General features: G+C 28.4%; 41 protein-coding genes and 2 CRISPR repeat arrays (1 of these 43 cut by a window edge). Of the genes, 8 read left to right on the forward strand and 33 right to left on the reverse strand.

Annotated features, from left to right (window positions below; translation table 11 throughout):
* Nucleotides 1-293 precede the first annotated feature (293 nt).
* Nucleotides 294-803: a QueT transporter family protein gene (locus CSPA_RS23255; RefSeq protein ID WP_015394848.1), complete on the reverse strand. Its 510-nt coding sequence runs from the start codon at nt 801-803 to the stop codon at nt 294-296.
* Between the two features lie 820 nt (nt 804-1623).
* Between CSPA_RS23255 and CSPA_RS23260 the strand changes: the two genes are divergently transcribed.
* Both CSPA_RS23260 and CSPA_RS23265 read left to right on the forward strand, forming a co-directional pair.
* Nucleotides 1624-3678, forward strand: a complete 2055-nt coding sequence (locus tag CSPA_RS23260; RefSeq protein WP_015394849.1) for a 5'-nucleotidase C-terminal domain-containing protein — start codon at nt 1624-1626, stop codon at nt 3676-3678.
* A 539-nt stretch (nt 3679-4217) separates the two neighbouring features.
* Nucleotides 4218-5393 (forward strand): YibE/F family protein, encoded by a 1176-nt coding sequence (locus CSPA_RS23265; protein ID WP_015394850.1) that lies wholly within the window; start codon nt 4218-4220, stop codon nt 5391-5393.
* A gap of 71 nt (nt 5394-5464) precedes the next feature.
* Here the strand turns inward: CSPA_RS23265 and CSPA_RS23270 are convergent, their stop codons facing one another.
* The 9 genes from CSPA_RS23270 to CSPA_RS23310 all read right to left on the reverse strand — a co-directional run bounded on the left by CSPA_RS23270 (nt 5465) and on the right by CSPA_RS23310 (nt 16172).
* On the reverse strand, nt 5465-6793 hold the full coding sequence (locus tag CSPA_RS23270) for a prolyl oligopeptidase family serine peptidase (protein ID WP_015394851.1): 1329 nt from the start codon (nt 6791-6793) through the stop codon (nt 5465-5467).
* 168 nt (nt 6794-6961) lie between these two features.
* Nucleotides 6962-9451: a GH39 family glycosyl hydrolase gene (locus tag CSPA_RS23275; RefSeq protein ID WP_015394852.1), complete on the reverse strand. Its 2490-nt coding sequence runs from the start codon at nt 9449-9451 to the stop codon at nt 6962-6964.
* A 221-nt stretch (nt 9452-9672) separates the two neighbouring features.
* Nucleotides 9673-10479: an ABC transporter ATP-binding protein gene (locus tag CSPA_RS23280; RefSeq protein ID WP_015394853.1), complete on the reverse strand. Its 807-nt coding sequence runs from the start codon at nt 10477-10479 to the stop codon at nt 9673-9675.
* Nucleotides 10479-11510 carry a FecCD family ABC transporter permease gene (locus CSPA_RS23285; RefSeq protein WP_015394854.1) on the reverse strand — a complete coding sequence of 344 codons (1032 nt, stop codon included), beginning with the start codon at nt 11508-11510 and terminating at the stop codon, nt 10479-10481. Before CSPA_RS23285 ends, CSPA_RS23280 begins: the two co-directional genes overlap by 1 nt.
* The gene (locus CSPA_RS23290; RefSeq protein WP_015394855.1) at nt 11507-12505 is read right to left on the reverse strand and encodes a FecCD family ABC transporter permease; all 999 of its coding nucleotides are present in this window, start codon (nt 12503-12505) and stop codon (nt 11507-11509) included. The genes CSPA_RS23285 and CSPA_RS23290 overlap by 4 nt, the downstream gene beginning before the upstream one ends.
* Entirely contained in the window at nt 12505-13530 is a 1026-nt protein-coding gene (locus tag CSPA_RS23295) for an iron-siderophore ABC transporter substrate-binding protein (protein WP_015394856.1), read from the reverse strand. Before CSPA_RS23295 ends, CSPA_RS23290 begins: the two co-directional genes overlap by 1 nt.
* A 189-nt stretch (nt 13531-13719) precedes the next feature.
* Nucleotides 13720-14595 (reverse strand): formate/nitrite transporter family protein, encoded by an 876-nt coding sequence (locus CSPA_RS23300; RefSeq protein ID WP_015394857.1) that lies wholly within the window; start codon nt 14593-14595, stop codon nt 13720-13722.
* Nucleotides 14596-14626: 31 nt separating this feature from the next.
* Complete coding sequence (locus CSPA_RS23305; RefSeq protein ID WP_015394858.1) at nt 14627-15364, reverse strand: alpha/beta hydrolase; 738 nt, start codon at nt 15362-15364, stop codon at nt 14627-14629.
* Between the two features lie 4 nt (nt 15365-15368).
* Entirely contained in the window at nt 15369-16172 is an 804-nt protein-coding gene (locus CSPA_RS23310; protein ID WP_015394859.1) for a helix-turn-helix domain-containing protein, read from the reverse strand.
* 178 nt (nt 16173-16350) lie between these two features.
* Here CSPA_RS23310 and CSPA_RS23315 point away from each other — a divergent pair, with 178 nt between their 5' ends.
* The 4 genes from CSPA_RS23315 to CSPA_RS23330 all read left to right on the forward strand — a co-directional run bounded on the left by CSPA_RS23315 (nt 16351) and on the right by CSPA_RS23330 (nt 21470).
* Entirely contained in the window at nt 16351-17445 is a 1095-nt protein-coding gene (locus CSPA_RS23315; protein WP_015394860.1) for a FecCD family ABC transporter permease, read from the forward strand.
* A 4-nt stretch (nt 17446-17449) separates the two neighbouring features.
* Entirely contained in the window at nt 17450-18220 is a 771-nt protein-coding gene (locus tag CSPA_RS23320) for an ABC transporter ATP-binding protein (RefSeq protein ID WP_026106332.1), read from the forward strand.
* 28 nt (nt 18221-18248) lie between these two features.
* Entirely contained in the window at nt 18249-19289 is a 1041-nt protein-coding gene (locus CSPA_RS23325; protein ID WP_015394862.1) for an ABC transporter substrate-binding protein, read from the forward strand.
* Between the two features lie 378 nt (nt 19290-19667).
* A complete protein-coding gene (locus CSPA_RS23330; RefSeq protein ID WP_015394863.1) occupies nt 19668-21470 on the forward strand; it encodes an N-acetylmuramoyl-L-alanine amidase family protein in 1803 nt (600 codons plus the stop codon).
* A gap of 68 nt (nt 21471-21538) precedes the next feature.
* Here the strand turns inward: CSPA_RS23330 and CSPA_RS23335 are convergent, their stop codons facing one another.
* From CSPA_RS23335 to CSPA_RS23345, 3 genes are all read right to left on the reverse strand, one after another.
* Nucleotides 21539-21874 (reverse strand): cupin domain-containing protein, encoded by a 336-nt coding sequence (locus tag CSPA_RS23335; RefSeq protein WP_015394864.1) that lies wholly within the window; start codon nt 21872-21874, stop codon nt 21539-21541.
* A gap of 4 nt (nt 21875-21878) precedes the next feature.
* Nucleotides 21879-22217, reverse strand: coding sequence for a cupin domain-containing protein (locus tag CSPA_RS23340; RefSeq protein WP_015394865.1), 339 nt, complete (start codon nt 22215-22217; stop codon nt 21879-21881).
* Nucleotides 22218-22394: 177 nt separating this feature from the next.
* The gene (locus CSPA_RS23345) at nt 22395-26264 is read right to left on the reverse strand and encodes an acyl-CoA dehydratase activase (protein ID WP_015394866.1); all 3870 of its coding nucleotides are present in this window, start codon (nt 26262-26264) and stop codon (nt 22395-22397) included.
* Between the two features lie 106 nt (nt 26265-26370).
* Here CSPA_RS23345 and CSPA_RS23350 point away from each other — a divergent pair, with 106 nt between their 5' ends.
* On the forward strand, nt 26371-27054 hold the full coding sequence (locus CSPA_RS23350; RefSeq protein WP_015394867.1) for a Crp/Fnr family transcriptional regulator: 684 nt from the start codon (nt 26371-26373) through the stop codon (nt 27052-27054).
* Nucleotides 27055-27288: 234 nt separating this feature from the next.
* Here CSPA_RS23350 and fliB read toward each other — a convergent pair whose 3' ends face one another.
* The 15 genes from fliB to nagB all read right to left on the reverse strand — a co-directional run bounded on the left by fliB (nt 27289) and on the right by nagB (nt 49661).
* Nucleotides 27289-28431 carry a flagellin lysine-N-methylase gene (gene fliB, locus CSPA_RS23355; RefSeq protein ID WP_015394868.1) on the reverse strand — a complete coding sequence of 381 codons (1143 nt, stop codon included), beginning with the start codon at nt 28429-28431 and terminating at the stop codon, nt 27289-27291.
* Nucleotides 28432-28736: 305 nt separating this feature from the next.
* Entirely contained in the window at nt 28737-29849 is a 1113-nt protein-coding gene (locus CSPA_RS23360; RefSeq protein ID WP_015394869.1) for a 5-methyltetrahydropteroyltriglutamate--homocysteine S-methyltransferase, read from the reverse strand.
* A 165-nt stretch (nt 29850-30014) separates the two neighbouring features.
* Nucleotides 30015-30923: a LysR family transcriptional regulator gene (locus CSPA_RS23365; RefSeq protein WP_015394870.1), complete on the reverse strand. Its 909-nt coding sequence runs from the start codon at nt 30921-30923 to the stop codon at nt 30015-30017.
* Nucleotides 30924-31196: 273 nt separating this feature from the next.
* Nucleotides 31197-32862: direct repeats of the CRISPR family, unit length 29 nt; unit sequence ATTTACATTCCTCATAGTTAATATAAAAC.
* A 101-nt stretch (nt 32863-32963) separates the two neighbouring features.
* A CRISPR array of direct repeats spans nt 32964-35153; the repeat unit is 29 nt; unit sequence ATTTACATTCCTCATAGTTAATATAAAAC.
* 181 nt (nt 35154-35334) lie between these two features.
* On the reverse strand, nt 35335-35598 hold the full coding sequence (gene cas2, locus CSPA_RS23370) for a CRISPR-associated endonuclease Cas2 (protein WP_015394871.1): 264 nt from the start codon (nt 35596-35598) through the stop codon (nt 35335-35337).
* Nucleotide 35599: 1 nt separating this feature from the next.
* Complete coding sequence (gene cas1b / locus CSPA_RS23375) at nt 35600-36583, reverse strand: type I-B CRISPR-associated endonuclease Cas1b (RefSeq protein ID WP_015394872.1); 984 nt, start codon at nt 36581-36583, stop codon at nt 35600-35602.
* A 4-nt stretch (nt 36584-36587) separates the two neighbouring features.
* Nucleotides 36588-37106, reverse strand: a complete 519-nt coding sequence (gene cas4, locus CSPA_RS23380; protein ID WP_015394873.1) for a CRISPR-associated protein Cas4 — start codon at nt 37104-37106, stop codon at nt 36588-36590.
* A gap of 43 nt (nt 37107-37149) precedes the next feature.
* Nucleotides 37150-39366: a CRISPR-associated helicase/endonuclease Cas3 gene (locus tag CSPA_RS23385; protein WP_015394874.1), complete on the reverse strand. Its 2217-nt coding sequence runs from the start codon at nt 39364-39366 to the stop codon at nt 37150-37152.
* Nucleotides 39367-39505: 139 nt separating this feature from the next.
* Entirely contained in the window at nt 39506-40177 is a 672-nt protein-coding gene (gene cas5b, locus CSPA_RS23390) for a type I-B CRISPR-associated protein Cas5b (protein ID WP_017810384.1), read from the reverse strand.
* Nucleotides 40178-40183: 6 nt separating this feature from the next.
* Nucleotides 40184-41092, reverse strand: a complete 909-nt coding sequence (cas7i, locus tag CSPA_RS23395; protein WP_015394876.1) for a type I-B CRISPR-associated protein Cas7/Cst2/DevR — start codon at nt 41090-41092, stop codon at nt 40184-40186.
* Nucleotide 41093: 1 nt separating this feature from the next.
* The gene (gene cas8a1, locus CSPA_RS23400) at nt 41094-42917 is read right to left on the reverse strand and encodes a type I-B CRISPR-associated protein Cas8b1/Cst1 (RefSeq protein WP_015394877.1); all 1824 of its coding nucleotides are present in this window, start codon (nt 42915-42917) and stop codon (nt 41094-41096) included.
* Between the two features lie 14 nt (nt 42918-42931).
* A complete protein-coding gene (gene cas6, locus CSPA_RS23405) occupies nt 42932-43669 on the reverse strand; it encodes a CRISPR-associated endoribonuclease Cas6 (RefSeq protein ID WP_015394878.1) in 738 nt (245 codons plus the stop codon).
* A 91-nt stretch (nt 43670-43760) separates the two neighbouring features.
* On the reverse strand, nt 43761-44711 hold the full coding sequence (locus CSPA_RS23410; RefSeq protein ID WP_015394879.1) for a helix-turn-helix transcriptional regulator: 951 nt from the start codon (nt 44709-44711) through the stop codon (nt 43761-43763).
* Between the two features lie 260 nt (nt 44712-44971).
* Nucleotides 44972-45724, reverse strand: coding sequence for a sulfite exporter TauE/SafE family protein (locus tag CSPA_RS23415; RefSeq protein WP_015394880.1), 753 nt, complete (start codon nt 45722-45724; stop codon nt 44972-44974).
* Between the two features lie 83 nt (nt 45725-45807).
* Nucleotides 45808-48747 (reverse strand): DEAD/DEAH box helicase, encoded by a 2940-nt coding sequence (locus CSPA_RS23420; protein ID WP_015394881.1) that lies wholly within the window; start codon nt 48745-48747, stop codon nt 45808-45810.
* Between the two features lie 179 nt (nt 48748-48926).
* Entirely contained in the window at nt 48927-49661 is a 735-nt protein-coding gene (gene nagB / locus CSPA_RS23425; protein ID WP_015394882.1) for a glucosamine-6-phosphate deaminase, read from the reverse strand.
* Between the two features lie 301 nt (nt 49662-49962).
* Here nagB and CSPA_RS23430 point away from each other — a divergent pair, with 301 nt between their 5' ends.
* Entirely contained in the window at nt 49963-50718 is a 756-nt protein-coding gene (locus tag CSPA_RS23430; RefSeq protein WP_015394883.1) for a MurR/RpiR family transcriptional regulator, read from the forward strand.
* A 169-nt stretch (nt 50719-50887) separates the two neighbouring features.
* Here the strand turns inward: CSPA_RS23430 and CSPA_RS23435 are convergent, their stop codons facing one another.
* The 5 genes from CSPA_RS23435 to CSPA_RS23455 form a co-directional block, all read right to left on the reverse strand.
* Entirely contained in the window at nt 50888-52624 is a 1737-nt protein-coding gene (locus CSPA_RS23435; protein ID WP_015394884.1) for an N-acetylmuramoyl-L-alanine amidase family protein, read from the reverse strand.
* A 394-nt stretch (nt 52625-53018) separates the two neighbouring features.
* Nucleotides 53019-53597 carry a TetR/AcrR family transcriptional regulator gene (locus tag CSPA_RS23440; RefSeq protein WP_015394885.1) on the reverse strand — a complete coding sequence of 193 codons (579 nt, stop codon included), beginning with the start codon at nt 53595-53597 and terminating at the stop codon, nt 53019-53021.
* Nucleotides 53598-53819: 222 nt separating this feature from the next.
* Nucleotides 53820-54965, reverse strand: a complete 1146-nt coding sequence (gene glgD, locus CSPA_RS23445; RefSeq protein WP_015394886.1) for a glucose-1-phosphate adenylyltransferase subunit GlgD — start codon at nt 54963-54965, stop codon at nt 53820-53822.
* A complete protein-coding gene (locus CSPA_RS23450; protein WP_200864806.1) occupies nt 54955-56100 on the reverse strand; it encodes a glucose-1-phosphate adenylyltransferase in 1146 nt (381 codons plus the stop codon). Before CSPA_RS23450 ends, glgD begins: the two co-directional genes overlap by 11 nt.
* A gap of 802 nt (nt 56101-56902) precedes the next feature.
* Nucleotides 56903-57671: the 3' portion of a PTS sugar transporter subunit IIC gene (locus CSPA_RS23455; RefSeq protein ID WP_015394888.1), read on the reverse strand. It continues 497 nt past the right edge of the window; only the last 769 of its 1266 coding nucleotides appear in the window; its start codon lies beyond the right edge, outside the window; its stop codon occupies nt 56903-56905.

Genomic DNA, 57671 nt, shown 5'->3' on the forward strand with positions numbered 1-57671 from the left:
TAAATCCGTTTAAAAATTAACTACATAATCTTCTGTTAAATTTTTTTATATTATAACACAGTTTCACTAATTAATTGTTCAAAAAAATACGCTGTCAAAGAAAATTAATTTCTTAAACAATAATGTATCTTACTTAAAATGAAAATAGAATTAATAGCTAAAAGTAAAAAAACGTGTAATATACAAATTTAAATAAACCATAAAAATACACTGTCTCCTACAATTAAGTAAGGGCAGTGTATTTTATAGTTTTCATTATATAAGTAAAACGTAATTTTCTAACTTAACTAATATTAATTATATTTTACAGATAATCCATGATATTTATTTTGTATCAACTTTATAACTGGTACTCCAACTATTGTTACAATTACAAATTCACCAACTGCAACTTCTCCAATCGATAGTAAAAGGGGAAACTCATAAACATAGTAAAGCATCCAACCAACTATTAAACCATTAAACACTGTTGGCCAAAGTGATGCCACTAATAATGATACTTTTGTATTCTTAACAAACTTTCCTGTAAGCGAAATAGCATAAACACTAATAAATGTTGCTAAAGTACCAAATACTATATCCATTACGCCATTTGGTCCTAGCATATTTGCAATAAAGCATCCAATTGTAAGCCCTCCGATGTAGAATGGGTCAAATATTGCTAATAATACCATTATCTCTGATACTCTAAATTGTATAGGTCCATAACTAATTGGAGCCAATGCAACTGTTATTGCTGCATAAAGTGCAGCTATTATAGCTGTTTTTACTACTCTCTGTACTGTTTTATTATTATTATTCACAAAAATTCCTCCATGTATATAGATAATATTCTCGAAATTAACATTGCAAATATAATTATCAAAAATCTCCAAACAAAAAAATCGTAGGAATCATCCTACGATAAATAAACTCGACAACAATAAAAGCTTTCATTAATAAAAAATTAATTAAACCTTTATTACTCTAAATTATTTAACCGTAGTTTTGTTTTAAGTCAGGAGGCTTTCGAACTGACTAAATGCTAATTTTCATCCTTCTGATTATATCAAATACCTCTAAGTATTACAAGTATAGATATCCAAACCAAGAAACACAACAATTACCGAAATATGATACAGTTATCTTCCGCAGGACTAGTGAAATTTTCGCTGGAAGGCTCTAAATATGGGCTTGTAGTCATTTCAGCGTGTTCCAGATGTAAAATCTGGACAAGCTGAAAATGAAATAAGCCCACATTAATACCCTTCAACAGCTCAATTTCACATGCCTGCTCCAGAAAAAATGTATCATATTTCTAGTGTAGTTTAGTAATTTTAATTTCTCAAGAGTGTATACATATTCCATTTATAAGTTTGATTATTCATTTGAATATCTATAACATATTTTCGTTTTAACACACTCATAAATTTACCTATATAATTCTAGTATTCTAAAATTTAACTTACATCTATAAATATATAATATTAAAATTTTAAGCCAATTATTATAATTATGTAAAATGTTCATTATTAATATGTTTTTAACTTGATTGGCATAAATTAGCGCAGTATAATAAAATAGCATAATCAAACATAATATAACAAAATTAATAATTAAAAGAAAGCAGGAGGGGTAATTTTAATGTTTAAACGTTTTAAAAACAAGAAATTATTATCATCAATAGTTGCGTCAATGATGTTATTTACTTTATTTTCACCAATAACAGTAAAAACTGTCAAGGCAGAAACTAGCACTAAAGTAGTTGATTTAACCGAATCTAAAGCTACTAGTGGAAATAGCAACACTCTTTCATCACAAAATGGAAGCGTTACCTTGCAAATTTTAACAACTACAGATTCTCATGGTAGATTTTTACCATACGATTATGCAATAAATAATGCTGACACTTCAGGAAGTCTTGCACAAATATCAACCCTTGTTAATCAATTAAGAACTAAAAACCCAAACACAATTCTTGTTGATGCAGGAGATATTATTCAAGACAATTCAGAATCATTATTTATAAATGATTCAACTAACCCAATGATATTAGCAATGAATAAAATAGGTTATGATACTCTTACTTTAGGAAATCATGAATTCAATTATGGAATACCAGCTTTAAAAAATGTAATGAAACAATTTAAAGGTAAGGTACTAGGTGGAAATGTATATGATACTGACGGTAAAACAAAACTTGCAGCACCATATGCAATAGTTGAAAGAGCTGGAGTTAAAGTTGGAATAATAGGTATGGTTACACCTAATATTACAAAATGGGATTCTGCTAACTTAAAAGGATATACAGTTACAAATCCAGTTGATGAAACTAAGGCTGCAATTGCAGAACTTAAAAAGCAAAATGTAAATACAATAATAGCTGTTCAACACATGGGAGAAACTGAAGAATACGGAGCTGAAGGATCAGGCGCTATAGACGTACTAGATCAATGTCCAGAAATAACAGCTTTTGTAGCTGCTCATTTCCATGTGAAAATAGCTAACGACTATTATTATGATCATAAAATATATTCATTAAATGCTGCTCAAAATAAAGTAACAGCAATAGCTAAAGATGGAACTACTACTGATGCTACAATAGATGATTACAATAAAGCAAAAGCTAATGGTACAGTAATCGTTGAAGCTAACAAATGGGCTAAAACTCTAGGACAAATTAATCTTACATTAACTAAAAATTCTAAGGGTGAATATACAGTTGCAAATAAAGCAACAGATATTACTACAGCACTTTTTGATATAGCTCCTAAAAATGTAGCTCCTGTACAAGCTGATACAGATCTTGTAAATTCATTAGCAAGCTATAATCAAAGAGCAATTAATGATGCCAATACTCCAATAGGTGCATTAAAGGGTGGAAATTTAGCTCCTGCTAATGAAATCAAAGGAGTAGATCAAGCAAAACTTCAACCTACACCAATGGTTAGTTTAATTAATGCAGTTCAAATGTATTATGGTGAAAAAATAGCAAATCATAAAATAGATGTATCATCTGCAGCTGTATTTAAAAATGGGCAAAATATATTAGAAGGACAAATTAAAAAATGTGATACTGCTAATATATATCAATTTGATAATACATTATATGTTCTTAAAATGACAGGAAGTCAACTTAAGAAATATATGGAATGGTCTGCTTCTTATTACAACACATATAAACCTGGAGACTTAACTATTTCATTTAATCCCTCTATACCTGGTTATAACTATGATATGTTTGCAGGAATAAAATATAATATAGATATATCAAAACCTGTTGGAAATAGAATAGTTAATTTAACTAAGAGTGATAACAGTAAAATAAATGATTCAGATGTACTTTATGTAACAGTTAATAACTACAGAGCTTCAACTCAATTATTAACTGCTGGGGTTATCTTCAAAGCAGGTGAAACACTTCCAACACTTGTAGGTAAATCAGAACAAACAGCAGGATTAGGCGATGGAAGAATCAGAGATTTAATTGGACAATATATAAAAGATGTTAAAGGCGGAACTATAACTCCTGTTGTTGATAATAACTGGAGCATTGTAGGTAACAACTGGGATGCTACTCAAAGAAAAACAGCAGTTCAATTGATTAATGATGGAAAAATAAGTCTTGCTGGAGTTTCAGGTGAACAAACTTCTGCTAATTCAAAAGCAGTAACTTCAGATGATATAAAAAATAAGTAATAACTAAATTATAAATACAAATAATTTAAACAAAATGTAAAGTCATAGGGACTAATGAATTTATCTCTATGACTTTACTTATAGATATCCAAAGCAAGAATTAGACATATGCGGAACTTACCGAAATTAAACACATATTTATTACAGCGGACTAATGAAATTTTCGCTGGATGGGTTCTAAGTGGAAGGTTGCACCCATTTCTGCATGTTCCTAAAGTAAATTTATGACAAGCAGAAAGTGGAACAACCTTCCACTAACAACCATCACAGCTTAATTTCATATGCCGCTTGCACAAATATGTATCTAATTTCTAGTTTAGTATTATAATTATAATTTCTCAATTATTCATGCTTATTACATTTATAAGTAAAACTCTTAAATTGGATATCTATATATATTGCAATGATTAATCAATGTCGATTTCCTTTGAAAATCTGTATTTTTTTAAAAGTTCTTTTTTGAAATATGTATATTTAACTACTGATCTAACAAAATGGAAATACCTATATTACGCAGAATTATAAACATAGGAGTAATTATGAAAAATTTTAATAGAAATACTTATATATGCATAGCTATACTGGCAATAATTATATTAGGCTTATTCACTTTTTCTAATATAGAAAGCAACAAGCAAAAACTTAATAATAGCAGTTATTCTTTTGCAAAAGCCAAAGTTGATAAGATTACTTTTGATAATCTTTATGAATTAGAGGATAAAAGTAAAGAAGTATTAGAAGCTAAACAAGAATTTGAAATTACAATACTTGATGGTGAACACCAAGGTGAAAAATATAAAATTCGAAATACCATCGAATCTTTAGATATACATAAAATTGTAGTTAGTGAAAATGATGAAATAATAATAAATTACACTCTTTCAAATGACGATGGAAAAATAAACTCAATACATTTATATGAAATTTCTAGAGAAAATTATTTATATCTACTAATAGGAATATTTATGTTTTCTGTTGTTTTAATTTGTGGAAAAAAAGGGATCAAATCAATATTAACTTTAATTTTCACAAGCTTTATGATAATAAAAGTATTAATTCCAATCTTAATTAGTGGTTTTAATCCGGTAATTGCAACAATTGTAGTATGTATTGTGACTGTAGCTTCATCTCTATTTTTTATAACAGGAATTAATAAAAAGACAATAATTTCAATCCTAGGTACAGTTGGTGGAATTTTAATTTCAAGTATTACAGCTATAATAATAGGAAACCTATGTAAAATAACAGGTCTTGCTGAAACTGAATCACAACTTATTGCCTATAATAATTCAAGTTTAGGACTTGATTTTAAGTCAATATTGTTTGCTGCAATAATAATTGGTTCTTTAGGTGCTATTATGGATGTCAGTGTTTCAATTACGTCTGCTATGGATGAAGTATTACAAATAAAAAATAATATAAGCAAAAAAGATTTTATACAAAGTGGTATGAATATTGGAAAAGATATTATAGGAGCCATGTCTAACACTTTAATTTTAGCTTATGCTGGAGGAGCTTTTAGTTTAATATTCCTACTCGCTGCTCAAAAAATGACTTATACAACTATCATTAATATGGAAATGATATCTACAGAAATAATAACAGCCTTTGCTGGTAGTCTCGGACTTGTTTGGACTGTTCCTATTACAGTCTTCGCAATGGCTGCGTTAGTTTTTAAAAGCAATTCTAAAAATAAATCCAAAATCTCAAAATAATATAAAAAGAAAAAGAACTCCATCCGTTAAATAGACAGATGAGAGTTCCTTTTTCTTTATGCCATCAAATATTAACTTAATTTTTGGTCAGCCAACCATTCCATAATTGTTATAGTCTTATTACCTATGTTTGTTTTACATTGATTATTATAAACATAAATCCAAGACCAATGTCCTGCATATTCATATGGTGTTCCATCTTCCTTATTATATAATCCTGTAGTATCTACTACAGCATCAAATAGTGAAAGATGAGCATTCTTTGCACCAGCTGCAATTAAACGATTATAAGTTGGAACTACATAATCTTTTACTGGTACTGTTGTATCAGTTTTAGCTGCTGTGAACCATATTGGAAGGTTCTTTAATTTATTAATATCTTTATCTGAAATTAATGTATCCTTTAAAGCTTCACATGTTGGGAATGCTGCTGCAAAGTAATCTGTATAATCTCTTGCCATAAGCATTGTCATATACCCACCATTAGAATCTCCGCCAATATAAATTCTTTTCTTGTCTATATTATTATTCTTTGACACATAATCTTCAATTAGAGCCATAAGAGCTTTTTCATATTTTGAAGTTCCATCTCCAAAGCCCTTGAAGCCATCCATCCAAAATGTAGGTGCTTGAGGGGCTAATACATATGCTCCTCCAAAATATGATTGCATTTCCCTTGATGCAAAATTATCTGCCTTATTACCTGTTATAGGAAGGAGCCCATCTAATCCACCTTCACCCATTCCATGTAACCATATCACTAATGGTTTCTTGCCTCCATCTTGATCTGGTGCATAACTTGCATATTTCATTGTGACATTATCATAAGTTCCACTTTCTACTTTGAAATTATCAACAATTTTTTTAGTATCCCCTGCAAAACTGTTAATAACTAGCCCTGATACATTTCCTGCACTAGAAGTGATATCTTTCTGTTGAGTAATTGTATATTTACAATTAACCCATCCATTAAGATTAGTTTTTATATTGTAATTAATAGGAGAACCCAAAGCTATTGTTGGACCAACTTCCATTTCAATAGTTACATAATTCCCACTAGCTACATAGTTACCTTCCTTATCAGAAACATAAACTCTAGTAATTTTACGGTCTCCTTCAGCACCTCCTAATAACTCAGTTCCTGCTCTATTTTCGGTTCTAACAACGTGAGCCTTAAAAGTATCTTTGTTTACAGATCCTTGATTTACTGTTTTACCTAAATTAACAATTAATCTTGGAACTGCTACACCCCAATCATATACTTCTGTAACAGTACTATATGATGGTGAAGTCGAACTTGTATCTGCTGCTAATGCTGTAATACTAGAAGAAAGTACCATTGAAGTTGCTAAAATAATTGCCATAATACCCTTCCTACCTCTTTTTATTCTTTTAATCATTGTTTATCCCCCTTATTTAAATTTAAAATATATTTTTTTAAATCCTTTACATATAAATTATATTGCTAAAGTTATTGTAAAGCATTCCATTTTTAGATACTAAATATACTTTTTATTGTATTAAAGTTACTTTTATCGAACTAGGATTATAATTTTAACTTATAAAAGTCAAAAAAGGGGATATTCTAATTCTATTAACATAACCTCTTGAGGTGCCATTTTTTCATTAATAAACAAATTATTATCTGAATATATCACTTCTCTTTTATATGCAAAAATTGACTTTTCCTTTAAATATCTTATTTCCTCAGTATATAATTTCTCTGTGGCGCCCATTTTTACCCATTCATCATAAACTGATCCATTTTCACTGTTTAATTTATAAGTCTTTTTAATAAATTCACCTTTTAAATCACTGAGTATAAAGACAATATCTTTTATTGTATTATTAAATACGGCTTCCCTTTCAGTTAATGTTACTTCTTTTGGAATACACTTTGTCCTATCACTTTTAAAGTGACAATAATTGCTAACTAATATCTGAATAGACTCATCTGCTTTTTGCGTTATTATATAATTTTCACCTTTTTCAATTATTCTCTCTCCCAGTTTATTTAAAAAACTATACGCATGATATATGGGCTTTCTTAGTCCATTTATTGTAACAAATCCTACTCCTCCATGAAAAGTAGTCTTGTTTGTATTTTTTACCTCTTCAAATATATCCGTAAAAGTCCAATAACCAAGCCCCTCCACCTTGTTAAAATTTTCAATTATATTTTTAACTAAAAAAGCACTTTTATAGCAAGTATCATGAAGAAGATCTCTTGGATCAGGAATATTATTCCATTCAGTAAGAAATAGTGGTTTATTTAATGCCCCAGACTTATTTAATTTTTCCAAAATCATATCAATATTATTTGATATATAATTTTGATTAGAGTATATACTGTACTTTAAAGAATCTTGAAAGATAGCTTTATCTTTTGCATTATTATTTATTTTTGCCATAAGCGAACTTATACTTTCATTTTTATCTTCTGGCTCCACAGCATATGCCTTACCTGAAATAAAATCTAAAACTATATTTTCTTTTGTGCAAAAAATATCATAAACTTCAAGTAAATTTGTATTTATCATCTCCTCTAAATGTGAATTTACTCCACCAACTTTAAGATTATTATTAATTTTTTTAACAGAGAAATAAGTTTCTTTAAAAAATTCTAAACTCTTCTCAAGATTTGTTTCTCCATGTATGAATCCATCCCATATTTCAAAATACCAAGTATTCACTTCTTTAATTCCATATCTTTGAAGTAAATGTAATAAGAAGTTTTCAATAAGCTCTTTCCACTTATTCATATCCTTAGGGAAACTCATATTTGCATTCCAGTTAAATACTAGCCTTTTCTCAGCAGCTAACTTTTCAGGCATAAACCCTAATTCAATAAAAGGCTTTATTTTTACCTCCATAAAAAAATCAATCAATTCATCAACATAGCTAAAATTATATTCTGGATTCCCATCAGAATCTTCACCGTATACCATCATATCATCAGAAAATATTCCATGGAATCTTATATATTCAAAAGGAATATCATTTTGAATATTTCTAAGCTGATTTCTCCATTCACCTCTTAAGCCCTCTGCCGCTCTACCAAAAGCAGCAAGTTTTCTCCAGGATTTCTTTATCGTCTCCTTAGTTCCCTTAAAATATATCTCATACGCTTCTCGTTCTTCTGGAAACGCTTTGATTCTTTTGTTATCAATATTACTATAAATTTTTACTAAATTTATTAGTTCTACATCTTTAATATTAGATTTTTCTATTTTAATTTCCGGATTAATTAAATCGTTTTTTCTAAATACTGCTGGAGTTGTATTATAATTTTTCTTAAAAGCTTTAAAATAAGATTTAATATTGGAAAATCCATTTTCCAAAGCTACATAAGTTATAGTATTATTACAATTTCTTAAATCTGCTAAAGACTCTCTAAGTCTAATCTTTGTTATGTATTCATTTAGTGTTATTCCCACGTACTTTGGAAAATATCTAGATAAATATTGTGGATTAAGCTCCACCATATCTGCAATTTTAGTTAAAGAAATCTTTTCTTTATAATGACAATTAATAAATTCTATTATACTTTTTAATCTTTTTTCTTCTGAATTTATACTAGTTTTCCTGTCAAAATTACGATCCTTATATTTATTTACAAGTAATAAAATCAATTCAATTATTATACCTTTTATTTTAAGTTCATGTCCCTTCTCTGCTTTGTACAAAATATCAATTATTTTATACAAATAACTCCACAACAATCTTATCTCTTCTCTTTGATTGTGAATATATTGATTATAATTTAGAGAAAATTTCAGATTTGAAAGGCCTTCAAAATCAGTATTAAAAAAATTTGTATCTATTTCTAAGATACATACTTCATTTTCTGGAGAACCCTCTAATGAATAAATACTACTACTATTTAAAAGAATTACGCCCCCTTCCCCAACCACATCTTTCTTTCCAATTACTTCAATAATTATATTCCCTCTTAAAGCAAATATGAGTTTCAAATTCTTACTATAATTGTATGCTGCTTTTTTAATGCTACAATTATAAACACTTAATGGTATATTCTTTAAGTATGAAAATTTCATTTTTTCTCTCCTAATATCATTAAAGACCTTTTAAATATGATTAGCCCCATATATGTTTTTTTCTTTATAATTATAATTTTATTGTATATTAAATAAAAGGCAAGTAATTTTTATTTTTTCAAAATTACTTGTCAAATATAAGATTAATTAACTCAATTATTTTAAGAAAATCTAAATTTTATATCTTCATATATTTCATTTTAAAAATAAATTGACCTAAATTAATTATCAGAATAATGCCTTCCCTTTGGCACAATAAATGGTGAATTTGATACTGGATCTTGTATAACGACACAATTCAATCCAAATACTGTCCAAATTAATTCTGAAGTTATAACTTTTTCTGGTTCACCTTTATCAATTAATTTCCCTTCACGAAGAGCAAATATATAATCTGCATATCTAGCAGATAAATTTATATCATGAAGCACCATTACAATAGTAGTTCCTCTTTTTTTATTTAAATCTGTTAATAAATCAAGAATTTCTACTTGATAAGCAATATCAAGATATGTAGTCGGTTCATCTAAAAGAAGTATATCTGTTTGTTGCGCAAGAGCCATAGCAATCCAAACTCTTTGACGCTGTCCCCCTGATAATTCATCAACACATCTATTTGCAAGTTCTGTTATTCCCATTATTTCAAGTGCTTCCTCTATTGCTTCAAAATCCTTTTGACTCATGCTTTTTAAAAAAGATTGATACGGGAACCTTCCTCTTGAAACTAAATCCCAAACAGTTATGCCTTCTGGAACTACCGGTGATTGTGGAAGTAATCCTAAGATCTGTGCTAACTTTTTAGAAGGCATTGAAGTTATTTTTTTGCCATCAATTAGAACTTTTCCTGAGATAGGCTTAATAAGCCTAGCCAGTGTTTTAAGTAATGTTGATTTCCCGCATGCATTTGCTCCAAGTATAACACTAATTTTATTGCTAGGAATAACTATATCAATTCCATCAACTATTATCTTTTTGTCGTATCCAGTTACAATATCTTTTGCTTCAAGTAATTGCTCATTTTCATTCATTACGCTCGTCCTCTCCTATTCATAGTTATTAGAAGCAATAGCATATACGGAGCTCCTAAAATTCCAGTAATTATTCCTACTGGAAATCTTGTACTAAATACATACTGTCCAATCATATCTGCTCCAAGTACTAATATTGCTCCAACTAAACCTGATGCAAAAACATTTGATGCTCCAAATCCAACAAGTCTTGCTGAAATTGGTCCTGCTAAAAATGCAACAAAGGCTATAGGGCCAGTAACAGCTGTTGCAAATGCAATTAAAAATACTGAACTTAAGATTAATGATATTCGTATTAAATTTATTTTAATACCTAATGTTATTGCAAATTCATCTCCTAATTCTAGTATTTGAAGTTGATTTGTTAAACATAAAATAATAAATCCAAATATAGCTACAACTACAAATAAAGTTGGAATCTCTTTAATACTAATTCCATTTAAACTTCCACTCAACCATGTGAGTGCATTTGAAACTTCATATTCTGACGCTTTAATTAATAAAAAAGAGATCAATGCATTTGCCATTGCTTGTATTCCAATTCCTATAAGTATTAATCTACTGCTTGAAAACCCTGAACTTTTAGATAGTAGATATATAAGGATCGAAAGGGAAATTCCAGAAATCACCGCTGCTATAGAAACAATACTTCCGCTCATATGAAGAACTAATATACTAAATACTGCTGCAACACTAGCACCTGAACTAATACCAATAATATCAGGACTAGCTAACGGATTTCTAAGCATTGTTTGAAAGGTATTTCCTGCTATTCCAAAGGCTATCCCTACTAAAAGTCCACAAAGCATTCTCGGTAAACGTAAGGTTTCTATAGTAAAGGTTGCACCTTGAATTTGTTCTCCTAATAGCACTCTTGTAACTGTAGTTAACGAATAATTAGTTTTACCATATAAAAGCATAATTAAGCAAAGGCCTACAGTTAAAACAAGTAGCAATATATTAACACTAAGCCTACGAATTTTCCTTTTAGTATACCCATCTTTTAGCATGGAGTGAGTAGTTTGAATCATATAGCTCTCACCTTCGCTTTCCTAGCAATTATAATAAGGATTGGTGCTCCAAAAAATGCTGTAATAATTCCTACCTGAAGCTCACCTGGACTTCCAATTACTCTTCCCAAAACATCTGAAATTGTTAAAAGTACTGCACCACCAATTGCTGACATAGGAACCAATCCTCTTAAATTTGCCCCAAGAATAAGCCGTATACTGTGAGGAATCATTAATCCTACAAAACCAATTGGTCCAGCAATTGCCGTGATTGCACCACATAGTATAACCCCAGCAATTGCACATATTATTCTAATAATACCAATATTAACTCCTAAACCAGTTGCCACCTCATCACCTAAAGCTAATACATCTAGTGCTGGTGTTGATATTATACTTATTATCAATCCAATTATTAAATATGGTAAAATTAAATTAATACTATCCCAAGTTGCACCACTCACACTTCCCACCTGCCAAAATCTATATGCATTCATTACCTCACTTCTAGGAAGTATAATTACACTTACTAAAGAGGTTAAAACTGCACTAGTAGCGGAGCCTGCCAACGCAAGTTTTATTGGAGTCATTCCTCCGCTTCCCATAGATGCTATTCCATAAACAAATATTGAGGTTATTCCAGCTCCAGCTAACGCTATCCAAATATATTCATTAGCTGAATTTATATTAAAAAATGCTATTCCAATTACAACAAATAACGATGCACCCGTATTAACTCCTAAAATGCTTGGATCAGCTATTGGATTTCTAGTTATTGACTGCATTAACGCTCCTGATATTCCAAGAGAAGCTCCTGCCATAACACTAAAAATTGTTCTTGGTATACGTTCTCTTACAACTATTGCTGAAAAAGACATATCATCACTATTTATCAAAGCATTTATCGCTTGACTAAATCCTACATTTTTTGATCCAAATGCTAATGATAACATCAAACATATTATAAGAAGAAAAATACTCATTAAATAAATTCCTATTGTTTTCGTATTTCTCATTATGCTTTCTCTTCTGCCTCTCCAATTATTTTTAAATATTCATCTATTGTTGCTGGAATTGATAAGGCACTTGGAGTGCACGATGCTGCTAATGCCGAACCTTCTTCTATAAGTGCAACAGAACCTCTTTTTACAGCCGGAACAGTTCCTAATATTGCATCTGCTTTTAATTGTTTTAATAGTTCATCGTTTCCATATGTTACTATAACATCTACATCTGCTAATTTATCAATATTTTCTGAACTAATTTCAATGGCAAAGCTATTTGAAGATTGAGCAAGTTTTTTAACACTGTCGGGTAATTCTAAGCATAAATCAGTAAGATATGCTGCCCTAGGATCAGTTGGAAGATATATATAAAACTTACCTAAGTCAGCAGGATTAAAGTAACAAAAAGCAGCTTTTTTACCTTTAAGCTTAGGATACTCACTAGTTTTTTCTGTTATTTTCTTTTCTAAGTCTGAAACTAATTTATTTCCTTCATCTTTTTTCCCAATTGCATTAGCATTAATTGTTATTTGGTCACGCCAATAAGTTTGCCAAGGAAGTTTAGGATATGCTACAACAGGAGCAATTTTACTTAATAAATCATATTCTTCTTGTGTAATTCCTGAATATGCAGCTAATATTACATCTGGTTTAGCATTACTAATAGCTTCATAATCTAATCCATCTATATCGTCAAAAGTTACAGGTTTTTCAACTCCTAATTCCTTATATTTTTCTGCTGTCCATGGTAATAAACCATTTTTATCTGTTTTTCCATAGTTAGCCTTAGATATACCAGCTGGAACAATACCTAATGCTAAAGGTACATCTTGATTTCCCCAAGAAATTGTAACCACTTTTTCTGGTTGTTTTTCAATTACAGTCTCCCCAAAGGCATGTTTAATTGTCATTGGATAAGAAACTGAAGAACTTTGTGTTGCATTAGTTTTATTTTGATTTTTTCCAGTCTCACTTGAACATCCAGTTATGAGTAAAGTACAAGCAAGAATGATCGTAGTTATTCCTTTTAGTTTCATAGTCTTCCTCCTAAGTATTGTATCAATTCTATTAAATATTTCTTCAAATTCAAATGATAATGAAAATAATTATCATTTGAATTCCAGTATTATTTTATAGTTGTCATTATAATTTGTCAACCTTACTTTGAAATTCTCCATTTTAGATAGATCTAATTTTCATGACACTACTATACGTAATCTTTAACACTATATGTCTATTTTCTTATCCAAACTTTTACTATTTCTAATATATACATACCAGTAAGCTACACCGACAAAAATGCCTCCTCCAATTATGTTTCCTAATGTTACAGGAATTAAATTTCCAGTAAAAAATGTCTCCCAGTTCAAATGATTCAATTTTTCTGGTGTTACCCCTAACACAGCTGCCACATCTGTTAATGACTCATTATTTTTAGCCAAGATACCTGCTGGAATATAATACATATTTGCTACACAATGTTCAAAGCCAGATGTGATGAAGAGCCATATAGGAAAAAATATAGCAAGGATTTTCCCAGTCATATCTTTCGCTCCATATGCCATCCATACAGCTAAACATACAAGCCAGTTACACATAATCCCAAGAAATAAACCTTGTGTAAATGTCAATCCAACTTTATACGCTGCAATTTTTATTGTAACTGCACCAAGCATACTATCACCACTACTAAAAAGCCCCGACTCGTTCATCATATATGCTATAAATATTGACCCTATAAAGTTTCCAACATAAACAAAAAACCAATTTTTAAGCATTGCTTTTATGCTTACTTTTTTATCTAAAACACCTACAAGTATCATAGTATTTCCTGTAAATAGTTCTCCTCCAGCAATTAAAACCAACATAAGTCCAGTTCCAAAGACAGCCCCCGCAAGAACTTTTCCTAGTCCATAAGTCTCTGCCTTTGCAAAAAGGTTAAACGCTGCCATATTTGAGCCCTCTGCCGCAAAAGCAATAAATGCACCCGCTAAAATTCCAAGTATAAGCATATTTACAATAGTTGTTTTTGATTTCTTAATCCCAGTCTGGATTGTTGCTTCTGTAATTTCTGGCGGTGTTAAATAATTCTTTGTACTCATTCTAAATCTCCTTTCCAATATGATAATTTCTTTATTTTTTACTCATCAAAAACTCTAATGCCATTTTGTATCTATTTAGCACATTTTCATGATGCTCATAATCATCCCAAATCATCTTTACATTGTTTTCCCCTATCCTTCTGTTAAATATTTCATAGGATTTCTCAGAAAACTTTGGAGCATACCTATGTATAGTACTTTTATTTTGCCCTTCCTTTTTACCTGAAATCATTAAAAGTTTAAACTCATTATTTATCATATCTTCTGCTTCAATGAAATTAATCCAATTTTCATACCACTGAGATGCACATATACTCGCAATTTTACCATAATTGTTGTTTTTATAAACTGAATATACGGACACTAAAGCACCAAGAGAATACCCCATAATTTTCCGATCCTCTTTACTTTTGCTTATTTTAAACTCACTTTCAAGATAACTTTGTAAATCATTCAATAAAAATTCTAAATAATTATCAGCTTGTCCTTGAAAATCATGAAATTTCTTGTTTAATGCTTTTGAAAACCAAGGTGTGTATTCATCTAATCTATCAATTGGAGTGACTCCAACCAAGATATGCTCCTCTAGAGATCCGTCAAAAAATTTTTCCTCTATATAGTCTACTAACTTTGTTAGTATTTTTTTAAATTCATCGCCATCTTGAATATAAATCACTGGATATTTTTTATTAGGAAGATCATATCCACTGGGTAAATATATAAATATTTGTCTATCAAATACTTCTCTTATAGAAATTGTCCCTTTCATTTATCTATCCTCGCTTTAATTTATTTGGAGATATTCCAAATTTTTTTTTGAATAATCTACTAAAATAAAACTCATCATTATAACCAACTCTTTTAGAAACCTCTTTAACCTTTAAGCCTTTATTCAATAATGTATAAGCAACAGTCATCCTATATTGAATCAAATAATCTATAGGCCTCATTTTTAAATGTTTGTTAAACAAATAAGATACTCTATTAACTTTTTGCCCATATCTATCAGCCAGTTTACTTAATGAAATTTCTTCCATATAATGTTCTGAAATATATTTACTTATATCCTTTGTAAGCTCTTCTTCATTCAACTGCTTTTTATGATTTTGTTCTCTAAGAAGTTCTTTTAAAAATAGACCGGTCTGTATTTGAAGCATTATCTTAGAAGTTATTTCTTGCCTTGCTGATATTTTTATAAGCTTATTTAAAGATTCTATTACATTATCATAATCATTTATTGTAAATTCAAAAACTGATCTCATGTAAGAATTTGAATTATTGTATTTACCTGCCACATAATAGATATTAATATGCTCAAATTCTTCTCCTCCTAAAACTTTAAATGATAAATTTTTATTCTTGCATCCATGGATAACCCTTCCTCTCTCGCCAGTAAATATTTCATTATCAAATTCTATTTTAGCTTTTCCTTTTATAGGAAAAATGAAAGCTGAAAGATTGGTTTTATATGTATTTCTCGTTGCTATTGAGTCTTTAGTGAATTTATCAACTCGTACTATTTCAAAAGAATTTTCCCTAAACTCTTTTATCAAATCATTTTTTATTATGCTTTTCATAATATATCATCTCCTTTCAGTACTTCTCGATGATTAAATAATTATCCATGTTTTAATTTTTGTTTATTCTATTAATATTCTATATAACTTATAATTTCCACATAAATGATAATCATTATCATTAGTTTTATAACAAGTATACTTTATTTTTTTCATCTAATCAAGAAAGGATATTCAAATGAAAGATATTATAAACGCTTCTTATAAACAGAATCAAAAAAATAAGCATTCCTTCAAACTATTTGTTGTAATTTTGATAGGATTGTTAATTATTTCTGCCATATTATCAATATCATTTGGTTCTTACAGAATAAAACCCTCTATATCCTATGGAGTGATTTTAAATAAAATTTGGGGATTGTCTTTAAACGAATTTAATGATGCAAATCTCCCAACATATAATGTTGTATGGCTCATTCGTGTACCAAGAATACTTCTTGCAATTGCTGTTGGAGCTGGACTCAGTTTATGTGGAACAGTTATGCAAGCTACTGTACAAAATCCTTTAGCTGAACCGTATATACTTGGAATTTCTTCTGGAGCTTCTTTAGGTGCTACTTTTTCATTGATGCTCGGAATTGGCTCCTTTAGTTTATTTTCTGTTAACGGTGTTGCTTTTTGGGCCTTTTTAGGTGCATTGGGTGCTTCTGTTTTAGTGCTGTTGCTTGCTTCCATAGGTGGGAGGATGTCTTCTTCTAAATTAGTTCTTTCTGGAACAGTGCTTAGTGCCTTATGTAATTCCCTATCCAATTTCATCATATCTATAGCAAGTGATGCTGAGGGTATGCAAAGTGTGAAATTCTGGACCATGGGATCATTAGCAGCAGCCAAATGGGGAAATATAGGTTTCATTACTATTATTGTCTGTATCTGTTGCATATTTTTCTTAACTCAAGGAAGACTTTTAAATCTGATGTTAATGGGTGATGAAGCTTCCATTACCATGGGCCTCAATTTAAATATATACAGACGAATTTATATGGTAATTACATCGCTTTTAACAGGTGTACTAGTTGCAAATTGTGGAATAATTGGCTTTGTTGGTCTCATAATTCCTCATATCTCAAGATCTATAGTTGGGCCAGATCATAAAAAATTGATGATTGTATCTATCCTACTAGGCAGTATTTTTCTTGTTTGGGCTGATACCTTCGCTAGAATAATAATTCCTAATGCAGAATTATCTATTGGAATCATTACAGGTTTAGTCGGCTCGCCATTTTTTGTTTATATCTTACTTAGAAAGAGCTTCGGTTATGGAGATAAAAGGTGATTTAATGGATGTTGAAATTAAGAATTTAAATATAACTTTATCAAAAAAAGAAATAATTAAAGGAATTCATCTAACTGTTACTGGTAATAAGTTTGTTGGGCTAATAGGCCCTAATGGTAGCGGTAAATCTACTTTATTAAAAGCTCTGTATAGAGTATTGAAACCCACATATGGTGATATTTATATTTATGGAAAAAATATAGAAAGTTATAGTAAAAAATCTTCAGCTAAAATTCTTGGAGTAGTTAGCCAATTCAATAATATAAATTTTGATTTTAATGTTATTGATATTGTTTTAATGAGCAGATCTCCTCATAAAAACCTACTTGAAAAAGATACAAAAGTTGATTACGATATAGCACTTAATGCTCTATCTTTAGTTGGGATGTTAGAATCTGCTCAAAAAAGTTTCAATCTTTTGTCTGGCGGAGAAAAGCAAAGAGTTCTACTTGCTAGAGCTATAACACAAGAACCAAAGATATTAATATTAGACGAGCCTACTAACCACCTTGATATTAAATATCAATTGGAAGTTATGAATATTGTAAAGAAGCTGAATATTTGTGTATTAGCAGCTTTACACGATTTAACCTTAGCATCCCAATTTTGCGATGAAATCTATGTACTAAAAGATGGACAAATTGTATGCCAAGGTATTCCAAAAGATGTGATAACAAAAGAAATGATTAAAGAAGTCTATGATGTAAATTCAAATGTGTTTGTAAATCCAACAACTAAAAGAATTTCAATTGATTATTTTACAGAAGATTTATAAAAATTATTCAATATAAGGAGAATTTTAAATGAAAAGAAAAATTTTATTATTAATTATGTCTGTAACCTTAATGACTACAATATTTACTTCTTGTGGAAACACTACAACAAATAATAATATCCCAAAACCCAAAGACTCTTATTCATCATCTGAAAATTCATCTACTAAAACCTCGTATCCTGTGAATTTTGATGCCTTTGATTCAAAAGGGAATATTTACAAACAAACTTTCAATGAAGCACCTAAGAAAGCAATAACAAATAATCAGTCTTCTACTGAACTGCTATTAACCTTAGGTCTAAAAGATTCCTTAATTGGAACTGGGGATTTAGATACACCTATACCAGAAAATCTTCTAAACGATTATAACTCTATTCCTTCAGTAGCAAAAAAAGGTGATGTTGCTAAAGAAGTTGTTATAGGCTCTGGAACAGATTTAGTAATTGGACGAAGTGCTTCATTTGAAGATAGCAGATATGGTTCAATCTCAAGTTTAAATCAGGTCGGAATAAATACTTATGTTCAATTAGCAAGTAAAATGAATGCTGATATTAATTTAACTACAATAATTCAAGATGTTAAAAATGTAGGAGTTATATTTAATGTCCAAGATAAAGCTAATAAATTAGCTGATTCACTACAAAAAACTTTGGACAAAGTTAAATCAAAGGTTCCAAATAAGGGCGAAAGGAAAAAAGTTTTATTGGTAGTTAATTATAGCGGTGGAGCTTTTACTGTTTATGGTGCTAACGCTTCACTACAAAAAGAAATGTTGAATGTTTTAAATGCTGATAATGTAGTAAAAAAAGGTGGTTCTGTTTCTTTCGAAAATGTAATTTCAGCTAATCCAGATTATATTGTCTATGTAACAGCTAACAAAAATTCTGCTACCGATAATGATGCCGTAGATAGAATTTTAACTGAGTCTACAATTCAAAATGTTAATGCTATAAAAAATAAAAATATTATTTCAGTTGACTATACTGAACTTATGGGATATGGAATCAGAACCTTTGATTGCTTAGAAAAACTTGCTTCTGCATTTTATCCAGAAAACTTTAAAAGTTAAATTTCAAAGTTATAGATATACGATGCAAGAATTATACTTATGCAAAACATACCTAGATCAGATACATATTTATTACAGCGGACTAATGAAATTTTCGCTGGATGGGTTCTAAGTGGAAGGTTGCACCCATTTCTGCATGTTCCTAAAGTAAATTTATGACAAGCAGAAAATGGAACAACCTTCCACTAATAACCATCACAACTTAATTTCATATGCCGCTTGCACAAATATGTATCTGATTTCTAGTGTTATGATTATAATTTCTCAATGATACATGTATATTCCATTTATAAGTTTGATTATTAAATTTGTATCTATAAACAATTTTATATTAGCCTATTAGGCATTATCAAAATAATAGGAGGAAAGTTAAAAATTATGATTAAAAGAATTACAAAATCTACAAGTATATTAATCTGTATAGCTTCAATTATATCAATTGCACCAGCTCATGCCGCGGACTATAAGGTATTAGATGCACAAGAAGGAACTATCTATAGTGCAACTGCAAAAGGAAAAGGTATTTTTCTTGATGGAGAAATAAATGGTGAAGAAGAGGCTGTATATTGGGTATCTGAGGATGGAAAATATAATAAACTAAATGGAATAAATACTGGAGCTACTTTTAGTGATTTATTATTAAATAAATATCTTGAAATTGATGATGGCTCAAGTGATTATTCTTATATAGATATAACAGATAATTGTAAATTGTTAGATTACGATGTTAGAGAAGACTTGGAAGATGCTGAAGCAATACTTCTAAAAAGCAAAATTAAACATGATAATGCTGGAAGATTCGACGAAAGCTATTATAGCAGCTCAAATCTAATTAGTGCTACCATTGAAGGAAAAAATAAATTTCTAAGTTCTAGCAATGGACTTGCCATTTATAAATATAAACTAAAAGAACCTCAAATTAATGGAGATTATTATTCTACTATATATGCAAATTTACAAGGTAATTATGTTGATGTAGATTATGACTTAGGTAACCTAAAAGTTTCTATGAGTACAACTAGTTCTGCTGTCACAATAAAAAATACTAAAGACACTTATGAAATAAAACAAGATGGAATAACTTATGAGTTAAAAGCCGTGATTAAAGAAAATAAATATGTAACAAGTGATTCTGATACAATATATAGGCTAGCTGATCTTACTATCTATAAAAAAGAAAAGGGTGCTTCCGATTCTACTTATAAGTCTGCAACAAATGAGTTAAAATTCGGAAAGGACTGCTATCAAGTAACTGATGGAAATTCCGTCACAGTATTACAGAAATTTTCTATGACTCCAGCTATAGATACTATTGATGGAATTAAATCTCCTAAAGATTCTACTATTTATTTTATAGCAGATGAGGATGGAAATAATGAGTATTTATTAGGAAAATCAGTTGCTGATGCAATCAAAAAAATTGGCTTATCTAAAGGAGCAGGAAAAGTAAAGCTAACAGCTAATTCACAAGGACTTTATAGTATGTATCAAGATACTGCACAAAAAAAATTATATGTAGAAAAGCTAAAACTAAAATCAAAGAATGGATTTAATTATATAGATTATGATGATTATTATAGTTCAGATGTAGATTCAATAGATAGCTTAAATACACCTGGTGGTTTTCCATGGTTTGTAAATAACGCATATGTTAAAGCATGGGATGGTAAAAATTTTAATAAGTTATATAGAATAGATGGATCTATGGATAGTGTATCTATAACTAGTAAAGATAATATGATTGCTTGGAATACAGATACTGGAGTGTATTCAATTGTACATAATATAACTTCAACAAAAGATAAAAATGCTATTTCAGGAAGTGACACAATAAATCCTCAGACAACGACTAATGCTGCTATTACACTAAATAATTCCTCTAACGGTTGGGTATTAAATCAAGATAATACTTGGACTTACACATTACAGGATGGAACAAAGAAAACTGGATGGTTTAATACTAATGGAAGCTGGTATTATTTTAATGCTGATGGAATAATGTCTACAGGATGGATTAAGGACAATGATATTTGGTATTTCTTAGACACTTCAGGTTTAATGAAAACTGGATGGATTAATTATAATAGTTCTTGGTATTATTGTAATCCATCAGGCGCTATGCTGCATGACACTGTAATTGATGGATATAAATTAGGCATAGATGGAGCTTGGACAAATTAACCAACTTAAACACCCCACAAAATCTAATTTATTAAGATTTTGTGGGGCATAATAGCTGTGAAGATATATTATCCTCTTATTAATATGTTTAGTAACTTTACATCACTTACCGCTTCAATTCCATATTGGATATCTGCTTCTAGTGCAAAAATCTCACCTTCTTTTATTACAGCTTCACTGTTTTCCTTGTAGACAACTTTAGCTTCACCTTCTATAACAATAAACAAGGATTCCATTTCATAATACTCTTTATCAATACTTTCACCTTTTGCAAAGGAAAAGAATCTCACTTCATGCTTATCATTATCTACTAAAGCTTTACTTGCTATTTTGTTTCCTGAGTGGTTCACCATATCTTTCATTTTTATTGGTTCAAAAGGGTTAATATTTCTTAAATACTTCATAATTTTAACCCTCTTTTACTACTATTAAAAGCATTTTCATATCTTCTTTTGCTGTTACTTGATGTTGAATATTTGCTGGCATAACCACTACCTGCCCCTTATGAGCTTCCATCTCTTCATCACCTATTTTTACAGTTGCTATTCCCTGATGAATATAAATCATAGCATCTCCTTTGGCTGCATGAGGTCCTACTCCTTCACCTTTTCCAAAAGCTAATGCTGTAAGTCCTACACCTTTCTTTTGAGCCATTGTAACAGTTTCTATTTGTCCTTCCTTGCAACTTACTAAGCTGTCAAAATCTATTGCCTTTGATTTTACTATATTTTTAATTAATTCTTCCATTCTTATCTTCTCCTTTTTTTATATAGAATTTATTATTTTAAAATTTATATACTTTTTTAATAACTTTGAACTTAATAACCTTATTGTTTCTTTTCTATGTTTTATAAATTCATCAGAATCTATATTTCTTCTTTTTGTAGTATTTCTATCTACTACTCTTAATTACTTTGAAATTTCCTATAAATATGCTATGAAAGTTTCTATTAATTCTTCATTATTCTTACTTATATTACTATCAAAATATAAGTCTAATATAGGAATATTTAAAAGTTCTTTGTATTTTTCCCTTAAGATTTTTAGTATTGTAGCAGTATTTTCATACATTGAACTTACAATTATAATTCCATCAACATTTTCAGCTGTAACAAGCTTAGCAAGCCTGTATCTTCCACTTCCACCCGCATATTGAGGCAGTTTATCTATTAAAACTTCATTTAGACTTTCACTATTTCTATTAAAGGGTGACCTTATCTCTAAGCTTAAGTTAACCTTCTCAATAATTGTTTTAGCTTCATTTAATATCCTAATTAAAGGTTTATTAACCTTATTTCTCTTATTACAAAAATCACTAAACAACATGTATAGCTCTTCACTTAAAGGCTGCTTTATAACTTCATAATCATTTTGCAAACTTTTTATCATATTGCTGTTTAAGTAATCTTTATTTACTACAATAGCTTCTCCTATTATCAATAATTTTTTTAATCCTTCTTTTTTAGATATATAGTTTCTTATATTTTTTAAAGTTTTATCAAAATATTCATTTGATATTTCATTATTTTTTATTGTTTCTATTAAATCCTTTAAACATAGTTCTCTCTTATTCTCAGAGCTTAAATTGATTAAGTCTCCAATTACCAATGCTTTAAAGAATTCTAAGCCAAAATCCTTATTTCCTAAATAATCTTCAATAAATGGAGCTTCAAGTTTTAAATTTTTGCCACATTCTAAAGCTTTATATTGTATTAGCTTTCCATACTGACCAAAGGTTTCACTTCCTTCAGTTGTTGGAAAATACAAAGTATATTCTTTTTCATCATTCTTAATCTTATTTGTAACTTCTGCAAGCATACCAGTTAACGAAAAATATTCCTTCCCTCTTGAAAAATTCTTTCCTAATTCAATTGTTTTTTCACTTACTGGTTCTAATATCGTTACCTTCTTATTTTTTCTTTCTAAGAAAGCTTTTAGAATATTACTGAATGGATACATATATGGAATTAATATTTCCTCTTCAAAATCTATTTTATTTTTAGTCTGCCTTTTATTCTGAGCTTTTATTATATTTTCAGCTTCTAAACTATCGTTATTTTCACAATTTTTGAGAGAATTTATAAATGCCTCAACCCTTGTAATTACTCCAACTTTTGACGAATGCTCATCTACTTCTATATGCAAGTAAGGTTTATTCTCCATTTCCTTTTTAAAGTAATGCATTAATATTGTATCTGGTCCACAGCCATGATTTGTAATATATATAGGATATAAGTTTTTGTGATTTTTTATAATTTTTGCACCCATTATTATATGTTGTCCAAATGGCCAATACATATTTGAATATTCTTCACCAATATTCATTTCTGAAGCTTCAAGGTGAGATAAATGAAGTACTCTATATCCTCTTTTTATCAATTCCTTTTCAATTCCCATATTTAATGCTGGATCAACTATATTGTAGACTCTGCTTACTATTACAAATACTTTTTCATCTTTGTCTATATCTTTTAAAACCTTATTTCCTATAGCTTCCATCTTTTTCTCATAATTCATGAATTTCTTCATTCCAGACATTACTGCTGCTGTTGTTTCTATTTTATTTTTTCCAAGGACTTTTCCTATTCCTAATAAAGTCTTAATCATATATTGTTTTCCAAAATTAAAAGATAGTACTGGTGATATTAATTTAATATTTCTTGCTTCTAAATTAAAGACACTTTCAATTATCTTAGGTGAAGTTTGTATATACACACATGCATAATCTTCTCTAACCTTTGACCCCGCATGCTTCATGGTGTATAAGTGCGGAAGGAATATGTAATCAACCTTTCTTTCTAAAAGCCAAGCCACATGCCCATTTATCAATTTAACTGGGAAACAAGTTTCTTCAAAAGAGTATTCCTGACTAAGCGCAATTATATCTTCATTAGTTGCATCTGAAATCAGTACATTATAGCCTAATTTTTTAAATATCTCATTGAACATTGGAAACATTTTGTTAAGAAATAATACTCTTGGTATTCCTATTGTTTTTTTAGTTAGCTCTTTATTATTAACATATCCATCTAAGAAATATTTTTCATTTTCATCTAAATAACTTATGAATTCTGCTTGCTTATTAATTTTATCTTTATTTCTCATACTTTCTTTTGTTAAAACAGCTGTTCCTAAAGCACCTGTTACACTGAAGAATTCTGGTACCATTATCTCTTTTTTAAGTAATGCTCTAAATGCATTTACAACCGCTTGATTATGAGCTATCCCACCTTGAAGAAATATTTTATTTCCAATTGGTCTAGCTCCAACAACTCTGTTTAAATAATTTTTTACTATAGAATAAGCAAGACCAGCTGAAATATTTTCAATACTTTCTCCTTCGCCAATTGCTTTCCCTATATTACCTTCAATAAAAACAGTGCACCTATCTCCTAGATTACAAGGATCATCACCCTTCAACGCTATCTTTCCAAATTCCTCAAGACTTATTCCAAGCTTTTTTATTTGTTCTTCTATAAAGGCCCCAGTTCCTGCAGCACATATTTTATTCATTTCAAAATCTTTTACTAACTTATTTTCTATACATATGTATTTTGAATCCTGCCCACCAATTTCAAAAATTGTATCAACATCACTGCATACATTTACTGCACCTTCAGCCTGTGCTGTAATTTCATTTACAATTAAATCTGCATTTATTAATTTTCCAATATACTCTCTTCCAGAACCTGTAGTTCCTATTCCTTTAAACTTGAATTCCTTACCTAATCTTTCTTTTAATTTTTCAAGATACTCATAAACAACCTCTTTAGGTTTTCCATTTGTTTTTGTATAAATATAATCAATAACATTTTTATCTTCATCAATTACAACAAAATTAATGCTTGTTGAACCAATATCAACCCCTAGATATCCTTCTTTAGTATTTGTACTTATACAGTTATGTTTATCTAAGCTATCATCCATACCAAATTTATTTAATTGTTCATATACATTGTTTTTAGGCTTTTCTATAATTGCTTCCCCTAGACTTTCAAGCTTATTAACGTCTATTATTAATCCTTTTTCTTCAGCTATTTTACATGCACCAAAGCATGTAAGTAATTCAAAATTCTCATTAATTACTATATCTTCTTCCTTCAGCTTTAATATATCCTTTAATGCCTTTACCACACCTTTGTTATTTATTACGCCACCAGAAAGCATCACAGGTTTTTTAAGCTCATTTTTCTGCAATACATTTGCTTTATAATTTCTAACTAATGCATAACATAAACCTTGCAATATGTCTTCTATTTTCACTCCATCCTGCATATGGTGTATCATATCAGTTTTTGAAAAAACACTGCATCTTCCTGCTATTCTTGGAACTTCTGTGGCTTTATCTATGTATGCAGATATATCTTTTATGTCAATGCTCAACCTTAAAGCTTGTTCTTCAAGAAAGGAACCTGTACCTGCTGCGCAGCTTGTATTCATAAAAAATTTCATATTGTTATGTTCTATATCTGTAATATATTTCGTTTCCTGAGCTCCAAGTTCAATAATAGCTTTTACGCTCTTATTTTTTAATAAAGTTCCTTCAATAAGAGAAATACTATTATTGATATGGTATTCTTTACTTAAATTTATTCTTGACGCTAAGCTTCCTGTTATTCCTATTTTTATACTTTTTTCTTTATTTGAAGCCTTAATTTTTTCTAGTAATTCCTTGTAATATTTAGTTATATTTCCTTTGTGAAATATATAGTCACTTTCAATTAAATTATTTTTACTATCTAAGTAAACATATTTAAATGTTGAATAACCGATATCTATTCCTAATTTATTCACAATACTCCCCCTTTATTGAAAATGATTTTCATTTACTTCTTAAGGATATTATATTATACTTTAATCATAAAATATGTCTTATATAAGACACTTTAAGGAGAAATTTATGAAGAATTTAATTTTAGAATTAGAAAAAGCTGATCTTTTTACTAATAAGACAAAAGAGGAATTGCAAAATTTAATTACTAAAATAGAATATAAATTTATTAATGCAGCTAAGAATGAATATGTATTTAATTCCTTAACTTCAACAAAATTTATAGGCATTGTTTTATCTGGAAAAGTTAATGTTGAGAGAATTTTACCTTATGGTAAATTAATACTTATGTATACAAAAAAAAGTGGTGACATGTTTGGTGAGGTTGCTGTTTTTTCAGAAGCTAACCATTATCCATGTAATGTTGTCGCTAAAGAGGATAGTTCAATTCTCCTTATTTCAAAGGATGAATTTTTTAAATTGCTGACTTTAGATAATATTATCCTAGAAAATTTCTTAAAAATTATATCTAACAAGGCTTTTCAATTAAATTCAAGAGTTGAAGCCCTTTCATTTGTATCAACAAAACAAAAAGTCGCCTTTTCATTGCTTAATGATTTTCATATTGAAAAAAATTTACTTATAAAACTTCCTTTTAGCAAAAAAATGTGGGCAGACAATTTAAATGTTTCTAGGGCCTCCTTATATAAAGCTTTAGAGGAATTATGTGCAGACTCAATAATCTCTATGGACAAAACTAACTTAATTGAAATTATCGATTCTCAAAAATTAGAAGATATTGTTTTAAATTAAATGAATTATGCTGTTACTTTACATGAAAAATTCCCTCAAACTAAGTATATATTGCAATTATAAATGTTCCTTACTCAAGGATCGATTATCATTGAAGGTTGATTTCATTTGGAAATCCTTAAGTTTAGAACAATTCTTTTTGCAACATATATAGTTTGAGGGAATAAACTCAGTATTAATGTATCTTTCCAATTATCCATTCATATTTTATTAATGTTGTTTTTAACAGACAAATTAAAATAAACTTATAAAACACAAGTATCCAATTTCTAAAATCGGATCTTCAAATCCATCTCTCAAAAATTCAGTAACTGCTTCTGAATTATTGCCGATAATTCTAGAAAGAGTTACTATATAATCTTTTATATCTTGAATTTCTATTTCCTTATTATTATTTATACAATATTTCAAAAATACAGCATACCTAACCATTAGATATTCTAATATAATAAGTTCAAAAGAAATTATAAGTTCTTCAATATCATCGCTTATGCAACTGCTTATAATATCAGAAACTATCCAATTTTCAGCAAACTCACTATGTTGTTCGAATAAAATTTTATATTCCTGCCACTTAACTGAAAGATTTCCAACCTTCACAGCTTCCGCAAAATCAGAGATATCTTTTAATAGAAATTCAAAACTAGAAACTTCCTTATAATTCTTTGTAATATCTAATAATAGATAATTAATTTCTTCAACTGACTCATTTATATCTGAATCTATTTCCTTGCACTTACCTATAACTTCTTGTAAATACTTACTATCCTCATATTTTTCTAATTCCTCTTCTAAGCCCTCTTCACTAAGTTCTTCATCTTCCAATATATCTAATAACATTTGAAAACAAACCAGCAGCTTTTCTTCTAACAAAAAATCGTCCTGCTGAACAATATTAACCAAAGTATCTCTAACTTTAAGTTCTAATAAATTATTTTTTGTAGCTTTCTTATTATCTGAGAATATATTTATCTTCCCAGATAAGCCACTTATAATTTCAACTACTTCTGGACAAGCACAAGATAATGAAAGTTCTCTTCTATCTTCAAATTTATTTTCTACCCTTGGAAATGTATGACATATCGATGATATATACTCTTCTCCATGTTTTTTTACTATTTCACATAATCCTTTCATATCTAAAAATGGACACGTTTCATGATTTTCCTTAGCTATAGAATAACTAACACTATCTCCTGACTTTTCCACTTTTATATTCTTTAATATTTCACTGCATTTGCCTTTTTCCCATTTGTTATAAGTATCACCATCTACGCTTACGTCCCATCCCTCACAACAGGTGAATTTACATTTATCTGCTGTACACTTAAACTTATCATAATTTGTAGTTTTTAAAATATCTATCGTTTTATCCATAAAATAACTCCAATTTTCTATAATATATATCTTCCAATTATCAATGTTCAATTATCAATTATCAGTTAATGATGAAAGCTCCAAGGAGAAAGTTCGTGTAACCAAATGTAAAATTTGGACACTTACTTTTTGGACACTTACTTTTCTTTCAGTATTTCTTGAATTGAAATGTACAATCTTAATCAGAACTTGTATATCAATTTTAACATTAATTATAATTAAATTCTTCTTCTATTTTCGTACACAAAAAATTTCACTGGATACTTATATTTCAGTGAAATTTTTTAAATAACATTATTTTATTTTTATTTCCATACCTCTTTTGAAATCTCTTGTATAAGTCTTAATTTCTCCCATTGTTCTTCTTCTGTAAGCTTGTTTCCTTCCTCTGTAGACGCAAATCCACATTGAGGACTAAGAGCTAAACGTTCTAAAGGAATATATTTTTCTGCTTCATGAATTCGCTCAATTATATTCTTCTTATCTTCTAATGTTGAGGACTTAGTAGTAATTAGTCCCAATACAACTTTCTTATCTTCACTTACATATTGGAGAGGTTTGAAATCTCCAGAGCGTTCATCATCAAATTCTAAATAAAAGGCATTCACATTTTCATTTGCAAAAAGATCCTTTGCTACACGATCATAGCCACCTTGGCAAGCCCATGTAGAATGGAAATTCCCTCTGCATATATGAGTGTTAATAACCAAGTCCTCTGGTTTATCTTCTATAGCAAGATTATTAATTCTTATTAGTTTTTCAATAATTTGTTGTAATCCTTCTTCATCAGTTCCCAAAATAAAACAAGCATTTGGATCAACACATACGCCCCAGGTACAATCGTCAAATTGAATATTTCTACAGCCTGCTTCATATAACTCTTGTATCACTTTTTTGTAGCCTTTAGCTATATCTTGAATCAATTCTTCCTCATTTTGATATATTGATTTTGTTCTTTCTAAATTGTCTGGTATAATCATTTGAAAGAAAAATTGTGCTGGTGCAGGTATTGTCTGACGTGCAACTGTATTTTCATCCTCAAATTGTTTTACAAATTTAAAGTGTTCAACAAAAGGATGATTATCAATAGATACTTTTCCTACCAAAAATGTATCATCGATTAATGCTGGCTCTCCATGAAATGGAATTCCTTTCTTTGTCTTTTCATGCCCAACATCATTAAATGCCCACATAAAATCAAGATGCCATGAACTTCTTCTAAATTCACCGTCTGTTATAACTTGAAGCCCAACTGCTTTTTGCTTTGCAATTAAATCAGTAATTGCTTCATCTTCAATTTTTTTCAACTCATCTGCATTAATTTTTCCTTTTGCAAACTCTTCTCTTGCATGTTTTAAATGTTCTGGTCTTAAAAAACTTCCTACAATATCATATTTAAAAGGTGCATTATCTTTCATCTTCTTCCTCTCCTATCACTCTTATTATTTATCTAAATCCTTTATTATTGTCTAGTATAAACTACTTTTACTTTCTTTAAAAATACAAAAAAATGTGTATTAGTTATAGCTTTTAACTATATCCAACACACATTCTATCTAAATCATTATAACAAATCCTTTATTCTAAACATATTCTAATACATGCTTTTTTAATGCAGCCATATAAGCCTCCCCATATCTGCTAAGTGGCATCTTCCTTTGCCTAATTACTCCTATTCGCATATATTCCTCTACCATAAGAGGTCTTGCTATGATATTTTCTCCATTCAACTCTTTGCTGATTACACCTGTACTTACCGTATAACCATTTAATCCAACTGCAAGATTAAATAAGGTTGCTCTGTCTCTAACTTTAATATTTTTATTACGATCAAGGGTACTTAAGATTTCCTCAGAAAAATAAAATGAATTATAATCCCCCTGCTCAAAAGAGAGATATGGATAATCCTCAAGTTCCTCCAATGTAATTTCTTTTCTTTCAGCTAGTGGATGTTTAGAACTAATAAATACATGAGGTTTTGCTTCAAAAAGTTCTTCAAACTCTAAATCGTTTTGTTTAATAAACTTCATAATCACTTCTTCATTTTTAGATGAAGTATATAAAATTCCTATTTCACTTTTCATTCTACTTACATCTTCAATGATCTCATATGTCTGAGTTTCTCTTAAAGTAAAATCATATTGATTCCCACCAAATTCACGAATTACATCTACAAAAGCATTTACTGCAAAAGAATAGTGCTGAGTAGAAACCGAAAATCTCGGGCTTTGTTCCTTTGCATTCAAAAACTTTTCTTCCAATAAATTAGCTTGTTCAAGTACTTGCCTTGCATATGCAAGAAATTCATTTCCTATATTTGAAACTACAATTCCCTTGTTAGTTCTATTAAATATAGTAATATGCATTTCCTTTTCTAAATCTTTAATAGCATTAGTAATTGTAGGCTGAGAAATGAATAATTCCTTAGCTGCATCACTAATTGTTCCTTTGTCTGCAACGGTTACTACATATTTTAATTGTTGTAAAGTCATTATTCCTTATCTCCTTGTCAACGTATCAACTATACTCTATCTTCAAATATTTTGTTTATTATATAAAATATTTTTCACTCTTATTATTTATTTTTATTAAAATTAAATAATAAGAGATATCCATTGCTAGTCATTCTATATATATTTAAATAATTTTTGATGTGCTGCATCACTATGTCATATATTTTTTTCTATAACATACTTATTATAATTTTATTGAATTACAATATATAAAACAATAGCTGAATCTTTTATTGTTCATTTTTCATCATAATTTACATTCCTCATAGTCAATATAAAACTAAAAGAGAAATAGTAGTATGGTCAAAGATTAAAATATTTACATTCCTCATAGTTAATATAAAACCAACAACTGGTGGAAGTAGTGGTGGTTCACATCATTCATTTACATTCCTCATAGTTAATATAAAACTTAGCCCACCCAATTTCTCTAAACATATAATAATTTATTTACATTCCTCATAGTTAATATAAAACAAAGGAGAAATAAATTTAACTGATGTAATAAATATAATTTACATTCCTCATAGTTAATATAAAACTCCGAAATATCCAAAGCACAAAAAGAAGGCAGAACAGATTTACATTCCTCATAGTTAATATAAAACAATTTACACTAGAAGGGGCTACAAAGGAGCCAGTAAAATTTACATTCCTCATAGTTAATATAAAACGTTTCTTAATTTGCTTTTTCCTCCCATTCTAGTAATATTTACATTCCTCATAGTTAATATAAAACATGGAAAAATAATTATTGAAACTAGTCTTGATACCAAATTTACATTCCTCATAGTTAATATAAAACATAAATATCACTTGTAAATCTATCTATTGTACCTTTATTTACATTCCTCATAGTTAATATAAAACGCAAGAAGCAATGTCGGGCATGATGGTATTAATGCAATTTACATTCCTCATAGTTAATATAAAACTTCACATTTTTGAGTATACAACAACAAAATATATGCCATTTACATTCCTCATAGTTAATATAAAACTTGTACAAAAATATCATCAATGATAATGTTATAATCAATTTACATTCCTCATAGTTAATATAAAACTAGTAATAATATTTTCTTTAGAAGCTATAACAAAGTTATTTACATTCCTCATAGTTAATATAAAACGTATAAAGAAACTTTTTGTATGTTGCCACGTAAGCATTTACATTCCTCATAGTTAATATAAAACCTTCAATCGATAAGGATAAGCTTTCTTTTGAGGAAAAATTTACATTCCTCATAGTTAATATAAAACCAAATTTATCATTTGAAGCTAAAATGGCTAATATGGTATTTACATTCCTCATAGTTAATATAAAACTTACTTTTGATATATCAGTATTTTTAAATTCATAAAGATTTACATTCCTCATAGTTAATATAAAACAAAACACAAGATTGTAACGTGGATGGCAACATTCCACATTTACATTCCTCATAGTTAATATAAAACAGATTTCAGAATTTTAATATTAAATGGTGATTGCGTATTTACATTCCTCATAGTTAATATAAAACTTAAAATAATAATTCATTTATTGAGATAGGAGAATGATTTACATTCCTCATAGTTAATATAAAACGTGATATCTTTTATTATTCTTAAGCAACCATTTAATATTTACATTCCTCATAGTTAATATAAAACAAATTGAACTGATTCATTATTGAATAGATGATCTAAATTTACATTCCTCATAGTTAATATAAAACCAATTAATGTTAAACTTTCATCATCTAAACTCATTGATTTACATTCCTCATAGTTAATATAAAACCTATGCAACAACGCGTCATAAGTGATTTAGAAGCATTATTTACATTCCTCATAGTTAATATAAAACTCATAATATTCACGTATAGTCTTATCAACCATCTTAATTTACATTCCTCATAGTTAATATAAAACTTAGACTATTGGCTTTGGGATAAATACGATAATAATAATTTACATTCTGTTTAAATGTAGTTGCATTTATCTTATTGAAAGCTGATAAATACGATAATAATAATTTACATTCCTCATAGTTAATATAAAACCTATGGTTGGTGTTGTAGCTACAAGCGGTGGAGCTAATTTACATTCCTCATAGTTAATATAAAACCCTTTACTAGTAAATCTACTCTAACTTTTATCCTATATTTACATTCCTCATAGTTAATATAAAACTAGAACATTATGACGTTTATAACATGGAATATATTGAATTTACATTCCTCATAGTTAATATAAAACTTTGGAAATCTGATAGTTTTAGACAATATTAAAAGGATTTACATTCCTCATAGTTAATATAAAACATTGACAAAATTTATAAATCTGTTAAATTATATATGATTTACATTCCTCATAGTTAATATAAAACAAAATTTATATAGAACATAAAGGGAATATTACTCCAATTTACATTCCTCATAGTTAATATAAAACGCATTAAGAAATTTTTTTATAATATTAGCCATTCTATCATTTACATTCCTCATAGTTAATATAAAACGTGATGCGATTGACTTCATTATGAAATATAAAAATTTATTTACATTCCTCATAGTTAATATAAAACAAACTGAACTGATTCATTATTAAACATATGGTCCAGATTTACATTCCTCATAGTTAATATAAAACTATTCTTTCTCTTTTATTCATGTGTATATCTCCTTTATTTACATTCCTCATAGTTAATATAAAACTGATTATAATTCTTTCAATTCTTTAATTTCTTCAATATTTACATTCCTCATAGTTAATATAAAACGTTCTAAAAGTTATTGGAACTGGCACACTCCAATCTTTATTTACATTCCTCATAGTTAATATAAAACATGGAATTCAAAGAACATACAACTATGTAAAAAACGAATTTACATTCCTCATAGTTAATATAAAACTAACATTATCCTTAATGTACTCTATCATTATTTCTTTATTTACATTCCTCATAGTTAATATAAAACATGATGTGTTAATATCTACAATAACAAATGTAAACCAATTTACATTCCTCATAGTTAATATAAAACTTATACATTTATTGCAAGAAAAAAGCAATAAAAATAATTTACATTCCTCATAGTTAATATAAAACAATGTGGAAAGCTTCAAAATTCAGAAATTATGATTAGATTTACATTCCTCATAGTTAATATAAAACTTGATTAGTGACCATGTTAATGAAACAATTAATTTGAATTTACATTCCTCATAGTTAATATAAAACCTTAACAAAACAATTAATGTCTATGGCATTTGAAAAATTTACATTCCTCATAGTTAATATAAAACGAAGACAAGAAACTTGATGAACAAAAACAAATTCAAAATTTACATTCCTCATAGTTAATATAAAACCTTTATGAAATTGAAGAAAAGAAGAAAAGCAGCAAGATTTACATTCCTCATAGTTAATATAAAACTTTAAAGAAAAAAAGAGGCTGGAACGTGAAATTTGGATTTACATTCCTCATAGTTAATATAAAACTGAATATATAATTGATGGGGATGGTATCTTAGTTGTATTTACATTCCTCATAGTTAATATAAAACTTAGAGGTAATAAGTTAACTCTTATGAAATCTTATTTATTTACATTCCTCATAGTTAATATAAAACTTTAATAGATTCAAATGGAAGATTAAAATAATTAAAATTTACATTCCTCATAGTTAATATAAAACCTCTATAAGCATTGTAATAAGTTCCATATAAAGCAGATTTACATTCCTCATAGTTAATATAAAACTTAAAAATACAACAGATACATTATTTATTTTTAATAATTTACATTCCTCATAGTTAATATAAAACGTAACGCCAAAAAAGAACAATCAGAGAGTAGCCTATATTTACATTCCTCATAGTTAATATAAAACCTGAAATAGTTAACTGGTTTAAAAACATGAAGAAAAAATTTACATTCCTCATAGTTAATATAAAACTTGATGAACATAAAATTGATATGAATAATATCCATGATTTACATTCCTCATAGTTAATATAAAACCAAGTGATGCAGGAAAGTTTTACATGAAAATACCAAATTTACATTCCTCATAGTTAATATAAAACGAAGAAAGTGAGGTTGATTGCAATGGCATTAGGTAAAATTTACATTCCTCATAGTTAATATAAAACCTTTAGGCGGTAAATTAAGAACTTGTCTCCATTCATTATTTACATTCCTCATAGTTAATATAAAACCCTAAAAAAAGTATACCATAACTCTAGTAAATTAGCCATTTATCGCTGATAAATTTGATTTAATTTTTATATTCTTGCGGTAAACCTTTAGTATGGAAATAGTGTTTATAGATATTATTACTCTAAAGCTAGAATTTATGCTGATTTAAAACATCTTTTACCCAAAATTGATTTACTGCAACTACAAAAATAGCTCATCATAATTCTTTTGCTGTCCTATTACTTCTTTCTTTATATTGTGAATATTTTTAACCATATAAATATAGAGTGAATCTTCATCTCTTTCTATAAATTTATTAACATCAGCTAGACATTTATGTAATTTTCCTTCTGTTATTTCTCCTTCAAATACTGAGTTTTGAGTCCAAGTTAAGTATTTTTTTAAACATTTCCGCACTCTATTTACCCGCTTTTCTCCAACATCATATGTTAATATTATAAACATCTTACCACCACGCCTTTAATGGCTTATATTCTTCATTTTCAATTGCCATTTTTATTATTTTATAACATTCTAATTTAATAAGATTCCTATACGATACATTTCTATGAAGACTCCTATGTTTTACTGTTGTTGATAATTTATTTTCAAGTTCTCTAATGAACTTCTTTTTCCCATTTTCATTTAATAAGCAGACTTCATTTTCAATTTGAAAATCATCTTTTTTAATCATACCCTTATTTATCATTGTAAAAATAATACTATCTACTATAAGCGGTTTAAATATTTCTGCTATATCTAAGCTTAGAGAAAAACGTTTTGTTGATGGTTCATGAAGATAGCTAATGGTTGGATCTAACTGAGTTTTATAAATTTCTCCAAGTACTGTTGTATACATCAAACTATTTCCAAAAGAAATAAGTGCATTTATAGGGTCTGTTGGTGGTCTTTTTTCTCTCTTTTCCATATAAAAATCTTCTTTAATAAAAGTATTGAATGCTTCATAATAGGCTTTTCTAGCTCTACCTTCTGCTCCCATTACTTCTTGAATTGTATTTGAATTATTCATTACTTGTCTTTCTTTTTCTATTTTATCAATATATTCTTGTGTAGTTATCTTATGTCTTCTTAAATTTCTAAGCATATGATGATTAGCCGAATCAATAAATGCTTTTGCTAATTTCAATCTAAGTGAAAATTCTAAATACATTCTTGATTGATTAACTAATACTAATCCAGATACATTCTTTTTCTTAGAATAATAAGTTCCACTATAGAAACCATAATAATTATAAATATTAATTAAAATACTATATTTTGAAATATGATTCAAGAATTTTGTATTTAAATCTACTTCCCCAAATAAATGAAGTCTTTCTACTTCTTCTACAGGAATTGCTTTTTTATTTTCTTCCGAATCTACAAAATAAATAGTATTTTCTTTCCTCTTGATTCTTCCATTACTAAAAATATAATAATCTCGTCCCATAGCCCTACTCTTCCTCCTTTACAAAACAATATTCATAATATGCACACTTACTGCAATGAGGATATGCTTCTACTTTTGGTGGATATTTTTCTTGCAAAAGTTCACTTATTCCTATCAATGCTTCTTCTACTAAAGCTTCATTTTCTTTTGTTAATATCACTTCTTCAACTTTCTTTTCCTTTACATAATTTAAAGTTCCCTTTCGTTCTATACCAAGCCGCTTTAAATAATATAAATAGTATAATAATTGCATTTCATCAGCATGTCTCATTCTGCTAGTTATCTTAACTTCTCTTACATAATTATCATCAATAATATCCAAACGTATTAAATTATCTATTAAAAGTTCTTTTGTCTTAGCTTTTTTATATGATTCCTTATGAACTACTGTGCCTTGCATTACTCTATCATTGGCAGATTCCATAGAAATTCCTTTATCAAAAAGCCACAATTTCCGTTTGCAGATAAAATAGTAATCAACTTTTAAACCACTAACCTTTAGATTTTCAAAATCAATATTCAACATATCACCTTCTAAAATAAAATATTGCCAAGCTTACAATCAACTAGAAAATATTATCATATAACTCTCCCAAGCATAATCCTTCTTCCTTTGTATACTTAGCATTAATTAACAAAATATTATCTATTTTAGCTACAGGATCAACCCTAAGTTCATTATTTAGCTTACTAAATTTCTTTAATTTTTGTCTTGGAATACTTATAGTTAAGTTATTAATTTCTCTGAATAACTTATGTCTATCTGAATTTCTATCTTCAATAACTTCATCAAACAAATTCATATTTTTATTATATAAATCATTTGGGATTACTCTAACTGAATCTATATCTCTTAATACTTTTTGAGCTTCTCTGCTTGTATTTTCATATGGAATTATATTTTCTAAAACATTACAAGCTTCAATAAACTTCTTTAAAAATTTTGTTCCTTTTAACATTTCTTTTGAATATAATTTATCTACTAAATCTACTTTAATTGCTTCTTTTAATATTTGATTATCATAAGGCATTAATAATTCTATGCTTTTATTAAATATCTCCTCATCATAAACACCTCCAACTCCAGAAGCATTACTAGTATAAATAAATATATTCGGATCTGCTCCTTTAAAAGTTCTTTTTCTAAAACATCTTCCATATCTTTGAAACTGACTATCTAAGGTACTCATTTCACTTATTAAATAATCGAAATCAACATCTAATGAAGCTTCTACTATTTGAGTAGTTACCCAAATTCCACATTCTTTGTTACCTTCTTTAGTAAACTTCTTAATTTCCTCTTCCTTCTTGCTCCTATCATTGTTATTAAATAACGAGTGTAATAAGTTTACATTAACTTTTTTATCTTCTAACAGTTTATAATATTCAATAGCCTTATCAACTGTATTAACTATAACTAATACTTTGTTTTTCCTTCCAAGTTCAGAAACTTTCTCAACAGAATTAATTATCTCATCCTCTACTAATTTTATTTTGTGCCGATCATTATCTGATATAAATTTTTCTTCCTTAAACTCAATATTAAACTCTTTAAGTTTATCTTTATAAATTCTAGGCAAAGTTGCAGTCATTATCATAAACTTTCCACCCATTTCAATTAACTGCTTCACAGAATATAAAATTACTGCTGCTATCTCTGGTGAATAAGCTTGGATTTCATCTATTACCACTCTAGAATATGCCAAAGTTGCTAATACCTTTTCATACCCCAAATATTTAAAAGGATATTTAAATATCTGATCTATAGTTGAAAAACTTAGCTTTTTGTTTAAAAGTGAAGCCTCTTCATATGTTTTGTAAGCTTCATCATCTCCTTGCTTTTCCATATATTCTAGAGCACTTGAATGAAGAAGTCCTACACTGTCATACCCAATATCATCTTTTACCCTAGAATATAGTGCATTTAAACTTACTCTTAATGGCAATGTAAAAAAACCTTTTTTATCATTTATCCATAACAATGCACTTTCTGTTTTCCCTATACCTGTTGAAGCTATAATTAAAAGATTATCTTCCCTATTTTTCATTGCAAATTCTTGTGGAGCTCTAAAATCCCAATCCTTATTCTTAAAAAAATCTTCTGTGCACTTACCAACAGTTTTCTGTAACTTTTCTTCAACCTTAACATGGGCTGATGCAGAATGATCTAACCTATGAATCAATCCTTTAAGCATAATGTAAAATTTATAATTTTCATCTCTCTCTTTAATTCTTACTACATTTTCTATCTTTCCTGCATATCCCCCAAATACCTTGCTTATATTATTGCCCATATGCTTATTCATACCATCTAATTCTTTGTCCAAAGTATTTTTTATATATTCTTTTATCTCATTTTGATCTGGAATACTTTTTCGCTCATGATGATATGCTATAGCTTGATATATAATATTCCTTAGAGGTTCTGAAATTTGTTTTAACTCCTCTGTTGGAAGAAATGCTGGTGAAAGATAGTTATGTGGAATTTCTTCATGTTTATCACATGGAATCTCATTAAACTCCTCACTTTTTGGGTCAATATCTTTCATTTCTATTATCTTTTTTCTAAGCTTATTTTGAAATTGCACATTGCATTTACCATAGTCATGATATTCACAGCAAAACTCCAGCAGCTTCCAAAAATATTCTGGTTCCATAAAATTTCTAACCACATTATTAATTTCAATTTCATAAGTATTCTTAAGATTTTCATATTCTTTTAAAACATTATCTGTGTGCTCTTTTATTGTTTCCATAGGTTTAGTTTTTGCATAATATATCAATTTGTTTCACCTGCTCTTTATTAATTTAATCTTATTAATAAGCATATGAAATAACAGGGGCATGCACCAAAATATACTTACATGCTTACCTGTTATTTTTGAATATGACTTAAATATTGCCACTAGTCCATGAATTTATTTAAGCTAAAAATGCAATATCTTTTTCTATTGAATCATCATCTATATAATACTCACCATTATCTAATGATTCATCACATTCAACATATTTAACATTTATCTTTCCCCATTGTCTAAGATCATTTACAATTCTATATACTTTATTAATTTTGTATCCAATACCTCTTAAAGATGTTTGGTATTTATCTGGAACATACATTGAATACTTTAATTTAATATCCTTTTCATCATCAAATTCATCTTCTTTTAACAATTTATTCAATTCTACAAATTTAATATCATCCAGTCTTGCTAAATCTTCACGCCTTCCAAGTGTGAAAGCTGTATCAGTGGTTCTAAATCCTTCATAAATTTTATTCAAAGTATCTTCATCTGAAACCACATGAATTACTAAAGATACACCATAAAGCATATGAACATTTAATGGCATAGAAGTTATGTCATCTCCATTATAAAATCTAGTTGTATTATATGCTGTAAAAATCCCTTCATATTTTCCTTGAACAGATACTTCCATTTCATGATAATCATCTTTCCCTGCACCTATAATTCCATGGAGCATTCCAATTACTGTTGAATATGGTGGCAGTGGATATGTTTCTGTAACTTTAAATGCATATGGTTTCTTGTAACAAACAGTTTCCTGGTATAATTTCAATTTTAAAGCCTTCATCTAAAATCACACCCCATAATAAGCATTAACTTTGTTCTTTAATTGTTTAAAGAAACTTTCTATATTAGAAACTCCTTCTTTAACTAATTTATCTAGTTCTTCTTCATTTCCAAAAACTCCAGAAACTACTCCAATATTTGTATTGTCTTTAACATTACATTCAAGTATAGTCATATCTAAAGCATCTTCTAATGGCTTAGTTTTTATATTGAATTTTCCTTTATTAATTTCTAACTCGATTCTGCCCATAAAAAATGGATTAGCTATATCATATGTTCCACCAATTATAAATAATGGAGATAGATTTTCTTGTCTTCCTCTTATATTTCTATTAAGAATTTTTACTAAATCTAATAACTGATTAACTCTCTTTGCCTTTTCACTATTATCTAAATTTAAATCTCCATCTACTCCAACTTTATCTAAATCAATAGTGAGTGTATACGTATAATAGCTTAAGTGCTGTTCACTATTTGCTAAATTGGGATGTTCACCTATTCTATCAGCAAATCCTTTGTTACTTAAAAAATCCATATCACTTTTATATGGTTCTAATGAAATAGCTGTAGATACTCTTGCTACAGCAGGTCTAATTGCTGAACCACCTTTTTCATCTCCTTCTTTTTTGGCAGTTTTCATATATCCAAACAAATCCATTTCTTCTGAATCTTTTATTGTATACTGATTCTTAAATTGAATTGTTCCTTTACTCTTATCCACGGTTTGCAAATTCCATCCAAAAATCTCTTCACCAAGTCTTCTTACATCATAAGTTAAGGCTTGTCTAGTAGCTAATGTATAAAAATTCCCATCATTTCTAGTTAATTTTTTTAATTCTGAAATATTACCTATTCCCTCACCATAATTTAAACTTTGACCTTGAAATATAATACTGCATGTAATTGACTTACCCATATTAATTTTCCCCCTCTACTCTATCATCATTTTCTTTTCCCTTTGAATTTAATCCAGCAATAAAACTATGAGCTATTTCTTCAAAATCTAACTTCGATTCCTTCATAACTTCTAAAAATATCATTGGTATTTCCTTATCTACAGACATATATATTCTTATAATTGTGTCCATAAAATCTTTCTTGTTTTCTGCTTTAGCAGAATTTAATAATCGATAGCTCAATCCAGTTATTTTATTTTCACTATTATTTGATCTATAAATTTTAGATATATCAACACCTTGAAAATACAAGTAATTTAAATTTTTCTTTGCCAATTCATCCACCTTTTTGCAACCTCCTTTATATTGTTTTAAGTAATTTCTTATTCTAATTGTCCTTAAAATATCTCTATTAGCATATGCTTCTTCATTAACTAACGCTCTAAGTTCTAAATCTATAACATGCTTTAAATCTTTTCTTTGAATCATCAAATCAAAAATCTTCATTTTTTCTCTTGAATTTTTCATATTATCTAGTTCTGTATAAGTATCTTTATCTCTTAAAAACCTTGCTAGATATGTTGGTATATTAAAATAATTTAATTTAGAATTCCTTGATCTATAATCTGCATTAAACTCTACATAAAGAATATTTTCAAGTTGCCAAGAACTTATCTTTCTATTTTGCTTTACACTATCTAAAATAAATTCTTCAAATGTTCCATCTTTCTTAGTAACATTTCTAAAATTATCATTTCCCTGAATCAATTCTAATAGATCTCCCTCTATACTTACAAATCCATAATACAATTTATCATTATAATCATATTTGTCATTTAAATAGCTTTTAAATATCTTAGTACACCCAGCAGCAGTACAAAATAAAACAAGTTTACACAATGGACATATGGGATATCTGCTATCAAACATCCAAAAAAGATTTTTACTATTAGCATTACTTATTGCTAAAGGAATGAAGTTTCCATCAGTGTAGTCATCACCAAAGGAAATATTATCATCGCAGATTCTGCATATATTATAATTCTCTAATACATCATTAACAGATTCAGCTTTTCTCTTTTTCCCAAATAATGCTGTATTTATAATGGATACGACTCTATCTATATTATTCAATTCATTTTTAGGACACTTTGCTGCGTCTTCTTTTTTTATTTCAATATATTTTTTTAATTCAACTTCATCATTTGCCTTAATAATTTTTGAAAACTTTTCTCCATCTAATACTGGTTTTATATAATCTTTAAAAAACATTTCTTTTTGATAATCAATACTTTTATTGTTATGTGTAAGATTTAAAAAACTAATTTGTCCAAAGAAACTATTATATAAAATTGACTTAAAATTTATTACAGTCATAGGATGATTTAAATGTTCTAATTGAACAATATCTTCGTATTTTTTAACTAATTCTTCAACTTCTGCTAACTGTTCAAATTTGACCTTTCCAATCTTGGAATGTATATCTTTACATTTATCAAATTCAGCAACTTGTAATTTTTCTATCTTTTTATTTCTCTCTCCTATAACTTTTTTGATATCATTTAATCTCTCTTGAAATTTGTCTTTATCCTTTGCAGCTCCTAACAGCTTATTTAGTTTTTCATTCATTGACTCAGAAACATTATATTCATTTATAAAATAGTTATAATAATAAGTAGGAAAATCTTCTAAGAGCTCTGAATCAAATTCTATAAAGTCACTTGAAACATTATAATTATATTTATCTACATCCAAACCATAGTAATCCTTGTTATAATTAATGATTCTATTAAATCCTACAATTCCTAGCTTATAAAACCACTGCTCAGAATTATATATTTTCACGTCTCACACCTCCTCTACACCAAATCAAATAATCCAAACCCTTCGCTTCTTCTAAATCCAACCCCCAATTGCTTTAATAAGTTTAAATCTTCTATGCTCCCTTGCAATTTAAATATGCCAGCATAGCCTTCTATATATATAAATTCCTTACCATTTAATAATTTGAAATCTGTTATTTTCTCTTTTGCAACTACTTTTTTCATTTTTACTGGAGTAAACTTTAACTCTTCTTTTAAACCTTTTCCATTATAAGTTTCTAAAGCAATATTAGATATATAGTTTAATTCAGCATTAAATTGTTCTAAATCCTCAATAGCTACAGCCCTATTATCTTTACTCTTAATATTTATTGGTGAAAGGGTCTTACATAAAATTTCACCTTCGCTAATCAATTTTTCTTTCTCCAAAAGTACTTTTTCAATGTTTATTTTATATTTTTTATACTCATGCTTCCTTAATCTTAATAAGCCATTGTAAAGAATTATTCCAAAATTATAATCTGGTGTTGATATAATTATTGAACCTTGTCCATTTAAATTCACTTCTTCTTTTTCAATTTTGTAATCTTTAAAAAATACAGAAAAAGTAAATGGCTTTATTCTTTTATTTTTCTTTTCCTCATAGTAATACATATTTTTGAAATACTCTTCATCAGATATCTCTAAGGATTTTTTTATTACACTAGAAATCATCATTCGGTAGCTCAATGGAAACTTGTTTTCTTCCGCTTTAAATATCACTTTAATCCTCATATAATCTCACCTCCCTTCAATCTTTAGTTATTTTATCTTTTAAAAACATATTACAACCTTTCCTAGACATATGTTGTCAAGATAATTAATTTCAAATATTTTTTATCATTTCTTTTAATTTTTTATGAATATCCTGCTTTAATTCTTCTGGCTCAATTACCTTGACGCAAGTTCCCATGCTAAGAATCCATGATATTATTTCTGGACCGCCAGTCATGGTTGCTTTAAATATAATCTTATCTTGAAATACAGTATCATCTATTTCTTGATTTTCAACCCATATTCTTTCTTTAATTGTATTAGCCATTGGATATTTGATTTCTAACTTCAAATTATATTTTTCACCTCCAAATATACCAATACTGTTTTTCTTATAATCTTCTAACAATTTTTTTACATCGACAACTTTTTGAAATTTTTCAGAAGTGATCTTGTAATCCATAATTCTCCTAAGCTTAAAAAAGCGTATCTCATCCCTCAAAAGACAAAAAGCCACTAAGTATTTTTCACCTTTATATGTGATAAATTGATATGGTTGTACTCTTCTTTCCGTACTCTCACCTTTATTATCTTTATACTCTATTATAAGTTCTTGATTATCCAGAATATTTTTATAAATGTCTTCAGATACTTTTTTTAGATCCCTATCCATTCTATTTACTCTTGAATAGGGTATAATCTGTTCACAGGAATCTTCTTCATCTTCACTATTAAAAATAGTATAATTTATTTTTTCTATTGCCTTAATTAATTTAGGATTATTTTCAATATAGTTAGCATCTAAAGATGAAATTGCTTCTTTCAATAAAATAACTTCTTCCTCCGTCAATACTTCTTTAAACGGAAAATATGCTGCATTTAATTTATATCCTCCATTTTTTCCAGATATGGATTCTATATCAAAAAATTCATCTAAATTTTCTTTATATCTCCTCACCTGTTTCTCATCTACCTCTAATCTGCTGGCGATATCCTTTGCCTTAATTGTTCCACCTGACTTTAGTATAAATAGCATTTTCAATGTGTTATTCAAATTCCCCATAAATTACCTCCAATATAACTATATTTTAACATATTTTTTATAATATTGAATAAAATTGTCGCAAACAAAAATACCTCACGACAACGCATTAGCATTATCATGAGGTAGTATTAATACATATTTTAAATTCAATATCACTTTATGATTTTAAAATAAAATTATCCTTAAAATTATATAAGCTCATATTTGTAATATTCATTTTTTGATATCATATAATTATAAAAACTTCATTAAGAATTTGATTAGATACTGTAACTCTCTTATAACATTTCAATTAATACTTTAATCAAAAAAATTGAAAGTACAGTTATAATTATAGGACGTGCTATTTTTGCTCCACTTTTAGTAAAATAACCTGCACCAAAATAATTTCCTGCAATACTAAATAAACCTGCTGCTATACCTAAAGGAAACAATACTTTCGCATTTATAATGAAAGTTGCCAATCCAGCTATATTTGATGATAAATTAATAGCTTTTGTTGTTCCTGCCGCATTATTTAAACTTAAATTAGCAATTCCAGTCAATAATAAAATCAAAAAAGTTCCAGTCCCTGGTCCATAAAACCCATCATAGGCTCCAATTAAAAAAGCTATTAACATACACTTAAAATATGTCTGAATATCCACATCATTTTCAATATTTTGCTTTTGATTGAAATCACGTTTACGCAGCACATAAAATGCAGTAACAGGTAAAATTACTAACATTAATAATTTTAAATATGAATCATTTATTTTTAGAGAAAGCATTGCCCCTAATGGTGATCCTAGTAAAGCGCAGATTACACTGCATGCTGCCAATTTTAATTTTATGTATCCATTTCTAGCAAAACGATATGTAGCTATAACAGTTCCCATGCTAGAACTCATTTTATTTGTTCCAATTGCAAAATGAACTGGAACTCCAGCAAGCATGTATGCTGGAAGCGATATAAGTCCCCCTCCTCCTGCTATTGCATCAATAAAGCCTGCAAGAAATACAAGCGGACATACTATAATATATTGAATCATTTCTACCCCCATAAGTTTTAGTCATAAATTGATATTAACAATTAATTAAAATAAAATCAAATTCATATACATTGTACTATTTACTATCTATCAAACAACTGCATTAAATCGTCCTTTGACAGACTGCTAAGTAAGCTGCTGTTTTGAAGCCCTCCAGTCAAAATATCATTAATAAGCTCTTTCTTATCTTCCTGAAGCAAAATAATTTTTTCTTCTATTGTACCTTTGGCAACTAATCTAATTACTTCTACTTCCTTTTCTTGGCCAATTCTATGAGCTCTATCCGTTGCTTGATCTTCAACTGCTGGATTCCACCAGGGATCAAAATGTATGACTAGATTTGCTGAAGTTAAATTAAGTCCAGTACCTCCAGCTTTTAAAGAAATTAAAAACACTTTAACCACTTCACTGCTATTAAATTCCTTAACTAGTTTAATTCTATCCTTTGGTTTTGTCTTTCCTTGTAAATGAAAAAAGTTAATTTCTTCTTTATTTAAGCGTTCTCCAATTTTATCTAAAGCTGAAGTAAACTGTGAAAATAAAAGAACTTTACTTCCAGTCTCAATATGTTCTTTGATAAGTTCAATGACCACTTCTAATTTTCCACTTCCACCATCATAATCCTCTAATATAAGTGAAGGATCTAAACATATCTGCCTAAGCTTAGTTAAATATGAAAGAATCTCAATTCTTTTATCGTTATTATCCTTCATTTTTGCCTTAACTCTTTTGACATAATTACTATATAAACCTTTTTGAGCTGCCGTCATTTCAACTAAAAGCTTCTTTTCTACCTTATCTGGCAGTTCCTTCATTACTTCATTTTTAGTCCTTCTCAAAATAAATGGTTTTATTAAAAGTTTAAGACTTTCTAAATTCTCTTCTCCTTTTGAAATAAATTTTTCTTGAAATACTTCCTTAGAATATAAGTATCCAGGCATTACAAAATCAAATATAGACCAAAGCTCAGTCAAGTTATTTTCAATAGGTGTCCCGGTTAATGCAAACTTTATTTTAGCTTTGATCTCTTTTATAACCTTTGTATTTTGAGCAGAAGCATTCTTTATGTTTTGGCCTTCATCAATGATACAATAGTCAAAGCTAATATCTTCATAGTAATTTATATCTGATCTCAAAGTTCCATAAGTTGTTAAGATTACGTCATAATTACTACTATTACTTATTTCTTCAATTCTTTGTGCTCCATGTACAATTAGTATGTTTAGACTCGGAGCAAATTTTTGAAATTCTTCTTTCCAATTATAGATTAGAGAAGTAGGACAAACTATAAGGCTTCTTTTACTTTTTTCTGAAAGCAAAAATGCAATTGTTTGAATTGTTTTTCCTAGCCCCATTTCATCTGCTAATATTCCACCAAAGCCTAATTCACTTATGGTTTTAAACCATTTAAAGCCCCTCATCTGATATTCTCTAAGTTCTCCTACAAAGTCATCTGGTAAAAATATTTTCCTGCTATTTATATTGGCTAATTTTTTTTCTATATCATTTAACTCATTAGTTCCTTTAATGCTGCCTAATCCCTTATTCACTATATTTTCATATAAATATAATGCTTTACTTTTTTCTACTTTAACACTTCCATCTACTAGGTTCTGATCAATGTTTAAAGCTTCCAAAAGCTTAAAAAATCCACGTACATTATCATCTTCAAAATCTAAAAAATCATTATTTCTTGTTTTATAGAACCTATTCTTGCTTCTATAAGCTTCAAAGGCCCTGTTTAGCTCCTTTAATTCTAGATTTCCAATATTATAAGAAAAATTATATTCTCCAGAATTCTCAAATAAATTAGCTTTAATGAATTCTGAAGTGTAAATTTTTCTATCACTTATTCCATTTCCTAAAGTGATCTTTCCTAACCCTTCAATGCTATCTCCTACACCTTTTAATAAATCAAATAATTCCTCATCTCCACCTGTGAACATGAATTTATTTTTCATTTTTATAAAATTTCTTTTTTCCATTTCTAAGAGTACTTTCTCTTCTTTTATATTATCTCTTATAAAATTATCTTCTCTGCTATTTTTATTTAATATATTAACTCTTTTACCACCATAATTTAGGATTGAATCACAATATATTCTCCCCTCATCCTCAAATACCAAAAATTCAACTTTTAATGAGTTAGCTACAAGGTTTCTTAGGCTTTCTGAAATATTAATATTTTCAGTTATACTGCTTAAGATTGAAATTAGTTCAATATAAGTTTTTATATTTTTACTATAAACAATTTCTCCGTAAGCCTTGAGTTTTTCATGTAATTTTACATAATTATCACTTTGACTTTTTGAAGGAAGGTAAAGTTCATTTTTAAAGTAATAAACTTCGTTGCTTGAATTTAGCGATACAGGCAGCTGCTTATGAGTCGATAAAATTATCCGCTCTTTATCATCCTTTAAATTAAAAGTTATTGGCATATCCTTATGAAGGATCGGTACAGTAAATTCTATATGCTCAAACTTAAATTTGATTTTTCTATTTTCTATTCCTTCTAAAAATATTCTGAGTTCATTAGGCTTAAGTATAAGCTTTTCATTTCTTGAAGCTGTAAGCACTTCATAATACTCAGACTCTTTTTCTGTTTTTCGAATAAGCTTAGTAGTTTCAGTATTCCCCCATATTTTATACTTATCTACAATGCTTTTTTCTGAATCTTCTCTAGTTTCATTATGACTCTTTGATAATAGACTGAAAAGTTTGTTGCTAGTAGCAGTTATATGACTACACATTAAGGTATATCCATTTGAAGCAAATTCTTTGAATTCATCGCATGAACATTTTGCTCCCTCTAGCTTTTTCTTTTGAAGATCAATTTTAATGTGAGTATTAAACTCTTTAATTTTATTTTTATCTGTTACTTTACCATATACATGGTAAATATCTCCTATCTTCTTACCTTTAAAATATGTCACTAAGCCTCTATTAAAAAGCTCTTCCCCTTCATTTTTCATAGCATTAGATGCAGACTTAAATATTATTGCTTTTAATTCATTTAGTTTCAAAGAATCACCCCTTTCACTCTTTTAATAAAAACAATCATAATTTCCATAGGTAATATTATAACATAGTAATTGATATCCTTTTGATTTATTACTAAAAGAACCCATGAAAATCTAAGACTTTAGATTTTCATGGGTATTACGTTAAATGAGAGAGATAACAAGTTCATTAAAAATTTTTATTAGTTATTTTTAATTAATTCTCCTACTTTTTTATCTACTATTACAGTAACATCTTTATGCATTTGAAGCATAGTTGCTGGATTTTTGCTAGTTATCTTTCCAGAAAAGATTTCTTTTACTGCATCAGCTTTACTATCACCATTGGCAAGCAATAAGATTCTCTTTGATTTCATAATTTGACCTACTCCCATTGTCAATGCTGTTTTTGGTACTTCATCGATTGAGTTAAAAAATCTTGAGTTGGCAGCAATTGTACTTTCAGTTAATTGAGTCAAATGTGTGCCAGAAGTCAATGCATCAGCAGGTTCATTAAATGCTATATGTCCATTGCTTCCTATTCCTAAAATTTGTATATCTATTCCACCTAACTCGTCAATTTTCATATCGTAATTTTTAGCCTCTTCCTCAATATCTTTTGCTAATCCATTAGGTACAAAAGTATTTTCCTTTTTTATGTTTATATGATTAAATAAATTTTCATTCATAAAATATCTATAACTTTGAGGATCTTTTTCACCTAATCCTATATATTCATCTAAATTAACAGTCTTAATTTGAGAAAAATCTATTTCATTATTTTTATTCATTTCAATAAGTTCTTTGTAAGTTCCCACTGGAGTGCTTCCAGTTGCTAGTCCAAGGATTGCATTTGGGTTTTCATTAACTACAGCCTTTATTTTATCTGCTGCAACTCTGCTCATTTCTTCATAATTTTCAACGACAATTAGTTTCATATCAATTACCTTCCTTCATCTGTATATTAATTGTCAATGATCAGTGATCAATTGTCCTTTTTTGATTTCCAAAGGAAACCAACCTACGCTGATCTTTGATCCTCAATCATTGAACATTGTTTATCATTGCCACATTCCTATTCATTTCTAAATATTTCATAATTATTGTTCCTGTTAATTGCATATTACTATATAATATTTATAAATTAAATACTTTAGAAAGCTTTAGAAACCTGTTGTCATGGAATGGAACATGTTATCATAGAAGTAGAGAAAATTCTAAAATAAGAGGTGCTATAAGATGCTTGATATAACAAAATTGTTTGGAGATATAAAACTCACGACTCTCGAAGAAAGCGTAATTACATATATATTAACTAATCTTGATAGTTGCATGGAAGAAGGTATAAGAGGAATAGCAAAAAAAACATATACTTCTACTTCAACAATAATGCGACTATCAAAAAAACTTGGCTATAATGGTTTTGTAGAATTAGTATATTCACTTAAACTAAAATTATCCACCGAAGATAGCAGCGAATTTATTAATGCTATAGAAAATAAACAAATTTTTGCGACTAATTATGAAAATGCTGTTGATGATTTTATTGATTATATAGAAAAAGGAAATATATTAATATCTGGAGAAGGTTTTTCAGAACTTGTTTCAAAGTATATGTATATGAAACTCTTAGTTCTTGGTAAAAAGAGCGTACTATCAACTTTTATAGATTTTGATATTCTTTTTGATAACCATGTAGAAACAATATATTCAGTTATGCTTATTTCAAAATCAGGTGAAGGTGGTCATTGTGTAAAAACCTGTATGCTTGCAAAAGAAAGAAATTTAAAAGTAATTTCATTTACTGGAAATGCCCAAAGTACACTAGCCAAAAACTCTGATATCACTTTCATAATTCCAGACTGCGAAAAATTAGATAATGACAACTATTATCCTAATCCTTTCTTTGGATACTGCATTGAAACTTTCGAGCTTGTAATTTATAAGTATTTTTCAAAATATAATGTTAAGCCAAGAACATCCAAAAATACATAAAAATAAAAAGATTGCCAGAATCAAATGTTCCAGCAATCTTCCTATTTTTAAAATTTAGTAGAAAATTTTTGCTTAAATTTATAAAAGAGCAAATATAAATTTTGCAAAACATCACTATTAATTAAGGTTCACTAAGTTATGATCTAATACATTCTTATTTTGTATATTATTAATTAATCCAAGCTCCATTAGCTCCTAATACATAACCATCAACAGTTGTATTAGAAAGCATTGCACCTGATGCATTTAAGTAGTACCAAGTTCCATTATCATTAACCCAACCTGTTTGCATAACTCCTGATGCATTTAAATAATACCAATTTCCGTTGTCACTAACCCAACTAGTTTGCATAACTCCTGCTGTATTTAAATAATACCAATTAGCTCCATCTTGTAACCAATCTGTAGCATTAGTTCCATCTGCCTTAACGTAGTGCCAAGTTCCATCTGCAGCTTTAGCCCATCCTGTAGCAGTAGTAGTTGTAACTGCTGCTGAAGTAGTTGTATCTGCATCTTTAGTATCAGTTTTTCCTCCGATTACTGCATAAACTTCATCATCTTCATTCCAAGCAACTATATTATCTGCATCATAAACAGACATTTTATTAAATGATCCGTCTACTTTATATACTTTATTCCAATCAGAATCATTATCCCATTGATAAATATTTCCGCTATCTAATCTCCAAACATTTCCATTAGCATCAACTTCAACACAGTTTGAACTGTCTTCAATATCCTCATCTGATGAATCATTTAAATCAGTGTAATATAAACCATTATCTGATTTTAATTCTGCTGTTTGTATTTTAACTTTGCTACCTGAAATTGTATACCCAGTTACTTTTCCATTAGCTATAGCAAAATTTGTATAACTAGCAAAATCATCACTAGCCTTTTTCCCATCTTCATCACAAATTATATAAGTTGTAACTGTTTTAGCATATTTAGCTCCACCAATCTCATCAGAGTTTTGAGCCTTAGATATTTTTTGAACTGCTGTGAACTCATATCCATTAGTTACAGGTCTATATACATTGGAATCAGAGATTGATTTTCCACCTATTTCATAAATTGTAGAGTGATTATCCGTATTTTTAACAGTTACTGTAACTATTCTATATATATAATCCTTATCTTGTCCAATTACTTTATCTTGTGCTACAGTTGCAGAAAGTGAATCTTTTGATGATGCTGTATCATATGTGTCATTTGTATTTTCTATATATTCTGATTTAACAACTGATGCTGTAGTTGTTGTAACTTTTATTTTTCCTAAATTGTAATCAGCATCAATATAATTTCCATTATCATCAGTAAATACATTTAAAGTAGCAACACCATTAGATGATTGAGCAGCAAATCCATTTGTTGCATCTTTATTGGCCAATTTAACATAATACCATGATTCTCCGAATTTAGCATTTGGAATATCATTTGTTTCATCTATTGTTTGTACATAATCTGCTGCATATTTATTTCCATCTTTAAGATATCTTCCATCTGTATCAGCTTTAACTTTCTTTTTCAAATTAGTTGCAGCATCATCTCTTGTATTCTCATCAATAGATTCATCTGTAACTTTACCATTTGTTAAATCAACAAAGTTATCTCCATCACTAAGATTTACATATTTAGTTCCATAAGTTGCTGTATCAGATCCAGCATCAATATCTGATAATTCATTGTATTTTCCACCAACTAAATAATAAGAGGCTTCATCTTTATCATTGATTTCTGCATCAATATAAACCTTACCATCTTTATAAGCTACTGCATTATAAACAGTACCATCCTGTGAGTCTACCTTTTTTACATCTGCAGCAAAAGCAGCTGTTGGCATTAAAGATACAACAGACGCTGATGCTAATAATAATGAAGCTATTTTTTTTGTTCTTCTAAACATATTTTTCCTCCTAAAAATTCTAATTTATTGTGAACTCCCACAAATATTTATTTTTCTAACTTTTAAGTTAGATCTTTATATTTTCATCCAGCACTTTCTATTTTAATTACAAAATATTTTATGCTGAAAGTAAATAACACTTTAAAACACTCAAGTATCTTTTTATAACTTTTTACAAACCTCAGTATTAATATATTGATTAAAATCATACTCAAGTATGTTATGTTTTAATTTTATCATCAAATAGTAATTAGTCAATAGTTTTTAATTATTTTTTTACTTATTTAAACTTCATAGTTTGCTTTTAAATAAAAAAAGTTGCCCGAATAGCAACAACTTACGCTATTCAGACAACTTCTATATTAAAATTTATTTTTTTTAATTTTATAAAAAGTTATGGTTTAAATATAATCTCAAATAATTTTCTCAATTCAGCTTTTTCATCAAAAGTACCTCCAGAAGAACTCCATTTTACAAATATGCCCAATACACCTGCAAAATAGCTAGATAATAATTCATCTGAACTAAAACTATTTCTTATTTCACCATTATGTTGACCTTTTACAATTAACTTTATTAATAATTCAAAATATTCTTTCAACCTCTCATTACTACCCATATATAAATGAATCAATTCATTTCTTTCAAGTATATCAGTTATTATTACATTTTTAAACAAGTTAGGTCCAATTTCTAACATACTTTCTATAAAGTATAGTTCTATAGCTTTCCATAATTGCTCATAAGTTGAATCTATAGTAATAATCTCATTCATAATGGTATAAGTATCTTTTTTTATTAATGTGTTATAGTAACTTATAAGTAAATCATTTTTAGATTTATAATGATGATAAAATGAACCTTTTGTCACTCCACATTCATCACATATCTCATCTATTGACACTTTTCCAAAATCCTTTTCTTTAAACATTTTTATTGCTTGATTTAATATTTTCTCTTTCATGCATTCCATATGTATTCCCCAATCAGTTAATATATGATACTATTCTAATTCTATATTAATTCATTAATAAATATAATACCACTATATTCAAATACTATCAATTGTAATATTATCTCAAACTTGACACATTATATTTTTTAAAAATAAAGACCACTGAGAGCATTCTATTGCTCCAAAGTGGTCTTCTAAATTTTTATTTCTTTAAAATATTTTCTCTTACCATTAATAGCTTTATAGATTTCTCCTATTAACAATATCATTTTTTACATGGCTATCTTTTTTTATAATAATTGGATTAGTATCAGCTCCAATTATACGCACACCTTCATCTACAATTACATTCTTATCTAAAATAGCATTTTTTATGTATGCATTCTTCTTAATATTCGCGCTTGCCATAATAATAGATTGTTCAATTATGGCAGATTCAGAAATTTTACATCTTCTAGCAATCAGTGAATCTACGACTGTTCCATCTACTATAGATCCTGAAGCAAAGTGACTATTATTTACAATAGAATTTTGTGCATAATAAGTAGGAACTTCATTTGCCAATTTTGTATATATTTTTTGATTTGAGTATAGCAATGAATTAAATTTACTTGATTTAAGCATGTCCATATTAGCACGATAATATGATTGTATATCATAAATATTACTTAAATATCCTGTATACTCATAATTCATGCAAGATATTGTATTTATTTTTTCTCTAAGAATTTTGATTATGCTTTCTGCTTTTTCATCATAATTTTCTAATACTTTTATAAGCCATTCCGTTCTTACGATAAAAATATCCATACATAAGTTGTATTTTTCATTAGGTTCTAATTTCTCCTTGCAATTATCACTAAGTGAAATATTTCCATCTGATTGTAAATCAATTAATAAATTGTCACAAGAAATATTTTCAGAAGTAACACGTTTATAAACTACAGTCATGTCACGATTACTATGTTTATGAATTTTAATAATTGCCTTTAAATCTATGTTGCATAGCATTTTACTTCCCATAATTACGGTTATTTCTGAACTCGATTTTCGTAAATAATCCACAATATGTGAAATAAAGCCTTGCTCATATTCACCTTCTTGATTTTTCTTATTAAAATGCATAATAAACTTGTTTCTTAGAGAATCTAATCCCCATTCTTTTCCACCATTAATATGATCAAATACTGACTGCATATCGTCTTGGTTCATTAATAGAAATAGTGCCTGAATATTTGCATTTATAACATTTGATAATTGAAAATCAAGCAAACGGTATTTACAATCAAATGGTAGCATTGCCAATGGACGATGAGCTATCAAATCATTTAAATCTCCATGACAATTTAAATTATCAATTATCCCACTTACTCTATTAGTATTCATTTGAAACCACCCCTATCACTTCTGAATTACCAACAACATATATTTCTCCTTCTGAATATACTGTTGCATTGTCACCTACTACAGCATTTTCCCCTATGATTGCATTCTTAATGAAAACATTCTTTCCAATTGTTGCACCAGGCATAATAACACTTTTTTCTATTTTGCTTCCTTCCTTAACACGTACATCAGTAGATAAAATCGAGTCTTTAATTTCTCCTGCAATATAGCATCCATCTACAATTAAAGAATTTTTAATAACTGCTGTTTCAGTGAAAAAATGAGGTGGTGAAATTGTATTTTTAGAATAAATTCTCCAATTATGATTACGCATATCTAAATCATTTTCAATATTAATAAACTCCATATTGGCTTCCCAAAGAGAATCAATTGTTCCAACATCTTTCCAATACCCATCAAAACGAAAAGCATATACATTTTCTCCCGACTCTAGATATGATGGAATTACATGTTTTCCAAAATCAATCATTTGACCATCTTTAGAATAACTATTAATTAAAACTGCTCTAAGCCTTTGCCAATTAAAAATGTATATTCCCATTGAAGCCAAATTGTTTTTTGGTTCTTCTGGTTTTTCTTCAAACTCTATAATACGAGAATTTTCATCAGTATTCATAATTCCAAAACGAGAGGCTTCATCAATTGGCACTTCTATTACTGCAACAGTTAGAGATGCATTTTTTTCTTTGTGGAATTCTAACATTTCTTCGTAATTCATTTTATATATGTGATCACCTGATAAAATCAAAATGTATTCAGGATTTACTTGATCAATATAAGCAATATTTTGGTATATAGCATGTGCAGTCCCTTGAAACCACTTTTCTCCATCAGAACTAGAAAAAGGTTGCAAAATTGTCAAGCCTGAATCAATACCATCAAACCCCCAACTAGAGCCATTTCCCAAATGGCTATTTAAAGCTAAAGGTTGATATTGTGTTACAACTCCTACCTCTTTTATTCCTGAGTTTGTACAATTACTTAAAGTAAAGTCTATAATTCTGTATCTCCCCCCAAATGGTACTGCTGGTTTAGCAATATGTTTAGTTAATGCACCCAAGCGAGTTCCTTGACCACCTGCTAGTATCATAGCTAGCATCTCTGTTTTCATCATAATATTAGGTGAATAAATCACCTTCCCCCCTTCCATAAATCCTTTATCTTTATATAAAGATAATACTTTCACTAATTGATATCATTAAACTAAATCTTGATGTTTTCTAATTATGTGCATTATTTCTAGTCGTTTATAATTCATTCTCTTCAGATATGTAATAAATTTAATAATTAATTCATTATATTTCTGTATTTTTTAATAATATGTTTTCGATACCTTTGTAGCTCCATATATATTCATGACAACCTAAATAATTATAGGATGTAGTAACCGCAGTTTGTACAAACGTTTACAAAACAAAAATACAAAAGATCTCGTTTAATTTTGAGTTAAAATTTTCCTAATGAATACACACCTCAAATAATTTTTTGACTGCTAATAATCCCTCCTCATTACATAATTTTCTTTAAGTAAACGTATTCAAATCGTTATAGAGAATGTACTTGTTTATGCTTATATGATAACTTAATTAAATATAATTGTCAAGGTTAGGATAAAGAGGGCATAGATGTAAAATCAAGTTATACTTTGGGAATACAATCAATAATAGAACTTTTTTAATTACAAAATCCTTCTTAAATTATAAGAAGGAATCCTCGAAACTTTATGTTGCTTCAAGTATTCCTCTTATTTGTTATTTCATATAGATATCCAAATTAATAATCAAACTTATAAATGGAATATACATGCATCATTGAGAAATTATAATTGTAACACTACATTAGAAATTAGATACATTTTTCTGGAAGCAGGCATGTGAAATTGAGCTGATGATGGTTATTAATGAGGCTTGTTTCATTTACTCAACTACCCCACTTTCTTGCTCTTCTAATAAACTTTTATTATCAAGCTTTTTGAAAAATGGGAAATAAATAACCGCTGAAAAGACAATAAGTGCTAATTGCAATAACGCCATCATAAAACCACCCTGCATGAAAGCACTAAATACTACTGGTATTCCAAAAGGAAGCTGAAAGCCTGCAACATGAGGAATTAAACCTATATATATTGCTAAATAAGCTACAATAGCTTGAACTATTGGAACCCCTATAAATGGTATAGCCATAATTGGATTGAATACCATTGGAAGTCCGAAAACAATTGGTTCATTTATACAAAATAATCCAGGTATAATAGAAAGTTTACCTAACATTTTCAACTTTTCACTCTTAGCTAGAAAAACCATAAGAATACAAAGTCCTAAAGTTCCTCCTGCTCCACCAATTCCGAAAAATAGATTATAGAATTGTTGTGTTATTATATGTGGTACTTGAGTTCCTGCCGTATAGGCTGCTAAATTTTCTATATCCATAGGAAGATATAACGCAGTTATAAAGCTACTTACTACCAATGATCCATGCATTCCAAAGAACCATAAAATCATTTGAATTAAACCAATAATTAAAAATGAAAAGAAATTATTACCTAATTTAGATAATGGCACTTGTATAATTGAATAAATAAATTTAGTGAATGATCCATATCCAGTAGACATAAATATTCCTGTAATTGTTATAAACACTATTCCTACTATAACCGCAGGTATTAATCCTGAGAAGGTATTTGAT

The sequence above is a fragment of the Clostridium saccharoperbutylacetonicum N1-4(HMT) genome (assembly GCF_000340885.1).
GTDB classification, from domain to species: Bacteria; Bacillota; Clostridia; order Clostridiales; family Clostridiaceae; genus Clostridium; species Clostridium saccharoperbutylacetonicum.

Bases quoted from the DNA above. Each gene is read 5' to 3' on its own strand.
- CSPA_RS23285 (WP_015394854.1), bottom strand. From the start codon at position 11,510: ATGATTCAAACTACTCACTCCATGCTAAAAGATGGGTATACTAAAAGG.
- cas1b (WP_015394872.1), bottom strand. From the start codon at position 36,583: ATGGGACGAGATTATTATATTTTTAGTAATGGAAGAATCAAGAGGAAA.
- CSPA_RS23330 (WP_015394863.1), top strand. From the start codon at position 19,668: ATGATTAAAAGAATTACAAAATCTACAAGTATATTAATCTGTATAGCT.
- CSPA_RS23325 (WP_015394862.1), top strand. From the start codon at position 18,249: ATGAAAAGAAAAATTTTATTATTAATTATGTCTGTAACCTTAATGACT.
- CSPA_RS23300 (WP_015394857.1), bottom strand. From the start codon at position 14,595: ATGAGTACAAAGAATTATTTAACACCGCCAGAAATTACAGAAGCAACA.
- CSPA_RS23415 (WP_015394880.1), bottom strand. From the start codon at position 45,724: ATGATTCAATATATTATAGTATGTCCGCTTGTATTTCTTGCAGGCTTT.
- CSPA_RS23305 (WP_015394858.1), bottom strand. From the start codon at position 15,364: ATGAAAGGGACAATTTCTATAAGAGAAGTATTTGATAGACAAATATTT.
- CSPA_RS23270 (WP_015394851.1), bottom strand. From the start codon at position 6,793: ATGATTAAAAGAATAAAAAGAGGTAGGAAGGGTATTATGGCAATTATT.
- CSPA_RS23295 (WP_015394856.1), bottom strand. From the start codon at position 13,530: ATGAAACTAAAAGGAATAACTACGATCATTCTTGCTTGTACTTTACTC.
- CSPA_RS23435 (WP_015394884.1), bottom strand. From the start codon at position 52,624: ATGTTTAGAAGAACAAAAAAAATAGCTTCATTATTATTAGCATCAGCG.
- cas6 (WP_015394878.1), bottom strand. From the start codon at position 43,669: ATGAGGATTAAAGTGATATTTAAAGCGGAAGAAAACAAGTTTCCATTG.
- CSPA_RS23360 (WP_015394869.1), bottom strand. From the start codon at position 29,849: ATGAAAGATAATGCACCTTTTAAATATGATATTGTAGGAAGTTTTTTA.
- CSPA_RS23315 (WP_015394860.1), top strand. From the start codon at position 16,351: ATGAAAGATATTATAAACGCTTCTTATAAACAGAATCAAAAAAATAAG.
- cas7i (WP_015394876.1), bottom strand. From the start codon at position 41,092: ATGGGTAAGTCAATTACATGCAGTATTATATTTCAAGGTCAAAGTTTA.
- nagB (WP_015394882.1), bottom strand. From the start codon at position 49,661: ATGAAACTAATTGTCGTTGAAAATTATGAAGAAATGAGCAGAGTTGCA.
- cas2 (WP_015394871.1), bottom strand. From the start codon at position 35,598: ATGTTTATAATATTAACATATGATGTTGGAGAAAAGCGGGTAAATAGA.
- glgD (WP_015394886.1), bottom strand. From the start codon at position 54,965: ATGAATACTAATAGAGTAAGTGGGATAATTGATAATTTAAATTGTCAT.
- CSPA_RS23350 (WP_015394867.1), top strand. From the start codon at position 26,371: ATGAAGAATTTAATTTTAGAATTAGAAAAAGCTGATCTTTTTACTAAT.
- CSPA_RS23310 (WP_015394859.1), bottom strand. From the start codon at position 16,172: ATGAAAAGCATAATAAAAAATGATTTGATAAAAGAGTTTAGGGAAAAT.
- CSPA_RS23265 (WP_015394850.1), top strand. From the start codon at position 4,218: ATGAAAAATTTTAATAGAAATACTTATATATGCATAGCTATACTGGCA.
- CSPA_RS23450 (WP_200864806.1), bottom strand. From the start codon at position 56,100: ATGATGAAAACAGAGATGCTAGCTATGATACTAGCAGGTGGTCAAGGA.
- fliB (WP_015394868.1), bottom strand. From the start codon at position 28,431: ATGGATAAAACGATAGATATTTTAAAAACTACAAATTATGATAAGTTT.
- CSPA_RS23340 (WP_015394865.1), bottom strand. From the start codon at position 22,217: ATGGAAGAATTAATTAAAAATATAGTAAAATCAAAGGCAATAGATTTT.
- CSPA_RS23275 (WP_015394852.1), bottom strand. From the start codon at position 9,451: ATGAAATTTTCATACTTAAAGAATATACCATTAAGTGTTTATAATTGT.
- CSPA_RS23260 (WP_015394849.1), top strand. From the start codon at position 1,624: ATGTTTAAACGTTTTAAAAACAAGAAATTATTATCATCAATAGTTGCG.
- CSPA_RS23440 (WP_015394885.1), bottom strand. From the start codon at position 53,597: ATGGAATGCATGAAAGAGAAAATATTAAATCAAGCAATAAAAATGTTT.
- CSPA_RS23430 (WP_015394883.1), top strand. From the start codon at position 49,963: ATGCTTGATATAACAAAATTGTTTGGAGATATAAAACTCACGACTCTC.
- CSPA_RS23335 (WP_015394864.1), bottom strand. From the start codon at position 21,874: ATGAAGTATTTAAGAAATATTAACCCTTTTGAACCAATAAAAATGAAA.
- CSPA_RS23365 (WP_015394870.1), bottom strand. From the start codon at position 30,923: ATGACTTTACAACAATTAAAATATGTAGTAACCGTTGCAGACAAAGGA.
- cas5b (WP_017810384.1), bottom strand. From the start codon at position 40,177: ATGAAGGCTTTAAAATTGAAATTATACCAGGAAACTGTTTGTTACAAG.
- CSPA_RS23410 (WP_015394879.1), bottom strand. From the start codon at position 44,711: ATGGGGAATTTGAATAACACATTGAAAATGCTATTTATACTAAAGTCA.
- CSPA_RS23280 (WP_015394853.1), bottom strand. From the start codon at position 10,479: ATGAATGAAAATGAGCAATTACTTGAAGCAAAAGATATTGTAACTGGA.
- CSPA_RS23290 (WP_015394855.1), bottom strand. From the start codon at position 12,505: ATGAGAAATACGAAAACAATAGGAATTTATTTAATGAGTATTTTTCTT.
- CSPA_RS23320 (WP_026106332.1), top strand. From the start codon at position 17,450: ATGGATGTTGAAATTAAGAATTTAAATATAACTTTATCAAAAAAAGAA.